This window comes from Candidatus Micrarchaeia archaeon (assembly GCA_041653315.1).
Taxonomy (GTDB): Archaea; Micrarchaeota; Micrarchaeia; order Anstonellales; family JAHKLY01; genus JAHKLY01.
Map to the genome: position 1 here is coordinate 3,067 of JBAZFO010000005.1, position 42,594 is coordinate 45,660.

Sequence of the window (42,594 nt, forward strand, 5' to 3'; positions counted from 1 at the left end):
AGGCGTTAAAAAGACTGTCAACATCTGGATAGTCAGTCCGTACAATGTCGGCACATTGCTTTAGGGCTTTAGTTCTTGCCGCATACGCCGCATCCGCCGCCGCATCCGCCGCCGCATCCGCCGCCGCTCGGACATCTGTTATGGTGATTCTGCCGATATTAGAAGCCCAATTTTCTGTGGTTATTATACATTTTTCGACAACATCTTTATTTTTACCGGCATACGGCAAAGCTAATCTGGCGCATTTGCAGGCTGTCAGAACAAGTTTTTTTCTTTTTTCTAATTCAGGTTCACCGGATAATTTGCCGACAAGCCATAGCATCCAATCGCCGCGCTCGCATTTATCCCACAATTCCTGCGAAGTTTGATAATTATGAGCGTCTAAGACCACTTTTTCACACGCGCCGAGGTTTTTGATTTTTAAGATATAATCGTTGATTTTCATTTTTCGTTTTCCTTTTTTTTAAGTTCTAATTCTTTCCTTATGCTATCTACAATAGACTGCACAAGTTCAATATCTTGCATATCGTTTATGTCTATTGTTGCGCCCATTCTGTTCGGGCGATGTACTTTAAATTGAGCTATCATATTTTTACTCACTTTCTTAAAATTGTTTTAACGACCTGAAAAAGTATTACAAAAACAGTTAAGGCCGCAAAAGCTATCCCGATAATAAACAATGGGTTATTTACCGTCTCGAACATTTAGTCCTCACTTTCCGCCGAAGAGATTGCGGCTTGTACTTCTTTTAATTTTCCGGTAGCCGCAAGGCAATTCACAGTAGTTTCATCGGACAAAAGAGATTTGAGGGTTGCCAGAAGTTCTGGCGCAGCCGCTATCAAGCGGGCATTGTCTAATTGTTCATTGTCTTTACGGCAAGGGCAATAGGCAAGATGGTCTGTTTTGAATACAGGGTCTTGTTTTTCCGATAAAACTAATGCGCCTTGATTTTCAACTTTGTCTCCTATTTCTAAAATATCTTCTTTATCGAACCACCACAGCAAATGGCTATCAGTAACCAATACAACACCTTTTGGGTATTTAGTGGTTACGGTTCCAGACAGTTTATGTCCCATTGTTGTTTCTCCTGTTATGCGTGTTCCTATGTGAACATCACTATATTTAATGTTATTTAGCATCACTATACGCCTGCTTTCTTTGCTAAAACAGCGTCTCTTAACTTACTCAGTTCCGTATCTTGCCAAAATTCAACATCATTAAAAGCAATTTTAGCCATCAAAATAGCAAATTCAATATCAAAGCCATTGCGAACGCAGTATTTAGTTATAGCGTCTATCATTTTATCACCTTTTTTAAAATAAATCCCCTAAAAACCGCCTCCGGCCTACGCAGCCGAAAGCGGTAATTGAGGAAAAGTTATAGTTTAGCTTCAAATCCAAAAAATTCGCTATTAGCCCATTCGTGGCGGCCTTCAAATCCTAATTTTTCGGCTATAATAGCTTGACAAGGCCGGTAAGGATAATCGCTGGGCGGAAAATCCTGTTTTTCGTTTGCCCGCATACGTAAATGCTCTATTTGGCAAAGCAAGTCTTTTAAAACGCCTTGTGTTTCTGGAGATAAATTACAGGTTTTCATTTTACTTTCCCTTCAAAATAGTTCTTGATTATTGGTTAAATATAGGTTAAGATTTTAAATTATAGTTGTTGTCCGCTTGTGCGATTTTGTCAGAAAGAGCAATAGAAATCAATTTTTTAGTGATAGAAAGCGGGGCTTTATTGAGTTTTTTTTCTTCTCTCTGTAATTCTTCTTCTTCGGCGGCGTTTCGATAATCCATAAGTATTTCGGTTGGTGTATCTTGTCGATAATTTGCCAGTTCATCGGCTAATCGCCAGCCAGCGTTTTGACATATTAACAGTTTTATGCGTAATTTTTCAATTTCTTCGGCTATTTTAAGTAATTGATTTTTCATTGTTTTTACTCCTTAAAAAGTTAATAGTTTAGTATTTTATTCTATCCCGGCAATAAATCAGCGGGATAGTAGAAAAGGCTACTGCACCTTAAAGCCCCTTTTTATCTGTTTGAAGCAATCTGCGCCGATATTATACCATTTATCCGCTATTTCTTGCCCCGACTCCAACATCGCAGGGTTTATGGGCTTAAAATGATATATGTCGCAAGTGTAATTGCCGATAAAATTGCTAAAATGTTGTAGGGTATAGTATTTTTTGCCTTTTGTAATTTCAATTCCGCCGCAATTTGGATAATCAAAATTAACGTCCGAAAAAATAATGTTTTTCATTGTTAAGCTCCATAAAAAAAGTTTAAATTTATTGTTGACATTGATTATTTACTTTGTTATTATCAGCGGTTGTATTAGTGCCGCTTATATTTGCTCTTTGATAAAATTAGTAGTTATTTAGTTCCCATAAGTTTTTACCGGTATACTCTGCCCGCCTGTAAGGCTTTAAGATTAAAAAACCGAAACGCCCTAATATACGGGCGGTATTTGATTCTGCTATAGTGTAAACTTGATTAAATGCGGCGGAATCAGAATTATCCAAAGGACATATAAAGCGATACAAAAGGTCAATTTCTTCTTTGCTTATGGTATCGCAATCGCATTCGTCCGCCGGATTAGATGTATAGTATTCAGACATTGTAAGTACTCCATAAAAAGGTTATTAAGTTTTAAATATCACTGATATACATAGCAAGTAATCGACCAAAGTTATGCCAGAGATAATAAATAAATAAAATAAATTTACCAAAATCATAAATCTATACAAACAAAAGACTTATAATTATTATGGATAAAAAATAAAATAAAGTCTTGACAATAATCAAATGTTAAGATAAGATGTTTATGTAGTGATATATCAACAATAGAACACAAAACAACCGCCGAAAAACGACAAAACAACATAAAGCTATTAAAATAAAGAGTTTAGATTATGGATATATCAGATTATACTATTGACGCAAAAAAACAACACACGTGGTAAAAAAGAAACATACAACGCAAAAACCATAAATCAAACATAATTAAGCAAAAGTAAAAAACTAAACAAAAAACGCCATTATTAAGTAAATATATAACATACAAACGACAGATTATAACACATAAATCAAATATCAAACCCAACACCAGCTAAATAGCTTATAATTGACTCAAATACAGGCTTAATGTTAACATATCACAAACAAGACTATGTAAGAGCTAAATACACAAATCAAGCATATTGATAAAATAATAAGGATTTTGGGCAAAATTAAATTTCAAGAAAGGGTTAATATGTATCAAAACAAGACAAGGCAGAGAGAAGCGAATAAACTGGCACAAGCTCGATTTAAAGCCAAAAAACAGGGTATTGTGAATAATCAGGTAATACCCGCCGAGATAAACGCGCCACAATCAAATATAGGCGTAGTTCTCGGTAATACCCTGCCAGTAATACCCTCCGAAGTAATACCTTTGGTAATACCCGATAGTAATACCTTGACCATTGATGATATTATCAAGATGCCGCTTGCACAAGCGAAGGCATTGCTGCGCAGCTGGGCGACAGGCACTGGCTCGGCATATCAATCAGTACTGGGCAACCTTGCTATTGATTATGACGTTGTCAATCATCACTATCCAATTACACATTTAATATCAAGACAGGTTTAAATCAAAGGGCTAAATGTATCAAGACAAGGATAGATATAGCAGCAGAATCAATCGTGGATAGAATTAAACATATTGCAGATTCCGGCTATGGACTGGCGCGACCCCATACCCCCTCTTCTGTATGGAGTGGTAGGGGTGAGTATCTCCCATTCCCCACATTATTTCAAATCCAGTACAGGACATTTCTTATCTTGAGATAATTATATTGACAATGAATTGGATAAGTGTATATTGTATATAGAAAAAAAATTTTTGGTTAAAATTTTGGAGACTTATTATGAAATGGTTTTTGCACGAGATGTTTATTTTTTGGTTTTGGGTTGCCTTAATATATGTATCTTTGGTTGGTTTTGTGGATAACAGTCAGGTTAAGAGGAATTTTGACGAGAGTTGTATATATTATCATCCCACGATAAAGGACAGTTCTGCTGTTGATTGTAATGAGATGGTTTATGGCGGTACGAAATATAGTCAGCGTTTTAGTGGTATGTTGACGAATGTGCAGATAAAGTTGGCTGGTACTGATACTGATTTGGGGGTTGATGTTTATATTGACCCTCCTGAGCTTGGCGAGGTTCAGGTTAATGAATTGTTGTTGGTTGCGTCATTTACTGGTTTGAGTTGTGTTACTGGATATTATGATTTAGTAATACCGAGTTTTGATGATGGTTCTAATGGTTTTGGCGGCAATAGGAAGTATGGCAATGTTTATATCGCCGTGGTTGATACGAATGACACTTTGACTACTGATTGTAAGATATGGGTATTAACGGATTGAAAAAGAAGAAAAAGACATACAAGCGAGCTTTGAAGGTAGTGTCTAATCCTATTTTTGGGAATGAGGAACACCGTCCCTCTTCGTTGCAGATGCGATTTGCCGAGATATATCTTCGCCGGTTGGACTTGGGAGATGAGTTGGGAAGGGGCTTTGAGATAAACATACTTGAGAACGATTTAAAATGCAGGGGTCAGAACTGGTATAATTGGAATAGAGACCCAAGATTTGTTAAGTGGTTTTTGGCTTTAAAAGAAAATTTTAATGTTACCAGTGGTTTAAGCAATGTCCATACTGCTACATATTCACACGCTTTAAAGGAAAGTCCTGCCGATAGGAAGTTATTTCTTGAGCGATTTGATAAGATGTATAAGCCGCAGACTGCACAGAGCGTTTCTTTTGTTGGTATGAGACCGGCAGATAATATAAACGAAGATAGTGTTAAGAATCAATCAGAAGAGTTTAGGAAACGTATTGAGAGTAAGGAAGTATGATATATCCTCTCGAAAGCAATTTGAGACCTGTTGTTAGTGGTAAGGTATTCGATGCCTTGCTTAACGATGTCAATGCACAGAGGGTAGAATATATTCGTTGTCAGTCAGAGCCGTGGTATTGGCTTGTAAATTATGTCTTTACTAAGCGTAAGGACGAGAACGTTGAGAGTACGGAAGTTGAACGTTTTCCTGCTGATGAGTATTTGAGATATGTTTTCCATTTATGTTTTACAGAGAAGCACCTTGCCATTGACAAGAGTCGTCAAATGAGAATGACTTGGATTATGATGGCCTGCGGCCTTTGGTGGGCGCAATTTAGGAGTAATGAGGAAGTTATTTGTCAGACTAAGAAAGAGGACATAGCTGATTCGGAGTTGGTCAAGAGAGCGTTATTTATGTTTGAGAATCAACCTATATGGATGCGTCAGACTGTTTCGAGTGCATTTAATAAACTTAGTTTTCAAAATGGAAGTGTTATCAGGGGTATTCCGTCTGGCGGAGACCAGATAAGGTCTTATAATCCTACTCGATACTTTGGCGATGAATGTGGCTTTTTGGAAGGTGAATTTGAAGAATGTAAATCAGCGGCCTTAGCTTGCTGTAAAGATGTTAAATTATTTTCATCGGCACAGGCCGGTGAATGGGAACAATTTATAAATGACGTTGCAGCTTAAGGGAAAGAGAATATGAATATAGATGATAAAAAAGTAAAAAAACTATGGGGACATTGTTTTACCTGTTTTTATTGGGGCGAAAAGAAAAACACGTATCTAAATGAGAAAAGAGAATGTTTAAAATTGACACGAGAATTACACAATGAAAATGGATTATTAGATTGTACCACTGGAGATGAAAGTGAGCCATTTATAACTACTGCGGAAAATTTTGTTTGTTTAAATTGGCTACCACGAAAATAGAAAATGCTTAATCTTAGTCCAAAATTTGAAACAGTAATGGAAGGTATGCAGGCAAGGCGACTTGCCAATGACTTTGCGCATCTTCGTATTCATTACACGGCAGACCCTTTAAAGAGGGGTGATTGGGCGGCAAGACAGTCTGTTCTTTATGGCGGTCTTGAAAGTCCTACTTGGCGCAGGGAAATGGAGATTGACTATAACGCATTTTCAGGTCAGAGAATATGGCCGAGTTTGTGCAATTTCCACGATGCGCAGTACGATATGAAGAACTGGACGGTATATCGTGTAATTGACCAAGGCATACGTCATCCGACAGTATGTTTATGGATTGGTATAAATGCTAAAAAGGACAGGCACGTTTTTCGTGAGTATTATTCTACTGGTATGAGTATAGCTGAAAATTGCAGAAAAATACTTCGTATAGATTCCGGCGAGAACATAGCAGGTAGTTTTATAGACCCTGCTACGAGAAAGAGAAACGAAATTGATTTAACTTCCATTGCGCAGGTATATGGAGAAAATGGAATAAATTGTAGTTTTGCTGATAATTCTTTTGCTGGGTATGATACTGTAAGCCAAATGCTTTTATCTGCGCTGGCAAGGAAATCTCTTGACGGTATGAAAATACCGTTTATTGATAATCTTAAACCTACGAAAGAACAGTTGTATATGCTGGCAGAAAAACCTGCATTGACTTTCGATTTGAGATTTACTCCTAAGTGTTGGACTGAAATGTGCGGATTAAGATGGAGGCAGTCTAAAGTTGACCCTACGCAGAAATCGCAGGCCGAAACCGCAGTTGACGTATTTGACGACGGGCCAGACTGCGTAAGATATGGTTGCCAGAGCTATCTTGGTTTTAAGGGTGGTTCTGCCAAAAAGAATTTAACTATTGCTGAAATTATGAGAATGCACCGTGAGATAAAAGAGCAATACAATATGAATGAAAAACGACTACGGAGAGCTTATGTCTGATAAGACCGATAGAGATTTATATATATACTGGATGAACTGGATAAAGAGGTCTAAACTTCAACAGCCAGTCGAATCTTGGAAAAAAGCAGAGAATATGCTTCTTGTCAACAAGGATAAGGACTCTACTGAAAAATCTCCTTACCTATCTGGCTTTAGGCTTTTATATGAGAGATTGAAAAGTTATCTTGACCAGACCGACCCTACTTTTGACGTAGTACCTACTCTTGCGTATTTTGGCGACCAACAGGTTCTAAAGGAAACTGAATGCGATAAACGTTATCTTACTTATGTTTGGGACGAACAGAAATTACAGAGAATACAATCTCAAAAACTTGATAGTACACTGATAAGAAACTGTGGATATTCATTGCTTGGTTTTGATACTAAAAAGTGGATGCCTAAGTTAAGTTTCCTTAAATCAATAAAGACTTTTACCGACCCTGATTGCGATGGTGTAAAAGAAAATTCAAAAGCGATTGCGTACGAGGAAGATATATCTGTTGAGGAGTTTGTAAGTAAATATGAGAATGTTGATATAGATAAAGTTTTGAAAAAAGCTGGGAATATATTATCGGCAGAAGAACAGGAAAAACTCCCTGCTGATGTTGACAAAAAAATGTTCAGAACTATTAAGATTTATCATATTTTTGCAAAAGGTGATTCCGCTATACGCAAAAATGGCGATGAAAACGAAGTGCCTACTGTAAAAGAAGTAAAATCTTTAATAGATTCAGAGCCTAAAAGATATTTACAATTTACTGAAGGCTATGACAAGCCTTTGTTTGATGGTGAATGGCCTTATGATTTAGATAATAATGAATTTCCAATATCAGAACTGATGTTTAATACTGTTTCTGGTGATTATTATTCTTATACCGATAACGACCATATGACTCGCACTGACGAATTATGCGATAGCCTTTTGAAAGATGTTGAGGAAAACGCTTATTATTCTGGAAAGAAAAAATTTGCAGGTTCTTTGACTGCTAACGATATGACAAGAGAAAGTGTTGAATCTTTCCTTAACGACCCAAAACGAACTTATATTCCAGAAATGCTTGACGCTTCTGGTAAGCCTAAAATAGCGCAGATTGATACCGGCAAATTTGAGCCGGGTCTTATGAAAATTTACGAAATGTTTGATAATATAAGAAAAGAATCGTCTGCTCTTGGCGAATTACTTTCAAGTGCGCCACAGGAATTTAAAGATGTTACGGCTATTGCGGTAAGGGTTCAGGACGCTAATTCTCATCAGCATACCAATAGACGATTGTCCGGCCCAATGGGATATGAGGAAAGTATAAAAGACGATGCTATAAAGATTCTTGAAATAGCACATCAGTACGTTCCAAAGTTTTCGTTGACAAACGCTTCTCCTGAAAACATATATACGATTATTGAAAAAATTATAAACAAACAGAAACTTAAAGGAATAGACGAAAGTGATTTGGCTTGGTTGCGGGAATTATTAGAAATACTAATAAATTTGCCAGAAAATAAAATGCTTCCATTGCCTTGGTGGAAGACTAAGAAATTGGTTTCAAATGGAATTTCGCTTATACAACTTGGTGTTGACGCTATTGTAGGACAGGAATTAGCCGAATTTTGGCGTGAAGGTCAACCTCAACTTGAATTTAAGTTAAGTACTTCTGTAAGAGTTAAGAAAGGTTCTACAAGAGATACTACTCAAGAGAGTAAATCTGCTGCAATGAAACAATTTTATCTTGAAGTTATGCAGCCTTTGTATGAGGTAACAAACAGAATGGATTTGGCCGCTAAATACGTTAAGCAAACTGGTGAGATGGCCGGTATAGACCATATAGACGAACTTACGCCTACACAGGCAGACGCTCAAACCGCTATGGTAAAGAAACAAGAAGCTGAAATGATACAAAAAGAGGCAGCGATAGGCCAGATACAACCTCAAGGCGGAGGACAGCAAAATGCCAATGTATGATGTTTATTGTAAAAAATGTAAAAAAAAGTTTGAAGCGTATCAATCTTTCGAGAGTTATGATGAAAAGGTTGCTATATTCTGTGAATGTGGCCAACCGGCAACGAGACTTGTTTCTATGCCTACATTGCAGACTGATACTAATTTTATTTATACAGGAAAATTTGACAAGAGATTAGGCTGTAAAATTGAGGGCAGAAAGCACTGGAAACAGAAATTAAAAGAAAAAGGATATTGCGAGTTGTCAACTCGTGATATGAAGAATATGGATTAGAATAACAGGAAGGATTAAATGAAAAAACGTAAAAAACGTGATTTGGGAAGTAAAATTGATAGGGGTATAAAACTTTATAAGAAGTTATATAAACTTGAAAATGAAGTTGGACTACTTCATATTGGTTATTACAATGGCACTATACAGGAAAGTTTATATCTGAAACTTATTACGAGATTAGAAAAAAGGATTGACGATATTCTAAAAATGAAAAATTATTAAAAATTAAATAGGGTTTTTATCTTTCGTTGCAACGATTGATAGAACGTAAGAATAATATAAGACGGCAAGTTAGTGCTAACTCACTAACTCCGTCTTTTTTTATTGCCCTATGAGAAATAAGAATCACTTGTTGTGGTTCTAAATATAACTTTTTAAGGGAAAATTTTATTATGGAAAACAAGGGAATTATTAGTGTATCTGACGCTTTTAACGCTTCTGACGAAGAGCTGAATACAGAACTTCCAGTAGAAGAAGCGAAAAAGGCTGACGAAGCTGTAATTTCAGTGTCCGATGAAACCAAAGATGGCGAAATCGAAAAAACTGAAATTGAATCAGAGACAGTAGTAGCTGATGAAAAGAAAGATGTCAAAGTTGAAGCAGAGGCGAAAGCAACTGAAAAAACTTGGACAGAACTCGGCTTGCCGCAATATGAAGGACTTTCTAAAGCGGAAATTGCCGAAAGGGTTAGTATTACTAATAGGGAATACGGCAGAGCAACAAATACTATTGGACAGTTGCGAAAGCAGATTGGAACGGTAGTAGATACCCAAAAGCCTGCAAATAGCAAAGAGACAAAAGAAGATGTGCTTGCCGCTATTCAAAATCTTGATGAAGCTGAAACAGTTAAATTTAATGCGATGTACGAAGTAAATCCTGCCAAAGCCATATTGACTTACGGCGGGGACGCTATTAAAGAGATTGTTCGGGCGGAAATTGAGAACAGAGTACCTGCCAATTTAGATGTGCTTCTCCAGAAAAAAGCAGATGCAGAAAAGTTTGCAAACTTTATGTCAAGTCATTCAGATATAACAGATGGCGAACTTGAGTGGATGAAACAGGTTGATACAGAATATCTTGCCGGTCAGGAACGACCGTACGAAGAACTTTATGAACTTTCTCAAATGTGGAAAAATAAAGCCGAAAATGTTGAGGATGTTTATAATATGATGAAAAAATATCCAACTATGTCCATTGCAGAAGCTAAAAAATTCACAACAAAGGCAGTACCTGCTGCAACAACTGTTAGTAAAGAAAAAGTAGCGGAAACTGTAAAGAAATTAACAAATGCAAACCATACGAGTCAAACGTCAAAAACTGCGGAAGATATTCCAGATAATATCGGTTCTGTGCAGGAAGCGTTTGATTCCGTAACAGATTAAAAGGAGTTTTATTATGGGTTTAGCTTCAGCAATAGCCAGTCGTGGTATGTCTCAACGTATCAAATTGGCAGAGAAAGCTATTAAACAGGGCTTTTTCAATGAACGTGCTTTATTGAAAATAGCGGAAAAAAAGGGTAAAATCAAATATGGTGGAAGCCATACCGAATTTGAGTGGTATATCAGAAATGTAAAAGCGGGTCAGACCGCTACGTTTGGCAATCCTGATGGTGAGTTGTCAGTTCTTACTTTTGAAGAACAGCAACCTGCTAATAGGGTACATTTGCCTTATTGTTATCTGATGAAAACCTACGGTATCAGCGACAGGTCGATTGAGGCCAATAAGAACGCTTCTGACAATAAGATTTATGATATTATTGCAGAAAATCTTACATTGGCGCAGATATTTATGTATGACGCTCTCGGCCCAGCGTTGTATAACGGCACAAGTTCTGACACAGAACAGCCGGTAGGTCTTTTAGGTGCTTGTGGTAGTCCGATTCATACCTCTGCTCACGCAGTAGTGGCGGCTCTTGCAAGTTATGCCGGTAGAACTCTTACGACCAATGGATTCACTGGCTCGGCAATTTCTTCTTCAACTACTGGTCTTGGTATTCAGAGAACAGCAACTCTCGCTGCGGCTGGTACGTCTTGGGATGATAACCAATGGGCGCCGGTTGTAGGTTCGGTAGAAGATATTCTTACTACTGGCGGTTCTGCTTTAACTGCTTGGTCAACTGGTGGTATTCAGGCACTATCCATAATGGCAGACCTTATGAGTTTGACCAGAACCGTAAGTGGTACTGGCACACAGATTAAACCTGATACAGCTTTAATGGCACAAGGCCCGTTCTCGGCATTGAAGAATCTTGCGATTCTTGGCCAGTACAATGTTCGTGGTATCAATCTTGGTCGTGAAGATTTGGTATTTGCAAACTTCCCGAACTTTGTTGTTGATACTTTGACTTGTATCAAAGATACCGATGTTCCTGCTTCTGCTGATGGTACTGAAAGGGTTATTGTTCTCGATAGTAATGAGTTCTACGTTGAAACAACTCATACTAAGTCGGAAGGTCTTATCAAGACTGACTTTGACCCGAACATTGCGATTATCAACGGTGCTGTTGGAACATTGAAAGCTAATTTGGCGTATCGTGTAAGTTCGCCTACCGCAGTTGGCTGTATCGTTGGTTGTGGCGACTAAGTTATTAACGGCTGATGAATTATCGGCCTAATTTAAAGGAGTTTATTATGTATTTCAAAAATTTAGGCGTTCAAGTTCAATGTCCGGGCTTTGTCAATCCGGTGGACTTGAACGATGTCTTTATGGATGGCGATGATTTCCAGAAATGTCCTGTAACGGCAGAAGATTATACGTTGACTCAAGCAACGCAAGGTACAATGGCCTTGTCGGCTGGTGCTGATAATGGCGTTTTGCTGCTCGACTGCAACTCGTCAACTACCACGCAGGGCGCGAATATGCAGAGAATAGCCGCGCAGTTCACGCCAAAAGCCGATAGAGATATTTGGTTTGAGGCAAGAGTTAAGGTTGCTGATACAGGTGCACTTGCTACTGCCGGTGAAATTTTCGTAGGTCTTTCAGAAATTGATACTACGATTATTGCCACAAGTGTGGTTTCTCCGTCAAACTTTATTGGTTTTTCGTCTGTTACCGATGATGGCGTATTGCTCTCGAATAGCGAAAAGGCTGACGCTGGAACTACAAGTACGGGTGCTACGATAGCAGAAGATACTTGGATTACTCTTGGCTTCCACGTTACCGGAGTTAGCACTATTGACTTTTTTGTTAATGGTGTCAATGTCGCTACTCATACTACGGCTAACATTCCAATAGTTGCCCTTGCACCTTCGTTTGTTATGCAGAGTTCAGGTACAACTGACCCGATAATGCACATTGATTATTGGACGTGTATTCAGACTCGCTAAAAATTGTTATGGGGCGGGGAAACTCGCCCCAATTTTAAGGAGTTTATTATGTTTGAGCATATAGGTTATCTTGGAATGATTGATGGCATAATAAATGCGCGCATTCCAACTGATATGTATATTGATTATGATGATTTTAATTCGCAACCACCTTCTTTAACGTTGACGCAAGCAGTAACTGGCTCTTGGTCTCTTGATGATGATGCCGAAAATGGGGTATTGCTTCTTGATTCAGGTTCAACAACAGAGGCGCAGGGTATAAATGCGCAAAAATCGCTTGCCACATTTCTTCCAAAGGCTGAACGTAATTTATGGTTTGAAACAAGGGTTAAGGTTAGCGGTATTGATAATCTTAACGCCGAACTGTTTATCGGTCTTGCCGAAATAGATGGGACTGTCATTGCGGCAAGTGCTGTTTCCACTGCAAACCATATTGGCTTTTCAAGCGTAACTGACAATGGAGTTTTACTTGCAAATGCAGAAAAAGCAAGTACAGGTGCTACCGCAACAGGTGTTACAATTAAAAATGACACTTGGGTTACACTCGGTTTTAAGGTTTCTGGATTAAACTATATAACGTTTTTCGTAAATGGTGTGCAGGTTAGTTCTCTTCCAACCGCAAACATACCGATAGTGGTTCTTTCTCCAACTTTCGTATGTCAATCGGGTGGAACTGACCAACCTGTGCTTCACATTGATTATTGGGTATGTCAACAGACAAGATAAGGAAAATTACAATGAAAAAAATAATAATTATGATGGTTTTGTTTTTTACTACTTCTATTTTCGGTGCGGTGTCTTATACACCTTATGACCCTTCTGCACTTCACAATACAGATTTTGATGTATCAATGGACGCAAATATAATTCTCTTCGATGGTGCTACTGTCGATGGAAATGAGGTAAGGTTTAAATCTGACGACCCTACCGTTGATTCAAATATAATCCTGCCTGCGCCATCTGCGGCTGGAAGCTATTATGTTGCGTTATCAACTCTTGCAAGTAATAAACCTGATATTGCAAATGGTGTATGGTTAGCTTCTAATAGTATTGTTGCCGAGGGTTCAACTGCTGACGCTTGCGAAATTACAATATCATTTGCTAATCCAACGACAGGTGGTTGTACTGTTACAGTGCCAGCGGCTACTGGAACTGTATTACTAACAGGTAGAACTGCACAGCAATTTACACAGAGCATAGCAGGTGCAAAATTAGGTTCTGCTGGTGCAGGTTGGGAATTAGACGCTGCTGATGATTTGCTTCTTGCAACATTACCAGCTTCACAGACATCAGAGATTATAATTGTACCTATAACAGTACCTCTAAAAGTAGGTAGTATAATCACAGGATTTTCTATTAACGGTCAAATTGAAAGTGCTGGCGGTGCTGTAACTGTTGACGCTTCTATAAACAAAATGACTGCCGCTGCCGGAGATTTTACGACTGCTTCTATCGGCGCAATAACACAAGTTGCGAAAACTGCCGATTATAAAATAGTTGACGCTAATTCTGCGATTACTGCTGAAACAGTTGCCGCCGATGAAACGTTTTTTGTTAAAATAACTGGTACTACCGCTGCGACAACTGACGTTGCTATTGGTGGAATTACGATTACAGTAACAGAACCATAGGAAATAACAATGCCTAATGTAGAACATTTTCATCAGGACGCAAGTTCAGCGACTTTAGTTGCTAATGTATTTAAGCCTGACTATACTGAACGTGAGTTTTCCTGTGCGTTATCAGACGTAGGCCATTTAGGACTTTATACTTATGACTGCGTAACGATGGTTGCAGGTGATTTAGTTCAAATATACGATTCGAGTATAAGCAAATATATCGGTGCTTATGTTTATAATCCACAGGTAAATTTATCTGCCGCTGCGATTGCTGACGCTGTTTGGGACGAAGCTGTTTCAGGGCATACAACTTCCACTACTTTTGGCGGTAAAAATCAGGTTGTAGTACCAAGCGATTTAGGAACAAACATTACAAGTTTATTAGAAATAACTGGTGGTAATGAAACAAAACTTATCTTATTGCAAATATCTGTTGATAATGTTCCTACCCAAGCCGGACTAATAGCAAGAACGTTACCGTCCGCTGACTATGTTGTTGTAACCGACACTATTGCAGGGGTTACGTTGGTTGGGACTTGCACTACAAATACAGACCTTGCTGCGGTCAAGACTGAAACAGATAAAATCGCAAGTTTAGTTACGGCTGTAATTACAAATGCCTCTGGAACTGATATAGCCGCTGATATAATTGCGATAAAAGCAGAAACATCAGACATTGTAGCTGATACCGCTGAAATTCAGGGCAAATTACCTACCAATAAAATTATGGGAAGTTCTGATGTTGACAACCACGATACTGACATAGATTCGATACTTGCAGATACGAACGAATTACAGACTGATGATTTGCCAACAAAGGTTGATGCTATAAAAGCTATAACTGACCAGTTGACTTTTACTGCTGGGACAGTTGACGCAAATATATCTACAAGCGGATTAGGCACTGGGACTATTCAAGTGGATTATTATGTTTTCACAAATGAATCCGCAGAAACTGGCGCAATAGCAAATGTTAATGTTTATGTTACTTCTGATGAGGCAGGGACTGCGGTTGTTGCTTCCGGTATGACTGATTCAACTGGTAAGGTTACTTTTTATCTTGACGCTGGAACGTATTATATGTGGCGAAGTAAGGCTGGATATTCATTTACGAATCCAGATTTGGAGGTTGTCGCTTGACAATGTCTTAATTATGTTTTGTAGTATTATTTTTAATAGTATGTTTTTGACCTTTACGAATTTTACCAGTATTATGAAAAGTTGTATGTTGAGAACGTGTCATAAGTTGAAGGTTTTCTATTCTATTGTCAAGGCGGTTTTTGTTTATATGATGTACTATTTCATCAAATTTAAGTGGTCTCCCAATATGTTGCTCCATAATATATTGATGTTCAAGAACTTCTTTTCCGTTAATACATATTGTCTTAACGCCTTGATGAATCCAACCAAAAGATGGAACGTTTTTGGTTCTCTGCCATTTGCCAGTTTTTTTAATACCGAATTTTTTAAGAAAATAGGAAACTGGAGTATAATTAAGCTTAGACACTATTTGTTGTCGAGTAAGATTGTCAACTATATAAAGTTGATACAACAATTCTTTTGGAGTTTTGTTGTATTTATTGGCAATTTCTGTAAGTTTAGACTCAAATTTAACAACTGTTCCCTTATGTGCGCAAGATTTACATCTAATAGAACCGTTCCATATAAGTTTGTTGCAGTCGATACAATGTTTAGATTTACTACCCATAATAATATCCTTAAAAAAAGTTTAATATCTATGTTGTATAATATCACAGGATTTATAAAGATACAACAAGAAAATTAAAATTTAAAGGTAATATATGACAATAGCACATAAAGGCGAAGGCACGTTAATAACTGGCGGTGGTACAACTCTAACAGAGTTAAAAACTATCTGCAAGTATTGTGGCTGGCGAGATACTACTACCACTGGCGAACTTGCTTTGACAAGATTTATAAATGATACCATTTATATCCTTTCTACTCTTGCGCCGTGGCCGGAATACTTAAAAGCAGATGGTTCACAATTACTTGCCGCTTCGACTTATGAATATACTTTAGACGAAGTTGGTATGGATAGAATTGGTGTTATAAGTAAGACAGCCTCTACGCTTCCACTTGAGGAAATATCGCTTGAGGACTGGCTTGTCGAGAAAACTACATTTACGCAAACCGGCAGTCCGCTTAAATATGCCATTGAAAAGGGATTGTCTGGTGGAGTTACTACTCTTAAATTGTTAGTAATTCCAACTCCGTCAGAGGCAGAAACATTGTATTATTCGTATTTTAGAAAGCCAACTGAAATGTCTGATGGTTCTGATGTTGCAGATTGGCCTAATACAAGGGCTTGGCTTATTGCAGAGGCTTTATCTGTGAGGCTTGCAGAGGGCAAGAAAGACACTACTGGCTATTCTCTGCATAGTGCTGATTTTATGCAGAAAGTATATAAGGCTATTGGTGATTCAAGAGGTTCTTATTTGCCGATAAAGGTTAGACCTGTATATGATAATAGAAAATTAAGAATTAGAGATTGTGGATTTAAGGTACAAAGTTGAGAGTAAATGAAAGAATATCTTCGTTTTTAGGTCTTAATAATTTATTAGACCCTGCCTCTGCCGAATACAATGAGGGAATGGCCTACTCTTGTACCAATGCAAGGATAAGCAGAAAAGGGTTATGGACTGGAAAGCCGGGCGCAAGCGGTGGAACTGTAAGTGAGACTATTCAGCTTACTGGCGGAACTGGTCAAAGACAAATGACTGTTTCTGGTACAAGTAAATTAGTAAGAGGTATTGGATGCGCAACCGAAGGCCAAAATGGACTAATATATTATATTGATACAGGCACTTTGAGACACGCTGATAGTACGCCTACTCAAGTAACTGTTGCGCAGTCAGACGTAGTTGCGCCTACGATTTACTCTGTTGACGCTGATGACTCTGGTTCTGCATTATGCAGGATAGAAACAGGACTGTATTATTATATCGTAACCGATTACAATACTGTAATAAAACGTGAGAGTTTGCCGTCTTATGCTTATGAGGTTAATTTTGACGCTGATTTAAACACAAGAGTTCATCTTGTAATGTCAAATAATCCACCTACTAATTGTACGAGGCGTGTATATCGAGCAGATTCAGAATCCCCTAATAAGTTCTTTTATGTCGGCGATATTGCTTCTGGCACAACTACTTTTGACGATTATAAAAATCAGGGCGAACTTGATGTCGAATATGAGGGTAGAGGAACAGTACTGACTGACCCCGATTTCATAGTATCTTATTCCGATAGGATGTTGTATTTCAAAGGCAATGTCTTGTGGTGGAGTTCATCTGGTCAACCAGAGGAAGTTGCGCAAAAATATACAGTGCATTTTATTTCAGGTGCTGGTACGGTAGATGAAGATTCGCAAGATATGATTTCTTATCCGAAACTATCTAATGGATATGGCGAGGCGAGGAAAGAAATAACAGAAATTTCTGGCGAGACCATAACTGGTGCAATCGAAAAAGATGGTAAAATGTGGATATTTACTAAATCTATGATGGGATATTTAGAGAAAGTAAATTATGGAGAGGGGTATGAATTTAAAGTATTTAGGCGTGGTGTTGGCGCGTTAAGTCAGTTCGTATTGCAAAGCTGTGAGTTTGGAATCTTCGGCTTTGATGGTCAGGGGATGTGGCTTCTGGACAATGCAAACAGAGTTGAAAGGCTTACTGATAATAGAATTGATTTATCAACATTTTACGATGGTTCTCCTGCTTTCAATGGTATCTGGTGTCCAAATTTCAATGAATACTGGATGTGTAACGGTACAAAAGTAATTCCCTATCAGGCTGATAGGCGCATATTTGTCGGTCATTATACTATCGATATAACCGCAGGCTGTTCTTGGTACGATGAAACAGGTGCTTGGGGTTTGATAGGTGATGTAAAAATAGCAGAGGGAACTGGTCAGGTAGATTTGATTTTCTATCTTGGTCAATCTTCTCCTACTACTGTTAAACAGCAGATTACGGTTGAGGCTGTTCAGGCTGGCAATGCTTCTATAACAGTCAAGGTAACACCTTTACCGAGAATGAGCATAACAGGGTTATCTCCTGCGCCGACTGAAGTTTCAAGCGGTGCTATTGCGGCAACTGCGGTAAGGGCAACTTCCGTAACGACAGGCAGAATGATTAAGGCTCAAATATCTTTAACGTCAAGTTTAAACGGTGGAATATCTACTATAAATTATCGTTATCAACCTATACAATGGAGTGAAACCGATGGCAGATAATTATTCTGAAATAACGGTCGAAAAGACTTCGGCAGAACGAAATGCTATAAAGCAAATGGGAATCTCCGGTACTACTACTGCAAATACCAATAGTGAAGAATTAAAGGTAAAAGTAATACCGCAAACGGAGTAATTATGAATCTCAATATATTAACAGGTTTAAATGAAAATGTTTCGCCAGCTTCCGTAGCGCATAAAGACGGTGCTTTATCGACTTGCAACCAAATGAGAATTAGCGAAGATGGTGTATGGTCAAAAATTACAGATAGCCTTGTATCTGCTAATGATTTAAGCACAGTAGTTGCTGATGATGGTGTAGAACAAACTACTACAACGATTAAGACCGGAATAGACGCTAATAGTTCTGTTGCGGTTGCTACTTACGCTGGCACTGGCTCTCGTATGCAAAGCGGTCTATATTTTTATATGGCCACTACTTCAACTAATGGTAGTGAGGGTGTTACGAGCAAGGCTGTTGAGTATTATGTAGGCAGGCACTTTAACGGCAATGATGAGAGGGCTAATGATGTTCCTGTAATAACCGCAACTGGAACAACTCCAAAGATTTATAGAACTAAAGTAATTTACGCCTCAAAAGGTTCAAAAATACAGAGGGTTCAGATAAATTCTCCTACCGAGTTTTACTATGTCGGTTCTGGTGAAACTGTTTATGATTATCTTCACGATAACGAACTTGGCGAAAAGTATGAGGGCAGAGGCTCTGAACTAACCGAAACGCCGTCAGTTATAGCAAGATACGATGGAAGGATATTTGCTTTCTGTTCGGGTGGCTATGCAAGATGGAGTTCTGTTGGCAGACCGAGAGAGTTTCCGCAGATTCACGATGTAGCATTTCATCTTAATTATTCAGATTCAACTTGGAACGCAGGCACTTTTAAAGAAGGTCTCGAACCTATAAGTGGTACTGTAAAAACTATAACAATGTACCCTACTCTTGAGAATGGCGTACACGCAGAAACAAGATTATGGCTTCCAGAGATACTTACAAAGACTGTTACTACTGCACTTGAGTTTAATGGTAAGTTATGGGTATGGACTGCAAATACTGTTGGTTATATTATTCCGTCCGGCGGTGGTTATAGATATGTCCATTTGTCAGAACATTTTGGTGGAATCGTAGGTACGATTGTTCAGGGTGGTAATTTGCTTTACGGCTGCGATGCGAATGGTGCGTGGGTTCTTGACGGTAATTTTCCAAAGAAAATATCAGAGGGTTTGATTACGCCACCTACCACAACCGTTGGTAATTGGAACTCAACTTATGATGAGTATTGGTTTGGAAGCGCAACAACACAATATATATACAATTCAAGGCTCGGCTCGATTACGTCTAAAGTAACAAGCGGCGGTACTCCGAGTATGATTTTTTGGGTACAGGCCAATAGTGGTCAGGTTAAGGAAGATATAATCGTAACCGTTCTATTGAAATCCGGTGCTTGTACTGCTGTTGTTTATCAGGGCTATTATCCTGCAACTTCGGCCTGTACCAATTCAGGAAGTTATTCTATCACAAGCGGAACTTACGTTACTACGATTGAGCCTATAAATTCAGGCAGGTTTATAGGAGTATCACTTACAGGAACTACGTTTGAGCTTGCCGGTATAAATATCGAAGCAAAGGGTATAAGTGAATACGAACGAAACTACCGATAATCAGGGCTTTAGAAGTCCAGATGAAGTTGAACAGACTATACGCCACTTCTCTGCGCGTAATATCAACAAGATAGAACTTCCCAGAGACAGCAACGAAGAACTAAATCAATTAAAAAAAGACATTGAAGATTATATAGCAGACCTGTTAAGAAGATTGAAAGATGAAATTCTTACAAAGATTGAAACAACTGGTGTTGGAGAAAAGGGCGAAAAAGGTGATAAGGGCGATAGAGGCACAAGCGGAACATTTAATATCTATGATTATTTTAATATATGTGAATAAATGGGATATAAAACAATAAATGGGTGTTTAAACTTATCTACCAAACAGGTAGTCTTTCAAGGCGAAGCCTGTGATAGTGGAGATTATACCGGTTGCTATGTATCCAGTGGAATACACGAAGGACAAATCTCTGTAACTATTTCAGAGGCAAATTGCGATGACACTTACTATGCCTGTTTTAATTCTGGAACTGGACAATTTAATTTGACAATACCTGATGATTGCTGTATTGAATATGGTACAGATTGCGGTTATTGTGGTGTTCCAACTAATACACCAAAATATATTTCTATTACATTCAGCGGAATTTCTTTGTGCGATTGTATAATTGGTTCTGGTTCGTGGAGTAATTATTCTCTGTATAATCTTTGGAATTTTGATATAAATGATACTTTTATACTTACTCAAGATGGAAATTGTGAATGGAATAAGTATATTGGAACTAATACTTATGGACAATTTTCTAACCCCGATTGCAGTGGCGACTATTATCCAGCCACGAGAAGTATTATTGTCAGTATTGTCAAATCGTCCAACAATACTTCAATAATTATTGACGCATCCACACGTTATACATATATATTTTCTGCTAACAGCACTTGGGATTGTAGTGGCGATGGCAGTTGTAATAACGGGATTACTGCGTGCGCATACACTCCAAATGGCTCTTCTGTGATTGGGTTTGGAGGCTCGGCGAGTTGGCATAATGTGTAATAAACTATTAAAACCTGAAATGACCGCAGACCAGATTGCCGAATGCCAGCAATGCAGGCACGCTTCAGGCAAAAAGGTATGGTGTTGCCTGTTCGGGATTCCGATTAAGGAAAAGAGTTTGATAATTCAGCCGAGCAAAAGAATTGTTAAGCCTATTCCAAAACCGACAATTCCGCAAATGTTAGAGCATTTTGCAAAAGCTATGGTAAAATGGACTGCAAGTGGATTCAAGACTGTTGATAAGGAAACTTATATTAAAAGACGGCAGATATGTTCGGATTGTACGCCAAACGGCAGATGTCCTCATTGCGGGTGTCAATTATTTGCAAAAGTAGCACTTTTGACCGAAAAATGCCCTGAAAAAAAGTGGTAAAGGATTTTATATGAATATAGAACAATGGAAAGAATTACTGGCAAAATATGGCAATAGCAGTAAGGCAACATCAACTAATAGTGCCTCTGGCTTGTCGGCGCAAGATTCCTTGCGTCCGCAGGAAACTCGATGGTTTGATAAGACTACCGGTCAACCTATGGGTGCGGGTTATGCAGACGATTTATATTCTGTTTCATCTCCGGACATTAGCAGACAGGAGTGGAATCAACATTTAGGCAAGGCGTGGGGTGAATCGCCTATAACTACCCAAAATATGGGTGGAAAGACCATTGCTACAAGGACGATGGACGCTTCTAATGTTCAGGGTTATAGTAAATGGGGTTATGGTACTGGCGGTGGCGTAAATGGCAAGCCTTTGACGCAGACATATATTCTGCCAGAAGGCGCACTTGATTTTAAATTTGCACAATCTAATGCGCCATTATCAGACGCTAAAAGAAGTGGTTCTTACCGTTTTGGCGGTAATTACTCAAATGCAACAGTAGAAAAGTCTCCTACGAGATTTACCAGTGCCGATTTGAAACTGTCAGGTCGTAGTGGTGGTATTACCGATTTTACCACCGGCGAACAATTTTTACCGTCCAGAACGGAATACGATGGTTTAAGTTTTAATACTTATCCATCACAATATAACCGTTTCGGCGGTAGTGGTGGAAGCGAAATCGACTCTTGGAACGATGAATGGGCGCAAAGTCAAGGCTTTAAAGATTATCAAGACTATTTGAATAGGAAATAACTATGCTACCAGAGATAAAAAAGCGTAAAACATTGTCCGATTTATATACAGAACAGGTTGGTGGACTTGGATTGCCTGAAATTCCACAGGCATCACTTCAAATGGCTCAACAAATGCCCACACAAGAGCCTACAATGCCCGCCATTGAACGAAAACCCGTTAGTGCTATGGATAACTATGAATTGACGCAAAACGCCTCACGGGACGCTAAGGCCGCTGGCGTGGCTCAAATGACACCTGAAAAGCGTTTGCACTGGGCGAGACTTGACAATGAATTTGCCGCTGAAAAGATACGCCGCAAAGAGGAAAAGGAAGCTGAAAAGAAAAGGGCTATGACTACTAATCAGATAGGTAATATGGTTAGAAGTGGCGCACTTACTCCTGAAAAAGCGGTAGAAGTGGCTAAATTACACGAAATTGATACTTCTCCTGATTATATGGCTAATTATCTGCCTAAAATTAAAGATACCCGCAGGCCGACATTGCCGACAATAGATGAATACAAACAACAGAAATATGTTGAACAGCAACTTGCTATGCAATCTGAAATGCAACAGGCTGATTTAGCTGTTAAGCAATCTACTGCAAATAAGAATAATGCAGATGCCGCAAAGAATTTAATGCCTCCGATTGTATCTGATTTAGACAGAGCAAATACAGCTAAAACTATTGCCGAGACAGGGCAGATAGGTAAGGAAAAGTCCTTACCGCCAATTTCAGTTGGACAAGGCGAAACGCTTGTTGACCCTACCAGTGGTAAAGTTATTGCAACTGGACAGATTGCGACACCAGACATACCAAAACCATCATACGAAGAGAGCCTTGTTATTGGCAGTTTAAGAGAAAAACTTGGCAGAGAGCCTTTACCATCAGAGATATTAGAAGCTAAAAATGCAGTAGCTTTGAAGCCTATGCCTGCTACTGAAATTGCTAAATTAGCCGCATTGAAAGATACCGAAAAACAATTAGGCGAATTAGTTAATTCATATAGAACAGATTATTCCGGTTGGTTTGACAATATGATGGCTAAAATGGGTACTACTGCCGGTTGGACATCAAAAGACGAAACTGAATTCAGACGTAAATTACTGGCTAATACTACTGAATTTATGTATGCTAAAGGCGGGAAGCAGTTAAGCGACAAAGAAATGGCTATATTAAAAAGCACAATGCCTGACATCAGTAAGGGAGACAAGGCTTTTAAGGCATCATTGATTGCTTTTTATCAGCAAGTTGGAAATATAATTGCTAACAGAGAGCAGGAATTTAGAGATAAAGGGTATAGAGTTGATGGCGTTGACAATAGTTCTGGCGACTCAAACACATCTAATAATGACCCATTAGGACTTGGACTATGAACATAAAAGAGTTCAGAAAAAAATATCCTGAATATGATAGCGTTTCTGATAATAAACTTTCAGAGTCTCTGCATAAAAAGTATTATTCGACAGTGGACTATGATACATTTAGGGATAAATTTATAGGCAAACCAGCTTTGCCGTCTCTTGATTTTTCTGGGACATCATTAGGCCAAAATGCTGTTGATATGCCAATGCCGAATAAATGGCTTACATCAGAAGATTTTAAACCTACTTTTGGACAGGAACTTTTAAAACCAGAAAACGTATTTGGTACTGTTTTTGGTGCTGTTGGTTCTGTAATTCCTATCCCCGGCGCAAAAGAATCTGCTGCCGCGCTTGGCGGTGAGATAGGGCAAGGATTAGAAGAGTTTGGCAAGGCAAGACTTCCGGGCGCAGGCAAATATGACCAAGAAGCTGTAAAGGGCAGGATTAGAGACGCTGGAGTTAGGCAAGGTGCTTTAGAAGCTACTTCTGTTCCATTTGGCAGGGCAGTAGGAATGGTTGCAAGGCCGATAGGCAGGGCAATAGTAAGACCATTCCAAAGAGCAGGTACTAAAGTCGTAAAAGATATAATAACCAAAGGTGGTAGAGAATACGCCGAAAAAGTAATACCAGCAGGTGCTATTCGCAGGGCAGGTTCGTGGGTTGCCGATAAATTTATACCAGAAGTGGCCGAAGATGCGGCCAAAATGCAACAAAATCTAATAAGTGCCGGAAAGAAAGTCCTGCCAATAGATGAAGCCGAAAAAGTAACATTACTGCCGGGCGATATTATGAAAAATTCAGTTGGTAGTAAAATTGAGGGACTTGCGAGCAAAGGCATTGGTGGTGGTGGAATTAGAAGGCAGGTAATCGAAAGAAATGTCCCTGCATATAATCAGGCCACAAAAGAGCTTGTTGATGAAATCGGTGGGATAAACACCAAACTCTTAAATGATACAGAACTTGGGGAAGATGCGTATAAGATAACAAAGGACTTTTATGAGAACGTATTAGACCCTAAAACAAAAGAACTTTACAACGACGCTCAATTAGTAATATCGAAAGCGGGAAAGACTGATACGCCTGCATTGGATATTACCAATATGGTTGATAAGAACGCCGAACACGTTAAACAGGGTGAGATATTTGGCACTATTGGCGCAAAGGGTATGGGAGACGATATAGCTAAAAAGATAAGTAGGGTTTTACCGTCCAAAAAAGTTAGCAAAGAAGCACAGGATATTACTGATTTATTGGCTAAACAGACACAGCCAGAACAGGTATTCAAATCTCCTATGGGAGATATGACAAAAGCTGACCTGTTAGAAGCTGCAAGAAACAACCCAGAAGCACTTAAAGCACTAATCGAACAAGGGATAGTTTCTGAAAAAGATTTAGTACCTAATATAGTACAAAACGCATTAAAAGATATTGGCGAAAAAGATACAAAGACGCTCACTTTTGGGCAATATGAACAGTTACGGCAAAGATTGGTACAGGAGTTTGATGATGCCGCAAATGCCATTACAGGAGATAAAAAAGTATTAAAGAAAATGGCACAAGAGACTTACGACGAACTTGACAGTATATTTGAAAAAGCCGCAATAAGACACGGAATACCCGATGCTGTTAGCAAGATAAAATACGCAAGAAAATTCTTTTCCGAAGTGCAGAATATAAAAAATTCACCTGTCATTAGAAATACTTGGCAGTTGATAGAGAATCAGAATCAGCCTGAAACCATACTCAATATGCTTGCTACTAAAGATGGATTGCGAACCTTGCAAGATGCCAAAAGGATGATGGGTAAAGAAGCGGGCGGGATGATGTCTAAAATAAGAAAAAGTATTTTCAATGGAATTATAAATGACCCATCTAATCAGTTGGAAGATTTGAGATTAGGCATAAAAACACTTAATCCAGAAATGGCAAAGAAGGCGTTTGCGAAAAGATTTAGTGAGGAAATGCAAAAAGAGCTATTCCCTGCTGATGAATTGGCGAAAATAAAATTACACTTTAAACTCGGTGCTGCTGTTGGTGCTAAAAAATTCATAGACCAATCAAATCTTGGTGGTGCTGGTATGGTCGTTCCTCTCATTCAGTTGGGTAGTTCCGGTGCTGGTGCGGCTGTTTCTGGTTTAGTTGCCGGAAATGTTGCCGGTTTTGGAGTGGGTACTGCCATATTATTATCTCCTAAAGCCGTATCTTATTTGAGTACCGGAACAAGAGGGCAAAAGATTGTCAATATGATAATAGAACTTAATAATCCAAAATTATCTTCTGCGTCAAGGTCTATATTGCTGAATAAATTTATGCTTATGATAAAATCTCAACCTTCTTTAGCGGCAGAGATTAGGATTATAAATACCGCCGCAGATACTCAAGAAAAACCTAAAACGCAACCTCTGCAAAAAGCAGGAAACCAATAACAACACGAAAGGATTAGTAATGACAAAAGAATCAACAATAGAGATTTCAGTAGGTAAGGCAACATTTTGGCTAACAACAATAGTAATTCTCGGTTCTTTTGCCGTATCTCTTATTGGGATAGGTGCTTGGATTACTTCTGTTCAGAAAGATATTGCGACCTTGAATTTAAAGATAGAAGATATACGCAATGACGGTTCAAAACTTGCGCAAGCAAGCGATGTTAAGTTGCAAATAATGGCAACTCAATTTGGCTACGTTCAGGAAAGTTTAGTAAAGAACACAGAAGAACATAAGACCATTCTGGCCACAATGGAAAAAGGCTTTAATCTAAGGAATACGCAGTGAAATATCTTTATATAATCCTGTTATTGGCCTCATTATGTATGGCTAATTTGGTCGGAGGAATACGGCCATTATCCGTATATGACGCTTTGTACGTTAGGTATGTCGGCGCAACGGCAGATGTGAATTTAGGTACAAATGGAATATATGCCGCAGACGCTAATTTTGGCGGAAATACTAACTATACTCATTTTGATTCAAATGGTGTAATTGCTTTCAATGGTACGGCAAGTATTGTAATTCCTCATCTTATGCAATCTGATAGTACAGACCAAGCAATAATAAATGCCTCAAATGCACAGATAATAAATTTTGATACAGACGTACACCATAACGGAATAACCAGAACTGATGCGAATACATTTACTATCACAAAGGCAGGGTCATATTTAATCTGTTTTAGCGGCGTTACGCAGGGCGTTATAAATGAGTATATAGATGTATGGCTTAAAAAGAATAGTTCTTATGTTGCTAATAGTAATACAATTTATCAATATAAATCAAATAATGCTACTGCCATTGTAGCGGTTTCATTTATAGAACATTTTGCAATTGGCGATACTTTTGAATTTTGGACTTGGGGTTCAAGCACAGGTGATAAATGGGACGCTACGGCGGCGGGTACTAATCCAACCAGACCAGCTTGTCCGTCAATTATAATTACGGCAAACTTTGTAGGAAACGATTGAAAAGGAATAAAGTTATGAAAAAGTTTATAGTTTTGATTTTACTGGCGATAGTGTCTATTTGCTTTGGTGTAACAAAATACGTTGATTACGATAACGGAAGTGATTCATCGGCTGATGCAAATGTTATCAGCACGCCTTATAAAACAATAAATAAAGCTTTGGCGATGTCGGCGACCGGAGATACGATTGAATTGCTCTACGGTACTAATGGCAATCACGCAGCACAAGTAACGATAAGCAATGCAAATACCAGCACAAAAAACCTCACTATTCACGGCAACTCTGTCGGCTCGACAAAGGTATCAATTAAACCCACTACAGGCTACCCAATAACGAGTGATACTACTGATTTGGCCGGACTTATAACTCTTCAAAATATGACTTTAGATTCATCCGCAACGGCCTCGTACAATTCCGCATATCTGACTGGTAGTAAGTCCACACAGTATGAGGATTGTAATTTCATAAATGATGCCGACAATCAGCAACTTATAAAGGCCATTGCTGCGACCGGTGCTGTTGCAAGAGACGTAAACCTTATCAACTGCACGTTTAAATCTTTAGGCCGAGATATTGTTGATGTCAATACCGGCAATTTGAAAATAGAAAACGGCACGATTCTTGCCTCACCTGCTGGCAGGTATGTTGTGAAGTTTTACGGTGTGCCGGGGAATACTGGCACTTGCGACTTAGATAATATAACAGGAAGCATTGCGGGGTCTATGTGGTCGGGGTTAGGTACGGTAGGCGACATAGATATAAACGATTTTAATATTACTTGTACAACCGTATCGGGTTCTAAGTTCGATTTTTCGACTTATACTTCGATGGGAAAACTAAGGATTACTAACAGCAATACAACCTCGCCCGATGGTGGAGTAATTTGTGATAATAAGCCAGCGGCAATTTTTCTAAAAAATAACAGCCATATAGTTACTGGTGCAAATCCCGAAATCGGAATACAGGTTGGGTTTGAGTATGGCTCAACAACAGCTTGGTCGCCTGACAGCGTAAGTTACGTGGCGGGAAACATTCGGAGTAACGATGGGCAGGTTTATATTTGCAGGACTGCCAACACGTCAAGTGCAGACGATGAACCCGGAACTGGTGTTAATTGGACAATATACTGGCAAGAATACTCGATGGACATTCCCATTGTGATTGAGGATTGCGATGTAAATATGGTCAACGCAACAGCTCACGCTATATTACTCGGTTATGGGGCAAACGGAGCGGTTTTGAATGGCGGGCTTTATCAAAATGGTAATTATCAGGTGGTTTGTAAAGCCAAAAACTGCTTAATGGATGGCGTTACAGCTTACGGTGCAAATCCATTTTCGATATTTGCAAACGCTGGCAATAAAATTATAAATTGTACAGGATACAGTCCTGTCGGTGTTTGCTTAACATACGGCGACCAAGTCGGCTTATTTACCGCAAGAAACTATATCGAAAAAAATATATTTGTTTCAACTTCGGCGGTGGTATTTACTGACGACGGCAATCCGGCTGACGGCAACGACTACTTTAATAATAATTGCTACTGGAGACTTGGCACGGCGGGCGGCATTGCTGTCTTGGGTGGTGAAACAAGAGACACACTGGCCGATGTCAGAACTCAATGGCTTACACAGAGCTTCTTATACCCAGATAACGACAGCAACAGTATCAATGTTAATCCTCTTATCAATGCGGCGGGCGGTGATTTTAATACACCAAATATGGATTTGAGTTTGGCTGGCGGAGAATACATCGGAGCAATAGCTCCGACAGACCCGAACATCATTGCCGGAAATATCAAAAAAGACGTAGGGGTTATAGTTAATGGAACGCCAATTGACGGCACATACAATCCAGCAAGAGGCTGGCTTAAAAATCGTTAATACATTATCTTCTCTCCTCCTGCGACAGGCGGTCTACTGAACACAGTAGACCGCCTGTCGTTTAAAGCCCCTAACCCGCTTCATATACGCCCCGCCACAAGGAATTAACCGCTTTTCCGGCCAGATATACCCCTAAAAACGGCATAGGGCAACGTAGGAGGTTTTAGGTATATATACTACAAGAAACTCCACTGTCAGTTTTCGGCTTGATAATGGCGTTATCGTGTTTTGTGTAGTATATGGTCATTTTGCCCGCCTGTTCCAAGCCTTGATTGCACAGGCCAGTTTCAAATAAAACGATGTTGCCGCTTTACACTTTTTGCAATAAATATACTTAAAAATCCTAAAATATATTATGTCTGCTTTCCCACCGCAAAACGGACAACTGCATAACCTTAACTCTGTTTTTTTCTTAGCCATTATTTACCTCGCTATTAAGTTTGGGCAGTTCAAGGGTAAGATTGAAAAAACCGCGAATATCAAGACTGGCGTTCATTTGTCCCGCTATCACATCTACACGAGATAAACATTGACCTCCGCCTGTAGGCTTTGGATTACTGCTCATAAACAAACACAACTCCCTCTCTGTCATTCTTTTTAATATGCCATATTCATTTTTGAAATATCCTATTTTTCCGTTAGTTAAAACGCTCATTTCAACTCCTTGCCCGCAGGCTTAAATTATTTAATTCTTTTTGGTTCGCCAATTTTAACTAATGCCTGTTGGTCTAAAAGGCTCGGCCTGCAAGTTCCGTTTTTCTTGCAAACTGTTGGCCACCACTCATTCGGGGGAAGTCGATTACCGGAAACCGTACCGCCCAAAACCTTAAATTCACGTTCTACCTCTGCGTCCCACTCGGTGCAATGAAGTTTGGCTGTGTTGAGTAGTGCTTTTTTGAAACCGAACATACACATTGTAAGTTCATACAGGCCGGGGATTCCATTCTCATACTTCTGGGCGTGCGGGTCTCGTAAGTGATTGACAACAAACCGCATAATTTCAGTATGGTATTGCAGACCGATTGCTCGATTGCTTATCTGCCTTGCCCATACGCTACCGTTGTAATTATCAAGCCATCTCTTAAAATCATTTACCTGCAATCCCTTTTTTGGTGGTTCTGCCCAGCTATTGAGCGTAGTTGTTTCGCAAACATATATTCCTGACGGGCTAATAGCGGTATTCAATACCTCTGCCACAATATCCGGTAGGGTAATCACAAAGGCAACGTGGCTAATATCTGCCGCAGGAGAAACAAAACCCCTCATTCTTTGCAACCATTGAATTTGCTGGCTCATTTTGCCATTGCCAGAGCAAAGTAAAATATCAAGCGATTGCAGGTTTAATGTACGCCAGTCTGTTATAATTTCGGTGTTCATTCTGTTCTCACTTTCCTAAAACTAACCAAAAAATTGTTATCAATGCCGCTATATCAAGCATTACTACGATGATAAAAGGCCAGTTTAGCTTTTTCATTTATTGCCGCCTTTCAATATCTCTTTAGCTTCTGTATTAAGCCCGCAAATACCCATATCGTTTTTAAACTGGTCATAGTACCCGAAAACAATCAGGCGTAATTTGACGTTTTCGGCTTGCAGTTCTTTGATTTTGGCCTCAAGTTGCAACACTAAATCTAATACTTCTTTGCTTGCTAACATTTTCACATCTCGCCTCTTAAAGTGTCTTTCTTATGTTTATTATGTAGCAACCCGAATCGGTCGTTATTGGAATTTCGCCTTGAGCCGCTCCCATATTTTCCAAATGTTCAATCAGTGCCTTAGCGGCATTATCGCCACGCTCCAATTCTTCTTCTAATTCTTTACACATATCAAGCTCCTTTTATTATAATAGATATTCTGTCTTGCCAACTGTCCATTGTTTCCATAAAACCCTCTTCGGCAAGTTCTTTTAGTAAGTTTTTCAGTTTCACATTTTCGGTAGTAAGCTCTTTAATCTTAACTTCCTGCTTTTTAAGAAAGTCAAGCACATCAGCGGTAATTACAAGATTACCATCAACATCAAAAGACTGTGTTTTCATTTTAGCTATCTCGCTGATATTTTTCATTTACTCGCCGCCTTTCATATTTCTTTGCCCGTATTCAAATAACCAGTTTGAAGCCGCTTAATTTTATCTTTCAATGTCTCGTTTTCGGCTTTGAGGGTGGTAATCTGCCTGTATAATCTGTGTTGGTCGTAACGAATAAATTCAGCTTTCATTAGTTTGCCCATACATAAGATGCCATTATCGCATAGATTAGACATTTGGTTTGAACAAGTAGAACAGTTAGGTGCAATTATATATTCAAATAAAATATGCTTTACGTCTTTTAGTTCTACCTTTAATTCCTCAATCTCTTTCGCCTGTGCGTCGAGCTTGTCTTGATTTGTAGCAAGACGAAAAGCGGCAATGGCTTCGGGTTCGCCCTGACAGAGTTCGTCTATTTTTGTTTGGACAGCTACATTACACTTCTTACAGACGAAGACGCACTCCCTCTCTGCCCTAATTGTTATTCCCTTATTATAATGTTCCGTAACTGAACCCCAAACTATTTCAATTTTTCCCCCACAGCCACATTTTATTTCCGTTTTGCCATCTGGCTTCTGGGTTGGTTTATTACACTCACAATTATTTATATCTTGACCAATTAGACCACAGGTTTTTCTGTGCATCTTCTTTACTTGCTCTGGCTTCTGGCAGGCTTCGTCTTTCGCTATCCACATATTCCCATCTATGCACTTTCTGCACATTCGATTGGTTGCGCCACAGTTATCACAAGTTTCTTTATCACTCATTTTTTAATTCTCCATTTATCCAACAGTTCCATCTTGCTTTTTTAACAACATCAATCATTATCTCCCTCACCATAACGTTCATATTGCATATTTTAGTTGTGTCTGGCAACGCTTCTATTGCTTCCGTCCATTGAGGGTCATCATCGCAGCCCTGCCTTTTCATTTTGCAGGTAGTTTCATAGTACAAACGCTTGGTTTCTGCTATAACACAAGGACTGCTAATCTCTATCTGCCGCCTAAGTTCGACTCTTTCGCTCATTTTACAATTCCTTGTTTTCTTAACCTTGCTATTTCTCTATCGAAATTAGGACTACTAACAGCCTTTTTGATTGATTGTGAATAAGGCTTAAATTTTTCTGTATGTATTTCCTCAATAGATTTTCCACAAGTTGGACATTTATCGTCTCTGAATGGGTCGTATTTACCGCCACATTTAGGACATATTTCAGGGTCATAGCTCATTTTTGTTCTCCGGCTTTCTCAACCCTGTAAACAACATAATCATTCCCGTCTACTGTTGTGGCGATTACCAAAAGCAATTTCGGTTGTTCCCGTTGCCACTCTTTTTTAAGTTTTGGCTCACGAATATATACAGATGTAAGCATCATAAATATCACTGTTAAATATATAATAATTATCATTCTCTCACTTCCCTATTACAGCCTACGTCTTGATATTAAACATCTACCATACACTGACATCTCTGTCCCATTATAACTCATACTCCGCAATCCTCTTAAAAAATGTTTCTCTCCCACATCAATATATTTTCCGCATACCTCGCAATGATTCTCTACCCAAACTTGTTCTTCCCCTGCAACGTTCCACCCACCCTCCAGCACATTAACCACACAAGCATACTTTACGGGCACGTGTCCATATTTCTTGCAGTACGCTCCACAATTAAACCATCTTAGCCACCACTTTTTCATTTCTCGCATTTCATTTTCCTTTCTCAGAAAATAACCGACGGGCAATACTGTTTAGCTGGCCTATTTCCATAACCCATTTGCTACAACACCGCCGGTTATTCACTTTTCAAAATGCCGCCCCGACCGGAAAGTACAGGGCGGCTCGCCTTTACCGACACAGTAAGGGCTTATTTAACGCCGTTAGTTGCGGTTTGAAGAAGAAACCCTAAAAGCTCCCAAATCTTGTTTTTGATTCTACTAAGACAAATTTCAGTTCCAAGTTTGTCATCGTAATTTACAGGGTCAACACAGGACGATGAGTCTGTGATGATAAATCCATTTGCAAGTTCGGCCTGAACAACGGTAGTTTTACTACCAAGTTTAGTGGTATTAAAGTTTTTCAGAAAACTATCAACTGTTGGGGCAGTTATCTTTGTGCCATCTTCGCCAATCAATAAATTAGCTTTTTCAAATTGCTCTTTGGGACACCACGATTCATAACCGTCTGCGTACTTAACACGGTAGCCATCTTCATTTGGTGCGGACGACATTTCATTACCCTTTGAGGCGGCAAATTCATCTCTTGTTTGGGGAAACGCTTCAACTAATTTCACTCCGATGTACTTCATAACATTTTACCTTTCTAAAATTATTTAAACTCTCAAAAAACCGCCCGCTGAATGAAGAGGAACGGGCGGCTCGCCTTTACCGACACAGTAAGGGCTATTGATTCTCTTTAACTTTGCCAGACAGCCAACCTATTACGCCGCTGAACGTTGACATATCTGCTTCTGATACCAAGCCCATAGATTCTTTGACTTTGGCTTTTGGCAAAACCTTATCAACAGTGTCAACCGCCGTACCAACTGCGGCTTGTTTTTCTTCTGCCGTTTTCTTTTCGTCCTGCAAGGTCTGAAAAAGCCTTACTGCCATCATTGCCAACTGAAACCACAATAAAAAACTTGCCATACAATCAACCTACCTTTCTTTTAAAAATCTCTGATAATTTTCTACCGTTTATCTTTACTTCAACACTATGTTTTACTTCTACGCTTTCAAATTTCAAAATTGCCGTTATTAAAACCGCTGATATTGCTATGGCTATAAGCATTTTTACTTTCCGCTGCGACATTCGCAGTTTGGTTACTGGCTATTTGCTCTAACAACTCTTGACACTTACTTTTGACCGATTCTATTTTGCTAATAAATTCTTTTGGGATTGCTGTGCTTAATTTTTCGACCTGCTCTTTTATTTTCTTTTCAACGTCCCATCCATATATATTTATCTTTAAGTCCGCTGCGAATTTCTTAACATCTAAAAGATGCTCATTCTCGCTCTTGAGCCTGCGGTTTTCGTCCTCTACATTATCAATGCGTTTTTCTACAAGCTGTCGGATTTTATTAGAGACATTATAGCCAAGCCGCTTCTTTTCGTCTTTCTCGGCAAACCACTCTCGCCATTCATCAACCCGTCCCTTTGTATTATATTCCACTGTTATTTTCGCTCTCCACATAAGTATATAAACATATACATCTTCTGGCGGCTTTATACTTCGCACAGGGGCTTTCTTTTTTGTATAAAGACGTGTCCCGTTTTCGGATACCCATATCAATCCAGCCATATCCCCCACTTCGTCAGGCATAATAATTTTAGGAGGGCAAACGAAATAAAATTCACTGCAATACTGTAAATATGAAGTCCATTTTTTATCACCTATAAAGTCTTGACGACTTACCTTGATTTCATAGCCGACTGTACCAAAATTAGACCAAGATTTTCTCATCGCCCAAGCATCCATCCTCACACACCCTTTAGACGATGCACCTGTTTTACACTCTGGCACAAACACGTCCTGACTGTGCCTTAGTGCTAACAAATCTTTTATGTCTTGTGCGGTGATTTTCATATTTTCCTTTCGCCGTGTAAGGCGGTCAATAAGACAGCCCCCACAGCTTCGCCACGGAGATAGCGATTTTAAATTATTCCTTTGGTCAATTCTGATAATAAACATACTCTCTTACAACAAGCAGTAGCACGAACGCCAAGCCGCTTCAATTGCTTTGTGTTTCCAAAAACCATTGTTACTTTTGCGTTTGGATTTATCTTATTGAGCATATAAAGTTTCCATTTTGTATCAGGCTCAACACGGCCTTTGTATTCGTAAAATTCAAAGCTGTCGTCATTGTTTCGCACCGTAAAATCTATGAGCCAGCTACCCTCGGCTTCTTTGAAAACAAAATTCTGTGATTCATATTCCCAGTCCTTTATTTGATTGCACATTTTTAATAGCTGCAAATATCTTGCAAGTTTTATTTCAGCTTTTGCCCTGAAATTGTAGGTTTTGCCGCCAACTTCTGCGGTTGTGGGGATATTGCCGTATTTCTTACAGATTCTTTTATCTGTTTCAAATCCCATCATTACTTTTGCCATTTCTAAAACTTCCTTAAATCGATTTTAAGCCCTTATTTTGCCATTGCCCTATGTCCGGTATGGGCAAAGGCGTTTTAGCTACCTTAAATTGGCAACTGTTTCGTATTTCCGCTGTTCTGGCCGGATATTAACTCCGCCAAAAGTTCCTTTGCTTCCGTTAGTTCAGGACTGTCGCCGCCGAACATTTCAAGGTTCGCATTTTGAAAATCCATTTGGGTTATCATCCATTTTAGCGTTGTGATAACTTTTTGTTTTTGGTCTGGTGTCATTTCTTGTCCTTATCAAGTTTGGGTAAAATTTGAAACCAACCCGTTGTCTTACTATCCATAACGTACAAATGATTGCAATGCCTACACTCTTTAAAGTAATTCATAAAATACACATTAAAAAATCTATGCCAACTGTGCAGGCCAAAATAACATAAAATTCGTCTCATAAATTTCCCTTTTTAAAAATGCGCCCTCCGTGGCGCGGTAAATCAATCCTTTTTTTTCTTTTTAGCCATACAAAATCTTAATTATCATATCACTATCAACTCTTGCCATTAAGCCATATTTATCTATTATTAAATCAAGTCTTGATATTGCCTGATTATGCTCTGGATTCTCTATCGCAACATTGGCAATCATACCTTTAATTTCGCAAAGAGTGGCTATCATTTTTTCTTTCCTATTTTCTTATAAAATTGACAAACGTGAACACAACAATCCAGTTTTGAGTGTTCATATTTAATACACATCAAAGTCTTTCTATCACAATTACAGCAAGAATTACATAGGCTCTTTTTCATTAAACACCTATCGCTTTGCACAATGATTCATATTTGTAAGAGTTATGCCCGCTATTACAATAAACTCTTGCGTGTTTAGAGAAATTATAACGAGTAGTATCTAAGAAATCCTGCGCATCCTTACGGGAGAAAAACACTCCGGTTATCATACTTGCAACATCGTGAACATCACAGCAAAACATTTGGTGTGGGTCTATAATAATCCAATATGGACACCTTGTTGCCTCACTATCTGCCGATACTAAAGTGTTTGTGATTTCATTAAAAGCTGTTCTTGTATTATCATTCATTATTTTTTCTCCGCATTATGCAATATCATTGAAAAATTAGCAACGTCAACCCAATCTTTTTCTTCAACATTCCTTTGTAATTTACGCTTAAAGCAATCTTCTGAACAAGCATTATCGCAAGAGTCCCAATCCCGCTTGCCCTCATCGTATTTGGCAAGCATACGATTTTTCATTTCATCAGCAAAATCATCAACCGCATTGGTTATCTTATTTTGTTCTATTATTTTTTCTTTCGCAGTCATTATTCTATTCCTTTCTATATCCTTATGCCTGTTTTTGCTTCAAAATCTTTACGCATTTTAATTCTTCTTAATTCCTGTCCTTTAATATCAATGGCCGGAGGCACATCTCTAAAACCTACTCTCGGCAAGCCCATAATTGGCTTTAAATTTTGCTGTTTTTCTTTGGCGTAAGCCCGTTCTCGATTTAAGGTTGCTTGCTCTCTAACCTGCTTAGTCCACCATTTTTCTTCGCTAAAGTATTCAGGATGAAACCAGAGCCACCGCTTGCCCTTGTCGTCTTTTGAGCCTCTGGATAAAAACTGCGCGAGCGTCCATTGATTGTATTTGAAGTAAAATCGGGCGTCGGACAAAACAAAAGCAAGATTCCTAATAGCACTTTTGATAGCTTCATAGTCATATCCCTCTTTAATTATTTTTCTTATGGCCTGCTGCGCATCTGGAAGCAATGACCTATGAGGTTTATATTTGCCTATTTTAGCCTGTTCATTCCAGATTTGCAATACCGAAATTTCTTCTGTCTCTCTATTTAATCTATCTTGGTCAGTCATCTTAATAAGCCCTTTTTCTGAATTTAATTCAACTTTTCCTGCAAGCGTACCAGATTGATGCTATAAAAAACAAAGCCATTATCAGCCACACGACAAGAGATTGCCAGTTCATTTTTTTAACTCCAATTCAATTCCCATTTGCTTTAGTTCCTGCTCTGTTTGTTCCACATTATTTTCGTTCACGAATCTAAACTCAAACTCTGGCTTATTTTTCTTGCCTGAAATAAACCTTGTGCCTTTGGCCGAAAATTCAATCAAGACTTCACTTTCTTAATTTTCTCAAATCCGTTAAAAAAGTCTTTCACATCTCTTACTGTCATTGTTTCGCCTTTTTTATAGCCGCATTTAACGCAGTATTCAGCCTTGTCGGACATATAAGTATTGCAACGAGGACAAGTCATTTATCACCTGCAAATAAAGGAAGCTGGCCTTTTCGTTGTTCTTTAACAGGAACGCCGGTATCTACTGCTTCAAGTCGTTCTCTTGCAATCTTGCAATAATCTTCTGATATATCAATGCCTATATAGCGTCTGCCAAGCATTTTAGCGGCAACGCAAAATGAACCAGAACCACAACAGCAATCTAAAACTAATTCGTTTACATTAGAATAAGTTTTCACAAGCCACATAGATAGTTCTATTGGTTTTTGGGTTGGGTGTTCATAATCATTTCTATACACTGTTCCAAAATCTAAAATACTCGTAGGGTAATAAGTATCATTTATGGTTTTTACCGGATGTTTTTTGCCATATACAGTATCAGTTTTATAACTCATATTATTGCCCTTTGCCCGCATAATACCTTTGCGCATAAGCGGGTTATAGGTATAATTGCCATTAGTAGATTTGCTAAAAATCAATACTATTTCGTGTTTTCGCAATGGTTTTAATTTTGCGTCAAGAAAACCAGACGTATTGCCTTTGTTCCAAATTAAGTCATATTTGAAATTGGCGAGATTATTTTGTATCAGTTCGGTGGCAAAAGGTTGTATGGCAGTTAAAACTATAACTCCATTGTCTTTTATAATTCTATTAAAAACTTCCCACAATTTAATTGTGTCAATCCTTTTATCCCAAGAGCAAGATGTTTGGCCGTAAGGTAAATCTGTCAGTACCAAATCTATGCACTTATCCGGCAATTCCCGCATAACTTCAAGGCAGTCGCCGCAGATGATTTGATTCATAGGTAAGTTCATTCCATAGCCTCTCTTGCCTCTTGGCACAGCCTTGCCGTTGCTACGCCCTGCAATCGGGCTTCCTGTTCGCTGCTGCGATATATTTTCTGCATAGTGTTTTTGGGCGTTGCTTTGGCAATGTTGGCCAAAATTCGTTTAGCCTGTTCATCGGTAAGGACAGTAGGCTGCGACAATGCTCGGTCTATTGTTTCAATTTGCTTAGAGGTTGGCTTTTTCATTTTAAGGCTTTCGTTATAAATCTGAAATCAAGCTGAAATACGCTTTAACAACCTTGTCTTTGGCCTTAACATAATCAGCGTAAAGAGATTCGACTTCGTGGCCGAGACATAATTTTTGATTGCCCATATCAACATTAGGACGACAAGCTGCGCAGTTTTCAGTTTTGCCGTGCTTTTTAAGCCATATCTGAATATCGCGCTCGATTGTCAACATTTTAGCTTCATTCGCCATTGTCCACCTCTTGCTCACTTTCTCTAATATCTGCTTGCCTCTTGCGCAAATTTTTCTTATATCTTTGCAGATTAAAACCGGCAATCTCATCATTGGTATATCGGTTAGCGTCTGATTCAGAATTAAACATTATTGCTTTTCCTTGTTATTGCGGAAATTTTTGTCTGGGTCGGGAATTACAATTCCCCATTGGCTGGCACAAAACGAACGTACATCGTCAAAATGCTTTGCAGTCTGTTCAATACTGGCTTTGGCCAGTGTAATTCTCTCGCCATTGTCATTGTAAATAGGGCAGACAGAATACAGATAATCTTTCAATAGGTATTTGGTAATGCCTATTCCGGTCGGTGTATCAATTCTCAATAAATATGAAGTATCGTAGCCTCTGTCGTTAAATTCAGCTACAATCATAGTAAGAGCCAGCCCAAAATATGCGCCAAGTTGCTGTTGCGTCTTGGGCTGGCTATACTTTTTTACAATCCGTTCAACAAGAGTTCCGTCCTTGAATGATTGAAGATAATGGGTTTCTATCCGTTGCTGTTCAGGGGTTGCCTGAAACTCGCCATTCGCTATTACCCCATATATCTTTATACTGTTCATAAACTAATCTCTGTTATAATTCCGTCCAGCGGGCGGGATTCGATGTACCCGCAATATACTTCATCGCTACAAAGCGGTGGCCGCTGGTAAGTCCCTAACCTTGCTTTGCTGGTTTATTCTTTGCGCCCCATTTTTTGGGGTCTGCACCAGTCAAATCAATTCAAAAAGGAATACCGCTATTGTCCGGCTCTTGTGCTGGTGGCATTTCATCTGGCGCATCAGTGTTAGGATTGAAATTGGCCGGTAATTTTGTTCCGTTCGGATTTAAGCCTCTTGCTTGCGGCGGCGTAGGCTTGGCCGGTACTACATTTCTCGGCGCACGAACTCTGATACCGCCTGTAATTTTGCCGCCAAAGGAAATTGTAGGCTCATTATAAAGCACAATTTTTTTGCCTATCCAGCCAGAGTCCTCATTACTACCTGTAATTGCCGCAATTATCTGGCCGTTTGTAGAATTAAGGATTAACGGCTTGTCCATATCCTTGAAGTGCATAGCCCACCTGTATTCTGGCTCTGCGCCTTCTTTGGCGACATTAACTTCCTCGCAAGATTCGATTGTAACCAGTATTGCAGGTTCAACATCATTCTTGGTCAGAAACTTACTTTTCTTTAAATCATTTACATTCATTGCTACTTCCCTTCAAAAATATAGTTAATTAGTTGGTTGATTTTTGGCTTAAAATTATCTGGTATCTCTATATTTTCTACCAATTCATCGTATTTACCTGAAGCTATCATCGCACAAATTATATTACATCTTGTCTTACCCTTAGCTATTTTATCCCAATCCGGCTTTCCATTTTGTTCAATCTCTTCCTGTGAATAATGCTGTTCTTTTGGCTGATATGGCTCTGGCTCGGTTATTGTTTCTGGCACATAGCCAATAACAAACAATTTTACCCCTGATGCGCCATTTTGTATCTGGCCGGAGATAATTCTTATATGATTACCACGTTCAAGGCTTAGCCCTTGCAATAATACCTCTGCCTGAATATCACCCGATAAATCAGATAATACGCATTCCTGCGTCCATTCACCGCCAGTTTGTAGTTTGCTCTTTGGCTTTTTTACAGTAGCTTTGACATCACACATAAAAGTTTTGCCGGTATCATTTTCTAATAGCCCTGCTATGTCTGTCATTTTTCTTTCCTTTTTTTATTCGGATTTATTTATTACAAAATTATGAAACTTTTCAACTACATCACAAAGTTGTGCGTGTACTTTTTTATATCCTACCTCTTCGCCGGTTTCGTCTTTATCAAGAGCAAAGGGATTTACAGGCTCATTCACAAGCCAGCCGCTATCATCGTCAAAGTCGGTCATTTTGAACCCCGCAGGGTTAATAATCTCACAAAATTACGAAATAACTTATCATCATCAATTTCGTTTTCGTTGTTTATTGCCCAATTTATCATTTTTATTAAGCCAAACACTAAAGTACCAACCAGTGAAATAGGCCATATCAACAATCTTATAAGTATTTTCAGAATTATCATTTTTTTCTCCGTTAATTTTTATTCTGGTTTCTCGGCTGCGGCGATAGCGGAATTTAAAAGTCCAAGTGATTCACAAACCCCGCCAACGTTATCCCTCGCAGCAAAATGTTGCATATATGGCAGAGCGGACTTTAACGCCCCTACCAAATCCTTAATCTTCTTCTGGTCTGAATCGTAGGAGTTCCAGCGGGCAATAATCTCTTCCATAAAACAGTGAGAAGATTCTGACCATTTAAATATACTACCCAAACCAATAATCTCCTCATCTTCTGTTATTTCTAACTTTTCGGGCCATTTGTTTTTCATTTATTCACTTCCTTTTAAAAGTAGCGGCAGGTTTTAGCGTTGATAATCGTTTTGGTGGGCAAAAAGAATATCCCTGCCGCCGTGTTTGTTAAGGATTATTTTTTTGTCAATTATCAACGCTTCAAATACAATACCAATTATTTTAATTTTGTCAATAGAAAAATAAGAATTATTTTAAAAATTATTTGCAATGCTATATCTTTTTACTTTGACCTCATTGCCGCCATAGCCAAAAATACTGCCTGTCTGAATCTTAATCCATTTGCCGGTTGTAGCATAACCACGCTTTGATATTCGGCTGATGTAGTGGCGCAATTCGCTTGTATGGAATAGTTTTTGGCATTCAAGAGTAGTCAAGCTGTTTCCACGCAAAAGATAGTCAAGGATTTTATCTTCGGTTTTCATTGTTCACTCCTTTGGGATTAGTATTTATTTTCTAATACAACCGCACCATTCCAGATACCAAGTCCCTTCTTGTTCTGTTCCACTATATAAATATAAAGGTACATCCTTTCTTTGACGAAAAGCCTTGCAACCATCGGCAAGCCTTTTAAGTCTGACAAGGCTACGCCATAAATGCTTATCGTCTTTAGGCAACAAATGATATACTGGAATAGGGCTATCGCCATTAGTAATCTCAACGCCGAGTTTGTATGCTCTATGTTTTATTGTTAGCCATTTCACAAACCTGTTCATCTCACAACCCTACTTTCTTTTTAATTGTTTCAAATACCCTGTCAAGACCGGCCAACGCTTCGGCCTTTATCTCTTCGATATTATTACTATTATTAAAAAAAGACATATAACTATGCAACGATTTGGTCGTTGACCCCTTATCTCTTTCAACCCTCACAAAATCTATTACAAGACGGTATTTTTCTATTGGTTTTTTGCTCATTTCATTGCTTTCATAACTTTTTTTGCATACGGAATTGTAGCTTTTTTCTTGTGGCCATAACAGCCGCCATTCCAACAGCGAGATTTGTTGAAATCGCTCATTCCTTTGCAATAGTGATTTAGGTAGATACGGCACATCTCATAAGACTTTTGTTTGTTGCATCGGTCTTTCAGGGTGAAATCTTTACCGCTGATACGATTTACGTCTTTGACCATTATCGGCCAAATTTGCAAAATTCCTACCGCATTTCCCGAATCGCCTACTGCATCAGCTCGGCTTCCACTCTCAACCTGTGCAATAGCGTCCAATAATCGCTCTACGTTGACCGCCTTGCCATTATCTTTGGCCTGCCCTGCCATTGACACTCCCAAAATTATCGTGGCTGTAATAAGTGCTAATCGCATTTTACCACCTGCTTTCGTCAACATCTTGGACTACTGTTTCTGCTTTAACACGACTAAAAACTTTTTTGCATTTAGGACAAGTCCCGTGATAACTTTCTTCGTGGCGGTCGTATTCCATATTTAATGGCACAAAGCATACGGGACACCATTCGCCGCCCAGTTTGGAGGGGGAGAAAGATTTATTTCAAAGAGCAATTATCTTGTTAATTAGCCATCGCCAGAGCCATAGCCAGAGCCATAGCCATCGCCATCGCCAGAGCCATCGCCAGAGCCATAGCCATCGCCATCGCCAGAGCCATCGCCAGAGCCAGAGCCAGAGCCAGAGCCATAGCCATCGCCATCGCCAGAGCCATCGCCAGAGCCATAGCCATCGCTATAGCCATAGCCATCGCCATAGCCATAGCCATAGCCAGAGCCATAGCCATAGCCATAGCCATAGCCATCGCCATAGCCATCGCCAGAGCCAGAGCCATCGCCAGAGCCAGATTTAATTACTGTTTCCATACCGAAACCCCTTGAATACTTTTT

71 protein-coding genes are annotated in these 42,594 nt (G+C 39.1%); 29 read left to right on the forward strand and 42 right to left on the reverse strand.

What is annotated here, in order from left to right:
• The 8 genes from WC356_01845 to WC356_01880 form a co-directional block, all read right to left on the reverse strand.
• A partial coding sequence (locus tag WC356_01845; GenBank protein MFA5381878.1) for a hypothetical protein occupies positions 1-445 on the reverse strand: 445 nt, incomplete at its 3' end.
• Entirely contained in the window at positions 442-588 is a 147-nt protein-coding gene (locus tag WC356_01850) for a hypothetical protein (protein ID MFA5381879.1), read from the reverse strand. The genes WC356_01845 and WC356_01850, both read right to left, overlap by 4 nt.
• A gap of 116 nt (positions 589-704) precedes the next feature.
• Entirely contained in the window at positions 705-1,076 is a 372-nt protein-coding gene (locus WC356_01855) for a hypothetical protein (protein ID MFA5381880.1), read from the reverse strand.
• A 65-nt stretch (positions 1,077-1,141) separates the two neighbouring features.
• Positions 1,142-1,300 carry a hypothetical protein gene (locus WC356_01860; protein MFA5381881.1) on the reverse strand — a complete coding sequence of 53 codons (159 nt, stop codon included), beginning with the start codon at positions 1,298-1,300 and terminating at the stop codon, positions 1,142-1,144.
• 77 nt (positions 1,301-1,377) lie between these two features.
• Positions 1,378-1,596: a hypothetical protein gene (locus tag WC356_01865; GenBank protein ID MFA5381882.1), complete on the reverse strand. Its 219-nt coding sequence runs from the start codon at positions 1,594-1,596 to the stop codon at positions 1,378-1,380.
• 46 nt (positions 1,597-1,642) lie between these two features.
• Positions 1,643-1,930 carry a hypothetical protein gene (locus tag WC356_01870; protein ID MFA5381883.1) on the reverse strand — a complete coding sequence of 96 codons (288 nt, stop codon included), beginning with the start codon at positions 1,928-1,930 and terminating at the stop codon, positions 1,643-1,645.
• 78 nt (positions 1,931-2,008) lie between these two features.
• Positions 2,009-2,260, reverse strand: coding sequence for a hypothetical protein (locus WC356_01875; protein ID MFA5381884.1), 252 nt, complete (start codon positions 2,258-2,260; stop codon positions 2,009-2,011).
• Between the two features lie 106 nt (positions 2,261-2,366).
• Entirely contained in the window at positions 2,367-2,618 is a 252-nt protein-coding gene (locus WC356_01880; GenBank protein ID MFA5381885.1) for a hypothetical protein, read from the reverse strand.
• Between the two features lie 635 nt (positions 2,619-3,253).
• Here WC356_01880 and WC356_01885 point away from each other — a divergent pair.
• The 15 genes from WC356_01885 (at position 3,254) to WC356_01955 (ending at position 15,105) form a co-directional block, all read left to right on the forward strand.
• Complete coding sequence (locus tag WC356_01885; GenBank protein MFA5381886.1) at positions 3,254-3,631, forward strand: hypothetical protein; 378 nt, start codon at positions 3,254-3,256, stop codon at positions 3,629-3,631.
• 277 nt (positions 3,632-3,908) lie between these two features.
• Entirely contained in the window at positions 3,909-4,409 is a 501-nt protein-coding gene (locus tag WC356_01890; GenBank protein MFA5381887.1) for a hypothetical protein, read from the forward strand.
• Positions 4,406-4,900: a hypothetical protein gene (locus tag WC356_01895; protein ID MFA5381888.1), complete on the forward strand. Its 495-nt coding sequence runs from the start codon at positions 4,406-4,408 to the stop codon at positions 4,898-4,900. Before WC356_01890 ends, WC356_01895 begins: the two co-directional genes overlap by 4 nt.
• Positions 4,897-5,574 carry a hypothetical protein gene (locus WC356_01900; GenBank protein MFA5381889.1) on the forward strand — a complete coding sequence of 226 codons (678 nt, stop codon included), beginning with the start codon at positions 4,897-4,899 and terminating at the stop codon, positions 5,572-5,574. Before WC356_01895 ends, WC356_01900 begins: the two co-directional genes overlap by 4 nt.
• 12 nt (positions 5,575-5,586) lie before the next feature.
• A complete protein-coding gene (locus tag WC356_01905; protein MFA5381890.1) occupies positions 5,587-5,817 on the forward strand; it encodes a hypothetical protein in 231 nt (76 codons plus the stop codon).
• Between the two features lie 3 nt (positions 5,818-5,820).
• On the forward strand, positions 5,821-6,792 hold the full coding sequence (locus WC356_01910; protein ID MFA5381891.1) for a hypothetical protein: 972 nt from the start codon (positions 5,821-5,823) through the stop codon (positions 6,790-6,792).
• Complete coding sequence (locus WC356_01915) at positions 6,785-8,749, forward strand: hypothetical protein (GenBank protein MFA5381892.1); 1,965 nt, start codon at positions 6,785-6,787, stop codon at positions 8,747-8,749. The genes WC356_01910 and WC356_01915 overlap by 8 nt, the downstream gene beginning before the upstream one ends.
• The gene (locus WC356_01920; protein ID MFA5381893.1) at positions 8,736-9,020 is read left to right on the forward strand and encodes a zinc ribbon domain-containing protein; all 285 of its coding nucleotides are present in this window, start codon (positions 8,736-8,738) and stop codon (positions 9,018-9,020) included. Before WC356_01915 ends, WC356_01920 begins: the two co-directional genes overlap by 14 nt.
• 18 nt (positions 9,021-9,038) lie before the next feature.
• Positions 9,039-9,242: a hypothetical protein gene (locus tag WC356_01925; protein ID MFA5381894.1), complete on the forward strand. Its 204-nt coding sequence runs from the start codon at positions 9,039-9,041 to the stop codon at positions 9,240-9,242.
• A 170-nt stretch (positions 9,243-9,412) separates the two neighbouring features.
• Positions 9,413-10,402 (forward strand): hypothetical protein, encoded by a 990-nt coding sequence (locus WC356_01930; protein ID MFA5381895.1) that lies wholly within the window; start codon positions 9,413-9,415, stop codon positions 10,400-10,402.
• Between the two features lie 13 nt (positions 10,403-10,415).
• Positions 10,416-11,603 carry a hypothetical protein gene (locus tag WC356_01935; protein ID MFA5381896.1) on the forward strand — a complete coding sequence of 396 codons (1,188 nt, stop codon included), beginning with the start codon at positions 10,416-10,418 and terminating at the stop codon, positions 11,601-11,603.
• A 47-nt stretch (positions 11,604-11,650) separates the two neighbouring features.
• Positions 11,651-12,346: a hypothetical protein gene (locus tag WC356_01940; protein ID MFA5381897.1), complete on the forward strand. Its 696-nt coding sequence runs from the start codon at positions 11,651-11,653 to the stop codon at positions 12,344-12,346.
• Positions 12,347-12,394: 48 nt separating this feature from the next.
• Complete coding sequence (locus WC356_01945; GenBank protein MFA5381898.1) at positions 12,395-13,072, forward strand: hypothetical protein; 678 nt, start codon at positions 12,395-12,397, stop codon at positions 13,070-13,072.
• Positions 13,073-13,083: 11 nt separating this feature from the next.
• Positions 13,084-13,977, forward strand: a complete 894-nt coding sequence (locus WC356_01950; protein MFA5381899.1) for a hypothetical protein — start codon at positions 13,084-13,086, stop codon at positions 13,975-13,977.
• Between the two features lie 9 nt (positions 13,978-13,986).
• Positions 13,987-15,105 (forward strand): hypothetical protein, encoded by a 1,119-nt coding sequence (locus WC356_01955; protein MFA5381900.1) that lies wholly within the window; start codon positions 13,987-13,989, stop codon positions 15,103-15,105.
• Positions 15,106-15,112: 7 nt separating this feature from the next.
• On the opposite strand, the gene WC356_01960 is transcribed toward WC356_01955, so the two are convergent.
• Entirely contained in the window at positions 15,113-15,673 is a 561-nt protein-coding gene (locus WC356_01960; protein MFA5381901.1) for an HNH endonuclease signature motif containing protein, read from the reverse strand.
• A gap of 94 nt (positions 15,674-15,767) precedes the next feature.
• Between WC356_01960 and WC356_01965 the strand changes: the two genes are divergently transcribed.
• The 13 genes from WC356_01965 to WC356_02025 all read left to right on the forward strand — a co-directional run bounded on the left by WC356_01965 (position 15,768) and on the right by WC356_02025 (position 28,714).
• A complete protein-coding gene (locus tag WC356_01965) occupies positions 15,768-16,502 on the forward strand; it encodes a hypothetical protein (GenBank protein ID MFA5381902.1) in 735 nt (244 codons plus the stop codon).
• Positions 16,499-18,226, forward strand: coding sequence for a hypothetical protein (locus WC356_01970; GenBank protein ID MFA5381903.1), 1,728 nt, complete (start codon positions 16,499-16,501; stop codon positions 18,224-18,226). Before WC356_01965 ends, WC356_01970 begins: the two co-directional genes overlap by 4 nt.
• Positions 18,216-18,359, forward strand: coding sequence for a hypothetical protein (locus WC356_01975; GenBank protein ID MFA5381904.1), 144 nt, complete (start codon positions 18,216-18,218; stop codon positions 18,357-18,359). Before WC356_01970 ends, WC356_01975 begins: the two co-directional genes overlap by 11 nt.
• A 2-nt stretch (positions 18,360-18,361) precedes the next feature.
• Entirely contained in the window at positions 18,362-19,900 is a 1,539-nt protein-coding gene (locus WC356_01980; protein MFA5381905.1) for a hypothetical protein, read from the forward strand.
• Complete coding sequence (locus WC356_01985; protein MFA5381906.1) at positions 19,875-20,183, forward strand: hypothetical protein; 309 nt, start codon at positions 19,875-19,877, stop codon at positions 20,181-20,183. Before WC356_01980 ends, WC356_01985 begins: the two co-directional genes overlap by 26 nt.
• On the forward strand, positions 20,184-20,897 hold the full coding sequence (locus WC356_01990; GenBank protein MFA5381907.1) for a hypothetical protein: 714 nt from the start codon (positions 20,184-20,186) through the stop codon (positions 20,895-20,897). It abuts the gene before it with no gap.
• A complete protein-coding gene (locus WC356_01995; GenBank protein MFA5381908.1) occupies positions 20,890-21,270 on the forward strand; it encodes a hypothetical protein in 381 nt (126 codons plus the stop codon). The genes WC356_01990 and WC356_01995 overlap by 8 nt, the downstream gene beginning before the upstream one ends.
• A gap of 10 nt (positions 21,271-21,280) precedes the next feature.
• A complete protein-coding gene (locus WC356_02000; GenBank protein MFA5381909.1) occupies positions 21,281-22,027 on the forward strand; it encodes a hypothetical protein in 747 nt (248 codons plus the stop codon).
• A 2-nt stretch (positions 22,028-22,029) separates the two neighbouring features.
• Positions 22,030-23,385, forward strand: a complete 1,356-nt coding sequence (locus WC356_02005) for a hypothetical protein (protein MFA5381910.1) — start codon at positions 22,030-22,032, stop codon at positions 23,383-23,385.
• A complete protein-coding gene (locus tag WC356_02010) occupies positions 23,382-25,799 on the forward strand; it encodes a hypothetical protein (protein MFA5381911.1) in 2,418 nt (805 codons plus the stop codon). The genes WC356_02005 and WC356_02010 overlap by 4 nt, the downstream gene beginning before the upstream one ends.
• A gap of 19 nt (positions 25,800-25,818) precedes the next feature.
• Positions 25,819-26,145: a hypothetical protein gene (locus WC356_02015; GenBank protein ID MFA5381912.1), complete on the forward strand. Its 327-nt coding sequence runs from the start codon at positions 25,819-25,821 to the stop codon at positions 26,143-26,145.
• Between the two features lie 38 nt (positions 26,146-26,183).
• Complete coding sequence (locus WC356_02020) at positions 26,184-26,831, forward strand: hypothetical protein (GenBank protein MFA5381913.1); 648 nt, start codon at positions 26,184-26,186, stop codon at positions 26,829-26,831.
• 164 nt (positions 26,832-26,995) lie between these two features.
• Positions 26,996-28,714 carry a hypothetical protein gene (locus WC356_02025; protein MFA5381914.1) on the forward strand — a complete coding sequence of 573 codons (1,719 nt, stop codon included), beginning with the start codon at positions 26,996-26,998 and terminating at the stop codon, positions 28,712-28,714.
• Between the two features lie 412 nt (positions 28,715-29,126).
• Here WC356_02025 and WC356_02030 read toward each other — a convergent pair whose 3' ends face one another.
• From WC356_02030 to WC356_02190, 33 genes are all read right to left on the reverse strand, one after another.
• Complete coding sequence (locus WC356_02030; protein MFA5381915.1) at positions 29,127-29,369, reverse strand: hypothetical protein; 243 nt, start codon at positions 29,367-29,369, stop codon at positions 29,127-29,129.
• Between the two features lie 26 nt (positions 29,370-29,395).
• On the reverse strand, positions 29,396-30,091 hold the full coding sequence (locus tag WC356_02035; protein MFA5381916.1) for a hypothetical protein: 696 nt from the start codon (positions 30,089-30,091) through the stop codon (positions 29,396-29,398).
• A 93-nt stretch (positions 30,092-30,184) separates the two neighbouring features.
• Positions 30,185-30,370: a hypothetical protein gene (locus WC356_02040; protein MFA5381917.1), complete on the reverse strand. Its 186-nt coding sequence runs from the start codon at positions 30,368-30,370 to the stop codon at positions 30,185-30,187.
• Positions 30,371-30,386: 16 nt separating this feature from the next.
• A complete protein-coding gene (locus WC356_02045; protein ID MFA5381918.1) occupies positions 30,387-30,539 on the reverse strand; it encodes a hypothetical protein in 153 nt (50 codons plus the stop codon).
• A gap of 1 nt (position 30,540) precedes the next feature.
• Positions 30,541-30,777, reverse strand: a complete 237-nt coding sequence (locus tag WC356_02050; GenBank protein MFA5381919.1) for a hypothetical protein — start codon at positions 30,775-30,777, stop codon at positions 30,541-30,543.
• Positions 30,778-30,791: 14 nt separating this feature from the next.
• Complete coding sequence (locus tag WC356_02055) at positions 30,792-31,433, reverse strand: hypothetical protein (GenBank protein ID MFA5381920.1); 642 nt, start codon at positions 31,431-31,433, stop codon at positions 30,792-30,794.
• A 64-nt stretch (positions 31,434-31,497) separates the two neighbouring features.
• Positions 31,498-31,764 (reverse strand): hypothetical protein, encoded by a 267-nt coding sequence (locus tag WC356_02060; protein ID MFA5381921.1) that lies wholly within the window; start codon positions 31,762-31,764, stop codon positions 31,498-31,500.
• On the reverse strand, positions 31,761-31,967 hold the full coding sequence (locus WC356_02065; GenBank protein MFA5381922.1) for a hypothetical protein: 207 nt from the start codon (positions 31,965-31,967) through the stop codon (positions 31,761-31,763). Before WC356_02065 ends, WC356_02060 begins: the two co-directional genes overlap by 4 nt.
• Positions 31,964-32,146, reverse strand: a complete 183-nt coding sequence (locus WC356_02070; protein MFA5381923.1) for a hypothetical protein — start codon at positions 32,144-32,146, stop codon at positions 31,964-31,966. Before WC356_02070 ends, WC356_02065 begins: the two co-directional genes overlap by 4 nt.
• A gap of 15 nt (positions 32,147-32,161) precedes the next feature.
• Positions 32,162-32,446, reverse strand: a complete 285-nt coding sequence (locus WC356_02075) for a hypothetical protein (GenBank protein ID MFA5381924.1) — start codon at positions 32,444-32,446, stop codon at positions 32,162-32,164.
• Between the two features lie 158 nt (positions 32,447-32,604).
• On the reverse strand, positions 32,605-33,045 hold the full coding sequence (locus WC356_02080; GenBank protein ID MFA5381925.1) for a Gp49 family protein: 441 nt from the start codon (positions 33,043-33,045) through the stop codon (positions 32,605-32,607).
• Positions 33,046-33,139: 94 nt separating this feature from the next.
• On the reverse strand, positions 33,140-33,385 hold the full coding sequence (locus tag WC356_02085) for a hypothetical protein (GenBank protein MFA5381926.1): 246 nt from the start codon (positions 33,383-33,385) through the stop codon (positions 33,140-33,142).
• Between the two features lie 86 nt (positions 33,386-33,471).
• The gene (locus WC356_02090; GenBank protein ID MFA5381927.1) at positions 33,472-34,323 is read right to left on the reverse strand and encodes an MmcB family DNA repair protein; all 852 of its coding nucleotides are present in this window, start codon (positions 34,321-34,323) and stop codon (positions 33,472-33,474) included.
• A gap of 68 nt (positions 34,324-34,391) precedes the next feature.
• Positions 34,392-34,847, reverse strand: coding sequence for a hypothetical protein (locus WC356_02095; protein MFA5381928.1), 456 nt, complete (start codon positions 34,845-34,847; stop codon positions 34,392-34,394).
• A gap of 83 nt (positions 34,848-34,930) precedes the next feature.
• The gene (locus WC356_02100; protein MFA5381929.1) at positions 34,931-35,116 is read right to left on the reverse strand and encodes a hypothetical protein; all 186 of its coding nucleotides are present in this window, start codon (positions 35,114-35,116) and stop codon (positions 34,931-34,933) included.
• 228 nt (positions 35,117-35,344) lie between these two features.
• On the reverse strand, positions 35,345-35,506 hold the full coding sequence (locus WC356_02105; GenBank protein ID MFA5381930.1) for a hypothetical protein: 162 nt from the start codon (positions 35,504-35,506) through the stop codon (positions 35,345-35,347).
• A gap of 130 nt (positions 35,507-35,636) precedes the next feature.
• Positions 35,637-35,927 (reverse strand): hypothetical protein, encoded by a 291-nt coding sequence (locus WC356_02110; protein ID MFA5381931.1) that lies wholly within the window; start codon positions 35,925-35,927, stop codon positions 35,637-35,639.
• Positions 35,927-36,169 carry a hypothetical protein gene (locus tag WC356_02115; protein ID MFA5381932.1) on the reverse strand — a complete coding sequence of 81 codons (243 nt, stop codon included), beginning with the start codon at positions 36,167-36,169 and terminating at the stop codon, positions 35,927-35,929. The genes WC356_02110 and WC356_02115 overlap by 1 nt, the downstream gene beginning before the upstream one ends.
• A gap of 14 nt (positions 36,170-36,183) precedes the next feature.
• Entirely contained in the window at positions 36,184-36,717 is a 534-nt protein-coding gene (locus WC356_02120) for a hypothetical protein (protein ID MFA5381933.1), read from the reverse strand.
• Between the two features lie 108 nt (positions 36,718-36,825).
• The gene (locus WC356_02125) at positions 36,826-36,975 is read right to left on the reverse strand and encodes a hypothetical protein (GenBank protein ID MFA5381934.1); all 150 of its coding nucleotides are present in this window, start codon (positions 36,973-36,975) and stop codon (positions 36,826-36,828) included.
• A gap of 139 nt (positions 36,976-37,114) precedes the next feature.
• Positions 37,115-37,912 (reverse strand): site-specific DNA-methyltransferase, encoded by a 798-nt coding sequence (locus tag WC356_02130; GenBank protein MFA5381935.1) that lies wholly within the window; start codon positions 37,910-37,912, stop codon positions 37,115-37,117.
• Positions 37,909-38,130: a hypothetical protein gene (locus WC356_02135; GenBank protein MFA5381936.1), complete on the reverse strand. Its 222-nt coding sequence runs from the start codon at positions 38,128-38,130 to the stop codon at positions 37,909-37,911. The genes WC356_02130 and WC356_02135 overlap by 4 nt, the downstream gene beginning before the upstream one ends.
• A gap of 13 nt (positions 38,131-38,143) precedes the next feature.
• Positions 38,144-38,455: a hypothetical protein gene (locus WC356_02140; GenBank protein MFA5381937.1), complete on the reverse strand. Its 312-nt coding sequence runs from the start codon at positions 38,453-38,455 to the stop codon at positions 38,144-38,146.
• Between the two features lie 36 nt (positions 38,456-38,491).
• Positions 38,492-38,962, reverse strand: a complete 471-nt coding sequence (locus WC356_02145) for a hypothetical protein (GenBank protein ID MFA5381938.1) — start codon at positions 38,960-38,962, stop codon at positions 38,492-38,494.
• 160 nt (positions 38,963-39,122) lie between these two features.
• Entirely contained in the window at positions 39,123-39,590 is a 468-nt protein-coding gene (locus tag WC356_02150; GenBank protein MFA5381939.1) for a hypothetical protein, read from the reverse strand.
• 2 nt (positions 39,591-39,592) lie between these two features.
• Positions 39,593-40,102, reverse strand: a complete 510-nt coding sequence (locus tag WC356_02155; GenBank protein ID MFA5381940.1) for a hypothetical protein — start codon at positions 40,100-40,102, stop codon at positions 39,593-39,595.
• Between the two features lie 15 nt (positions 40,103-40,117).
• Positions 40,118-40,285: a hypothetical protein gene (locus tag WC356_02160; protein MFA5381941.1), complete on the reverse strand. Its 168-nt coding sequence runs from the start codon at positions 40,283-40,285 to the stop codon at positions 40,118-40,120.
• 191 nt (positions 40,286-40,476) lie between these two features.
• The gene (locus WC356_02165; GenBank protein ID MFA5381942.1) at positions 40,477-40,764 is read right to left on the reverse strand and encodes a hypothetical protein; all 288 of its coding nucleotides are present in this window, start codon (positions 40,762-40,764) and stop codon (positions 40,477-40,479) included.
• Between the two features lie 174 nt (positions 40,765-40,938).
• Positions 40,939-41,169, reverse strand: a complete 231-nt coding sequence (locus WC356_02170) for a helix-turn-helix domain-containing protein (GenBank protein ID MFA5381943.1) — start codon at positions 41,167-41,169, stop codon at positions 40,939-40,941.
• A 24-nt stretch (positions 41,170-41,193) separates the two neighbouring features.
• Complete coding sequence (locus tag WC356_02175; protein ID MFA5381944.1) at positions 41,194-41,460, reverse strand: hypothetical protein; 267 nt, start codon at positions 41,458-41,460, stop codon at positions 41,194-41,196.
• A gap of 1 nt (position 41,461) precedes the next feature.
• On the reverse strand, positions 41,462-41,662 hold the full coding sequence (locus tag WC356_02180; protein ID MFA5381945.1) for a hypothetical protein: 201 nt from the start codon (positions 41,660-41,662) through the stop codon (positions 41,462-41,464).
• The gene (locus WC356_02185; GenBank protein ID MFA5381946.1) at positions 41,659-42,066 is read right to left on the reverse strand and encodes a transglycosylase SLT domain-containing protein; all 408 of its coding nucleotides are present in this window, start codon (positions 42,064-42,066) and stop codon (positions 41,659-41,661) included. The genes WC356_02180 and WC356_02185 overlap by 4 nt, the downstream gene beginning before the upstream one ends.
• A gap of 1 nt (position 42,067) precedes the next feature.
• Positions 42,068-42,196, reverse strand: coding sequence for a hypothetical protein (locus tag WC356_02190; protein ID MFA5381947.1), 129 nt, complete (start codon positions 42,194-42,196; stop codon positions 42,068-42,070).
• Positions 42,197-42,227: 31 nt separating this feature from the next.
• Here WC356_02190 and WC356_02195 point away from each other — a divergent pair, with 31 nt between their 5' ends.
• Entirely contained in the window at positions 42,228-42,557 is a 330-nt protein-coding gene (locus tag WC356_02195; protein ID MFA5381948.1) for a hypothetical protein, read from the forward strand.
• The last annotated feature ends 37 nt before the right edge of the window (positions 42,558-42,594 follow it).

Excerpts from the sequence above, each read along its gene's own strand:
- WC356_01850 (MFA5381879.1), bottom strand. The coding sequence starts at position 588 with ATGATAGCTCAATTTAAAGTACATCGCCCGAACAGAATGGGCGCAACA.
- WC356_01855 (MFA5381880.1), bottom strand. The coding sequence starts at position 1,076 with ATGGGACATAAACTGTCTGGAACCGTAACCACTAAATACCCAAAAGGT.
- WC356_01860 (MFA5381881.1), bottom strand. The coding sequence starts at position 1,300 with ATGATAGACGCTATAACTAAATACTGCGTTCGCAATGGCTTTGATATT.
- WC356_01865 (MFA5381882.1), bottom strand. The coding sequence starts at position 1,596 with ATGAAAACCTGTAATTTATCTCCAGAAACACAAGGCGTTTTAAAAGAC.
- WC356_01870 (MFA5381883.1), bottom strand. The coding sequence starts at position 1,930 with ATGAAAAATCAATTACTTAAAATAGCCGAAGAAATTGAAAAATTACGC.
- WC356_01875 (MFA5381884.1), bottom strand. The coding sequence starts at position 2,260 with ATGAAAAACATTATTTTTTCGGACGTTAATTTTGATTATCCAAATTGC.
- WC356_01880 (MFA5381885.1), bottom strand. The coding sequence starts at position 2,618 with ATGTCTGAATACTATACATCTAATCCGGCGGACGAATGCGATTGCGAT.
- WC356_01885 (MFA5381886.1), top strand. The coding sequence starts at position 3,254 with ATGTATCAAAACAAGACAAGGCAGAGAGAAGCGAATAAACTGGCACAA.
- WC356_01890 (MFA5381887.1), top strand. The coding sequence starts at position 3,909 with ATGAAATGGTTTTTGCACGAGATGTTTATTTTTTGGTTTTGGGTTGCC.
- WC356_01900 (MFA5381889.1), top strand. The coding sequence starts at position 4,897 with ATGATATATCCTCTCGAAAGCAATTTGAGACCTGTTGTTAGTGGTAAG.
- WC356_01905 (MFA5381890.1), top strand. The coding sequence starts at position 5,587 with ATGAATATAGATGATAAAAAAGTAAAAAAACTATGGGGACATTGTTTT.
- WC356_01910 (MFA5381891.1), top strand. The coding sequence starts at position 5,821 with ATGCTTAATCTTAGTCCAAAATTTGAAACAGTAATGGAAGGTATGCAG.
- WC356_01915 (MFA5381892.1), top strand. The coding sequence starts at position 6,785 with ATGTCTGATAAGACCGATAGAGATTTATATATATACTGGATGAACTGG.
- WC356_01920 (MFA5381893.1), top strand. The coding sequence starts at position 8,736 with ATGCCAATGTATGATGTTTATTGTAAAAAATGTAAAAAAAAGTTTGAA.
- WC356_01925 (MFA5381894.1), top strand. The coding sequence starts at position 9,039 with ATGAAAAAACGTAAAAAACGTGATTTGGGAAGTAAAATTGATAGGGGT.
- WC356_01930 (MFA5381895.1), top strand. The coding sequence starts at position 9,413 with ATGGAAAACAAGGGAATTATTAGTGTATCTGACGCTTTTAACGCTTCT.
- WC356_01935 (MFA5381896.1), top strand. The coding sequence starts at position 10,416 with ATGGGTTTAGCTTCAGCAATAGCCAGTCGTGGTATGTCTCAACGTATC.
- WC356_01940 (MFA5381897.1), top strand. The coding sequence starts at position 11,651 with ATGTATTTCAAAAATTTAGGCGTTCAAGTTCAATGTCCGGGCTTTGTC.
- WC356_01945 (MFA5381898.1), top strand. The coding sequence starts at position 12,395 with ATGTTTGAGCATATAGGTTATCTTGGAATGATTGATGGCATAATAAAT.
- WC356_01950 (MFA5381899.1), top strand. The coding sequence starts at position 13,084 with ATGAAAAAAATAATAATTATGATGGTTTTGTTTTTTACTACTTCTATT.
- WC356_01955 (MFA5381900.1), top strand. The coding sequence starts at position 13,987 with ATGCCTAATGTAGAACATTTTCATCAGGACGCAAGTTCAGCGACTTTA.
- WC356_01960 (MFA5381901.1), bottom strand. The coding sequence starts at position 15,673 with ATGGGTAGTAAATCTAAACATTGTATCGACTGCAACAAACTTATATGG.
- WC356_01965 (MFA5381902.1), top strand. The coding sequence starts at position 15,768 with ATGACAATAGCACATAAAGGCGAAGGCACGTTAATAACTGGCGGTGGT.
- WC356_01975 (MFA5381904.1), top strand. The coding sequence starts at position 18,216 with ATGGCAGATAATTATTCTGAAATAACGGTCGAAAAGACTTCGGCAGAA.
- WC356_01980 (MFA5381905.1), top strand. The coding sequence starts at position 18,362 with ATGAATCTCAATATATTAACAGGTTTAAATGAAAATGTTTCGCCAGCT.
- WC356_01990 (MFA5381907.1), top strand. The coding sequence starts at position 20,184 with ATGGGATATAAAACAATAAATGGGTGTTTAAACTTATCTACCAAACAG.
- WC356_01995 (MFA5381908.1), top strand. The coding sequence starts at position 20,890 with ATGTGTAATAAACTATTAAAACCTGAAATGACCGCAGACCAGATTGCC.
- WC356_02000 (MFA5381909.1), top strand. The coding sequence starts at position 21,281 with ATGAATATAGAACAATGGAAAGAATTACTGGCAAAATATGGCAATAGC.
- WC356_02005 (MFA5381910.1), top strand. The coding sequence starts at position 22,030 with ATGCTACCAGAGATAAAAAAGCGTAAAACATTGTCCGATTTATATACA.
- WC356_02010 (MFA5381911.1), top strand. The coding sequence starts at position 23,382 with ATGAACATAAAAGAGTTCAGAAAAAAATATCCTGAATATGATAGCGTT.
- WC356_02015 (MFA5381912.1), top strand. The coding sequence starts at position 25,819 with ATGACAAAAGAATCAACAATAGAGATTTCAGTAGGTAAGGCAACATTT.
- WC356_02020 (MFA5381913.1), top strand. The coding sequence starts at position 26,184 with ATGGCTAATTTGGTCGGAGGAATACGGCCATTATCCGTATATGACGCT.
- WC356_02025 (MFA5381914.1), top strand. The coding sequence starts at position 26,996 with ATGTCGGCGACCGGAGATACGATTGAATTGCTCTACGGTACTAATGGC.
- WC356_02030 (MFA5381915.1), bottom strand. The coding sequence starts at position 29,369 with ATGAGCGTTTTAACTAACGGAAAAATAGGATATTTCAAAAATGAATAT.
- WC356_02035 (MFA5381916.1), bottom strand. The coding sequence starts at position 30,091 with ATGAACACCGAAATTATAACAGACTGGCGTACATTAAACCTGCAATCG.
- WC356_02040 (MFA5381917.1), bottom strand. The coding sequence starts at position 30,370 with ATGTTAGCAAGCAAAGAAGTATTAGATTTAGTGTTGCAACTTGAGGCC.
- WC356_02045 (MFA5381918.1), bottom strand. The coding sequence starts at position 30,539 with ATGTGTAAAGAATTAGAAGAAGAATTGGAGCGTGGCGATAATGCCGCT.
- WC356_02050 (MFA5381919.1), bottom strand. The coding sequence starts at position 30,777 with ATGAAAAATATCAGCGAGATAGCTAAAATGAAAACACAGTCTTTTGAT.
- WC356_02055 (MFA5381920.1), bottom strand. The coding sequence starts at position 31,433 with ATGTGGATAGCGAAAGACGAAGCCTGCCAGAAGCCAGAGCAAGTAAAG.
- WC356_02060 (MFA5381921.1), bottom strand. The coding sequence starts at position 31,764 with ATGAGCGAAAGAGTCGAACTTAGGCGGCAGATAGAGATTAGCAGTCCT.
- WC356_02065 (MFA5381922.1), bottom strand. The coding sequence starts at position 31,967 with ATGAGCTATGACCCTGAAATATGTCCTAAATGTGGCGGTAAATACGAC.
- WC356_02070 (MFA5381923.1), bottom strand. The coding sequence starts at position 32,146 with ATGATAATTATTATATATTTAACAGTGATATTTATGATGCTTACATCT.
- WC356_02075 (MFA5381924.1), bottom strand. The coding sequence starts at position 32,446 with ATGCGAGAAATGAAAAAGTGGTGGCTAAGATGGTTTAATTGTGGAGCG.
- WC356_02080 (MFA5381925.1), bottom strand. The coding sequence starts at position 33,045 with ATGAAGTACATCGGAGTGAAATTAGTTGAAGCGTTTCCCCAAACAAGA.
- WC356_02085 (MFA5381926.1), bottom strand. The coding sequence starts at position 33,385 with ATGGCAAGTTTTTTATTGTGGTTTCAGTTGGCAATGATGGCAGTAAGG.
- WC356_02090 (MFA5381927.1), bottom strand. The coding sequence starts at position 34,323 with ATGAAAATCACCGCACAAGACATAAAAGATTTGTTAGCACTAAGGCAC.
- WC356_02095 (MFA5381928.1), bottom strand. The coding sequence starts at position 34,847 with ATGGCAAAAGTAATGATGGGATTTGAAACAGATAAAAGAATCTGTAAG.
- WC356_02100 (MFA5381929.1), bottom strand. The coding sequence starts at position 35,116 with ATGACACCAGACCAAAAACAAAAAGTTATCACAACGCTAAAATGGATG.
- WC356_02105 (MFA5381930.1), bottom strand. The coding sequence starts at position 35,506 with ATGATAGCCACTCTTTGCGAAATTAAAGGTATGATTGCCAATGTTGCG.
- WC356_02110 (MFA5381931.1), bottom strand. The coding sequence starts at position 35,927 with ATGAATGATAATACAAGAACAGCTTTTAATGAAATCACAAACACTTTA.
- WC356_02115 (MFA5381932.1), bottom strand. The coding sequence starts at position 36,169 with ATGACTGCGAAAGAAAAAATAATAGAACAAAATAAGATAACCAATGCG.
- WC356_02120 (MFA5381933.1), bottom strand. The coding sequence starts at position 36,717 with ATGACTGACCAAGATAGATTAAATAGAGAGACAGAAGAAATTTCGGTA.
- WC356_02130 (MFA5381935.1), bottom strand. The coding sequence starts at position 37,912 with ATGAACTTACCTATGAATCAAATCATCTGCGGCGACTGCCTTGAAGTT.
- WC356_02135 (MFA5381936.1), bottom strand. The coding sequence starts at position 38,130 with ATGAAAAAGCCAACCTCTAAGCAAATTGAAACAATAGACCGAGCATTG.
- WC356_02140 (MFA5381937.1), bottom strand. The coding sequence starts at position 38,455 with ATGATGAGATTGCCGGTTTTAATCTGCAAAGATATAAGAAAAATTTGC.
- WC356_02145 (MFA5381938.1), bottom strand. The coding sequence starts at position 38,962 with ATGAACAGTATAAAGATATATGGGGTAATAGCGAATGGCGAGTTTCAG.
- WC356_02150 (MFA5381939.1), bottom strand. The coding sequence starts at position 39,590 with ATGAATGTAAATGATTTAAAGAAAAGTAAGTTTCTGACCAAGAATGAT.
- WC356_02155 (MFA5381940.1), bottom strand. The coding sequence starts at position 40,102 with ATGACAGACATAGCAGGGCTATTAGAAAATGATACCGGCAAAACTTTT.
- WC356_02160 (MFA5381941.1), bottom strand. The coding sequence starts at position 40,285 with ATGACCGACTTTGACGATGATAGCGGCTGGCTTGTGAATGAGCCTGTA.
- WC356_02165 (MFA5381942.1), bottom strand. The coding sequence starts at position 40,764 with ATGAAAAACAAATGGCCCGAAAAGTTAGAAATAACAGAAGATGAGGAG.
- WC356_02170 (MFA5381943.1), bottom strand. The coding sequence starts at position 41,169 with ATGAAAACCGAAGATAAAATCCTTGACTATCTTTTGCGTGGAAACAGC.
- WC356_02175 (MFA5381944.1), bottom strand. The coding sequence starts at position 41,460 with ATGAACAGGTTTGTGAAATGGCTAACAATAAAACATAGAGCATACAAA.
- WC356_02180 (MFA5381945.1), bottom strand. The coding sequence starts at position 41,662 with ATGAGCAAAAAACCAATAGAAAAATACCGTCTTGTAATAGATTTTGTG.
- WC356_02185 (MFA5381946.1), bottom strand. The coding sequence starts at position 42,066 with ATGCGATTAGCACTTATTACAGCCACGATAATTTTGGGAGTGTCAATG.